Below are 57671 nucleotides of genomic sequence, written 5' to 3'. Positions count from 1 at the left end.
CGCCAAATGTCATTGCTCTTGTGTCATTTTCTAAATGAACAGGCATGTCCAATTGTTCTGAAATAATTTCTGTTAAAGGTCTATTTTCGCTAAAGAAATAATTATAGCTAAATCCTTCCATTGAATTAATACGACCTGAAAAGTTGATGCAAACACCCACAATCATCTTTTTTTCGACAGAGCTGTCTTCTATAAATGAATTTATGAGATTACAAAACTCCAAAAGTGACTCTTGTGTATTTTCTAAAATAAAGGAAGTTCCTAATTCAATACTGACAAATTCGTTTTTAATGTTTTGTAAGCCAATAGACATATTGGCAATACTCACTTCGACCCCTAAAAAGTAAGCGCAAGTTGGATTGATACTATATAGTGAAGGTCGTCTTCCGCCGCTATTGGTGATTTTTCCCAAATCTACTACATAGCCTTCAGGCAATAATTCGTTAACGGCTTTCGTTACCGTTGGAACACTAGATTGTAGCTCAGAACTTAATTCTGCTATTGTAGCATTACCGGCAGACAATAATCGTTTTACGATTGCTTGTCTTAGCATATGCCACTTTTGTCCAGAAAGGCTTTTGTCTTTACTACTGTCTAATAAATCTTTTAAACTCATTATTGTTATTTTTTAAAAAATTTCAATGGGATTGATTTACAAACTTACTATAATTTTTTTTACACAATGATTTAAATCTTATTTCAGTATTAAATAGGTTATCTGTTTACAATAATTAGTATCTCAGAAGTTAGGTTTAATTTGGATTTCCCTGAAGGTAAAAATGGAATTAGTAAAAACTAAAAATCCTGTAAATCATATGATTTACAGGATTTTGTTTTTAATTGGGAATGAATTATGTAGTCACTGGGACTGTAATCGAACACCTTTCTTTGAAAGTCATTCTTACTGTTTGTAACTATTGTATTCTTCATCAGTTACTCTTTCCAGCCAGTCTACAGCTCCTTTTGGAGTACTGGCAGTAATGGCGATATGAGTTAACGTACTATCGGTTGCAGCACCATGCCAATGTTTAACATCGGCTGGTATTTTAATAACATCGCCTCTTTGAATCAATTGAATCGGCTTGCCTTTTTCCTGATAATAGCCAGTTCCATATGTTACAATGAGAATTTGACCTCCCGGATGAGTGTGCCAATTGTTTCTGGCTCCCGCTTCAAAAGTGACATTACCGATGACACTATTAAATTCATTTTCATTCACTAATAATTTAACCCAGGCATTTCCCGTAAAATAATCAGGATTTGCTTTATCACCTTGTGAGAAAATTGGATTTTGTTCGATATTATCTGTTGTGTTCATATTTTTTTAGCTTTTAAGCGACGCCATATCAATTACAAAACGGTACCGAACATCACTTTTTAGCATTCTTTCATACGCTTCATTAATATCCTGCATTTTAATTATTTCAATTTCGGATACAATATTATGTTCCCCACAAAAGTCAAGCATTTCCTGAGTTTCGGCAATTCCGCCAATTAAAGAACCTGCAACTGATTTTCTTCCTAAAATCATAGGAACCGTATTCAAAATAGGTTCCAAACCACCTAAATAGCCTACCAAAACTAAAGTTCCGTTAGTATTTAAAGTACCTACATAAGGATTTACATCGTGAACATAAGGAACGGTATCAATAATTAAATCAAATTTTCCGTTTACAGCACTCATTTGAGTTTCGTCAGTGGAGATAATTACGGCATCTGCACCTAATTCTAAAGCGTCTTTTTCTTTATCAATTGATCTGGAAAAAAGGGTAACTTCTGCACCTAAACCTTTAGCTAGTTTTATGGCCATGTGTCCCAATCCGCCTAAACCTACAACGGCAACTTTACTCCCTTTCCCAACTTTCCAGTGGCGAAGTGGTGACCAAGTGGTAATTCCTGCACATAACAAAGGCGCTGTAGCAGCCAAATCAAGATTAGCAGGTACTTTTAAAACAAAGTGTTCGTCTACCACAATTTTTTCCGAATAACCTCCAAGAGTCATTCCGCCCAAATGCTTGTCAGGGCTGCCGTAAGTCCCAATCCATCCGGTTGTACAATATTGTTCCAGGTCTTTTTTGCAGTTATCGCAGGTGTGGCAAGAATCTACCAAACAGCCTACTGCAGCAAAATCTCCCACTTTTAGTTTGGTAACATCACTTCCTACTTGGGTTACTTTACCCACAATTTCGTGGCCAGGAACAGCAGGATAAGTCGTAAATCCCCAATCATTTCTGGCAGTGTGTAAGTCAGAATGACAAACGCCGCAATACAAAATTTCGATTTCAATATCTTTTGCCGTAATGTTTCTGCGTTGGATATCCATTTGTTTTAAAGGAACATCAGCTGCTACTGTACCGTAAGCCTTTACATTTGTTGTTGTATTTGTATTCATTTTATAGCTGTTTTAATTAAAATATGTTTAATTTTTTGTTTGACTCGATTATGGAATAAATGTATTAAATAATTGGTTATTAATGTGTTAATTGTTAAATTTAGTTGCTAAAAATCAAACATTTCTAAATTTTATGGGGCTTGCTTGAACGTGTTTTTTAAAGAAATTATTGAAGTGGGTTACTTCATTAAAACCTAAGGCAAAAGCAACTTCCGATACTGTCCAGGAAGTTTGTTTCAAAAGAATTTTGGCTTCCTGCAATAGACGTTCGGCAATAATTCGAGAAGTAGTTTTATCGGTAGTTTCTTTTATGGCACGGTTCAAATGATTAACGTGTACATTCAGTTTTTCTGCAAAATCAGAAGCCGAACGCAGATTTACGCTTTGATGGGTTTCATCGATAGGAAATTGTCGTTCCAAGAGTTCCAAAAACAACGTCAAAATCCTTTGCGAGGCATTAAAGGACTGTTTATTCAGTGGTGAAGCAGGTTGCATTTTCATTGCAAAATGAATAATTTCGCTTACAACCGTACGAAGTACATCATACTTATGAATATAATCAGAATCGATTTCATCAAACATACGCAGATATACTTCGTTCAATAGTTGTACCTGTTCATCGTTGAGTTCAAAAACGTGATTGCCATCGGGCTGAAAAATGGAATACTGGTTCAGGTTGCCGTATTGATGAAAAAATGCCTGATCAAACACACAAAAGAAACCACTACGAATGCCTTCAGTATGTTCCCAACGGTAAGGAATTTGAGGATTGGAAAATACCAAAGCCTGTTTTTTTAGTTCGATTGCTTTATCGGCATATTCAATTTTACTTTCACCAATAAGCAACGTTATTTTAAAATAGTCCCTGCGTTTATAAGGTACGGGCTTTGCCTGTTTGCCTAGATAGTTCTCTAACTTAAATACATTGAAATGCCCTATTTCATTGCGAATATTTTCGGGCATCCAATCGTATTTTCGCTTATAAAAATCGGCTATGGTTTCTACGTCGTTCATCTTTTTAATAGTGCTAATTTCAAACAATTTTATTTTTTACTTATCCTTTCAGAAATAGAGTAGGGAAGATAGGTTGCATGGATTTCAATTCTTTTCAAAATTATTTGGGCGTGTCACCATTAGAAAAAGGGGGCAACTCATAATGCCGTTTATTCGCCCCCTTTCCCTAATACTGTCGTGCTGTCCGCGTTACAAGGTAACTAGCTCCCATCACTCACGCAGACACAACAACTTTAAGGGAAAATAACATTGATTTTACTGTACAACATTAATAGTTTTTGTTCACGTCTAAATCGAAACCCCATTTATGAATTAGGTTTATTCACTCCCAGATTTTGCTTCTTAAACTGCTCTGGCGATTTTATAATTTCTGTAATCAATGTAGCCAGACTTTTTCGAGAAATGACAGAACCTTTTTCAGGTGTGCCTTTTTGTGTTGTTTCATAATCTACTTCATTTGCATTGCTAAACCATTCGGGTCTTAAAATGGTGTAATCGAGACCCGATGCTTCAATTGCATCGGCTAATTTTCGGTACGGAACTAAAACAGATTTTAACGGCGTGTCATAAATACCAATTGAACTAATCGCTATGATTTTTTTAACGCCTGTTTCTTGCATAGCAGCAACAATGTTTTTTGTCATTCGCTCCAAATCTCCCGCAAGGTTTACATACACTATATCTTGTCCGTTCATGGCTGTTTTAAGTACTTCTTTATCCAATGCATCACCTTCAATAATTTTACATTTGGAAGTTTGGCTTTTCAGTCTATTGGCTTTTCGTGCGAATAATGTTAGGTTTACCGTTTGGTCATTTACTAATATATCGGTAACTATTTGCGCAATGCCTCCGCTGGCACCAATTATTAACAAATTTTTCATTTTTATAGTATTGTAATTAATCATTTATAATTGTATCGTCCTTACTACCAAATCTATGGTTGGGAATGAACCATAATAACGAAGTCATAACTAATATGATAAAGGCAATTTTTGGCATGCCTAATGTAGCAATTATGGCAGCAACTAAATTGAGAGTAATAGTAAGATAACTTTTGTAATTCCCTTTAAATGCTTTTGAAAAATCCGAATCAAAGCCATGTAAATAACGCAGTTGATACACTAAAATCATATAGGAAATAACACAAAGCGTCAGGATAATTGCATAAAGTGTAACGGTGGTACTTTGAAATGCATTTTCTCCCATCCATGAGGTAGAATAGGGAATGAATGACAGCCAAAACAGACCGAACATATTAGCCCAAAGGATTCTATTATTCACTTTGCGTGCCATATGCAATAAATGATGATGACTGCTCCAGTAAAGTCCAACAAAGACAAAGCTTAAAGCATAGCTTATAAAAATGGGCCAATTTTCCCATAACGATTCCCATTTGGTTTCACTTGGCTGTTTTAATTCCAATATCATGATGGTAATGATTATAGCCATGACTCCATCCGAAAAGGCTTCTAAACGATTCTTGTCCATGATTTTTTGTCTTTTTGAAATAAAATTAATTATTTACCCACTCTTTTTTGCAAGTGTTCCGGATAGCGCGCTCCTTCTATTTGTATTTGGCTGGCTGCTGCTTCTATTTTTTGCAAATCCGAAGTAGTAAGCACTACATTTGCCGCTCCGATATTTTCTGTCAATCGGTGTAGTTTTGTAGTACCAGGAATTGGAACAATCCATGGTTTTTGTGCTAACAACCAAGCCAATGCTATTTGAGCAGGAGTTGCATTTTTTTGTGCTCCTATAGTGTTTAGTAAATCAACCATTATCTGATTGGCTTTGCGGGCATCTGGAGAAAAACGAGGCACGATATTTCTAAAATCAGTACTGTCGAATGTAGTGTTTTCGTCGATTTTTCCGGTCAAGAAACCTTTTCCCAGTGGACTAAACGGAACAAAACCAATACCTAATTCTTCAAGAGTTGGAATGATTTCTAGTTCCGGTTCTCTCCACCACAAAGAGTATTCACTTTGCAGTGCCGCAACTGGCTGAATGGCGTGCGCTTTACGGATAGTTTCTGCTCCTGCTTCCGAAAGTCCCCAATGCTTAATTTTACCTTCTTTGATTAAATCTTGTATAGTGCCTGCAACCTCTTCGATAGGTACAGTTGTATCTACACGGTGTTGGTAAAACAAGTCAATTACGTCAGTTTTTAAGTATTGTAATGATTTTTCAGCTACAACTCTAATCCGTTCTGGTCTACTGTCTTGACCTTTACTGGAATCACCTTCTCTAAATCCGAATTTAGTTGCTATAACTACCTCTTTACGAAAGGGAGCTAAGGCTTCTCCAAGCAATTTTTCGTTATCAGCACCATAGGCTTCAGCAGTATCAAAAAAAGTAACCCCTTGCTCATACGCTGCTCTAATTAATTGTATTGCTTCTTCTTTATTGGTTGCTGGGCCATACCCAAAACTGAGTCCCATACAACCTAATCCAAGAGCGGAAACTTCTAATCCGCCATTTCCTAGTTTTCTTTTTTCCATGATTTCTTTTATTTTAAATTAAAAATTCCCTGATGTAGTGTGGAGATTAACCAATTTCCACTTTTCGTTTTTCTTGGTGTACACTTCGGTATAAACCAGTTTATATAAGCTGCCACCGTTGACCGTGAAGTAGGCTTTTCCCACCAAAACTGCTGTATCTCCATACACTTTGACGGCGGCTTCTTTTTGTTCAATTTTGTTGTAAACAAAATTACCTGATTTCAATTGTTTAATCCATTCGGCTTTGGTTGTCATCTGTCCTGTGATGTGGATAAAAACCAATTCATCGTCAAATAAATCTTCGACTAAGTCTATCCTTCCTTCCGTTTTCCAACGAAATTTTTCCAGCGATAAATGGAGGATTTCAGTTGCAACTATTGATGGTGAAAATACATTCATTTGTGAAAATATTGAGATTGGAATAAATAATTTCATGAAGAGTTTCGTATTTCTTCAAGGTTATGTATGATTTAGTTTGGCAGTACGCTGGCGTGCATTGCCATTATTTTCCATAATTTTTTAGGATTAGGTCTTGTAAACACTTCCATATAGGAAAGATGAAGGACGACAACTTTTCCAGAAATGGTAACTGTAAAACTCCCTTTCCCTACAACCGTAGCTGTATTGTTTATAACAGTTGCAGTATTTTCTTCTACATCAATACGGTTATGTATAAAATCTCCGCTTTTTAAGGTGTTTATGTATTGTTTTTTTGTTTTAAACTCACCATTACTGCTAACAACTATAAATTTATCATCAAATAGATTTTCAAGAGAATCTATTTTATTTTCAACTTCCCATTTAAATATTTGGTTAGATAATTTGAGAATCTCGGTTTCTGTCTGGGATTGCGCAAATACATGGCTTGCGAGTAAAAAAAAGGCAATCGTTAGTATATTTTTCATAATAATTTGAATGTCTTGTTAATTTCTATTTAGGTTTAATTCTCGGAATTTTGTTATTTAGTGTGAAATTTTAAAAAGGCTTATCCTGATTTTTAGGGAAGCCTTTTTACTTTTTAATCTTCCGACATAGAAAGCAAACCTTCACTAAGTCTTGCACCCTGCACATTGATTTTTGACATTTCAGTATCAATTTCCAGAAGATCTTCTTTGGTTAATTCAACGTTTACAGATTTTAAGTTGTCCTCGATGTATTCCACTTTGTCCATTCCTGGAATGGGAACAATCCAAGGTTTTTGTGCCAGTAACCAAGCCAAAGCAATCTGAACAGGTGTAGCATCTTTTTTGCTCGCTATATTTCGCAACAATTCAACAACAGGCATATTGGCTTTTATGGCTTCTGATGTAAAGCGTGGGAAACTGGCGCGTAAGTCGGTGGCACTGTCAAATTTGGTGTCGGTTGTTATATTGCCTGCAAGAAATCCTGTTCCAAGTGGTCCCCAAGGCACGAAGCCAATACCAAGTTCTTCGCAGACTGGCAATACTAATGTTTCCGGTTCTCTCGTCCAGATAGAATACTGATTTTGAACAGCCGCTACTGGATGTATAGCGTGTGCACGACGAATGGTCTCAGCACCGACTTCCGAAAGTCCGTAATGTCTGATTTTGCCCTCCTGTATTAAATCTTTTAGCGTACCTGCAACATCTTCAATCGGCACGTTAGGATCAACACGGTGTTGGTAAAATAAATCAATATAATCTGTTTTCAGTCTTTTCAAAGATTCTTCAGCTACTTTGCGGATATGTTCCGGGCGGCTATTGATTCCTGTGTCTGAAATCATCCCAAATTTAGTAGCGATGATTACTTGCTTTCTAATGGGTTCCAAAGCTTGGCCAACCAAAAGTTCATTACTCAGTGGACCATAGGCTTCGGCAGTGTCAAAAAAGATGATGCCTTTTTCAAACGCTGTACGGATGACATGAATACCATCATTGATATCAACCGCTTTACCTGTACCGAAACTTAAATTCATACAGCCCATTCCCAAAGCAGATACTTCTAAACCACTGTTTCCAAGTTTTCTTTTTTGCATTTCCATATCCTTAATAATTAAATTAATAAATTAGGTTACAAAGGTAGTATGGGATTAGGGCATAGAATAACGAAAAAGAAACGATAAATTACGAAAATCAAACATTCCTGAACTTCATAGGACTTAGCTGAATATGCTTTTTAAAAAAATTATTAAAGTGGGTTACTTCGGTAAAACCTAATGCATAAGCGATTTCGGATACTGACCATGCAGTTTCTCTCAACAGGATTTTTGCTTCCTGTACAATACGTTCCCCAATAATCTGTGAAGTGGTTTTATCAGTGGTTTCTTTTATAGCCCTATTGAGATGGTTAACGTGTACGTTCAACTTTTCGGCATAATCTGAAGCAGAGCGGAGGGATATTATTTGGTGCGGATCATCAATAGGGAATTGACGTTCTAACAATTCTAAAAATAATGTAGAAATGCGTTGGGCAGCATTGAGTGGCTGTTTAGTTAAATTATCTGAAGGAGCCATTTTCAAAGCAAAGTGAACTATTTCAAAAACAATGGTTCTAAGGACATCGTATTTATGTATGTAATCAGAATTAATTTCCTCAAACATACGGTCATAGGTTGCGCTTAAAATTTTTAATTGCTCATCAGTTATTTCAAAAACGTGGTTGCCATCCGGCTGAAAAAGGGAATACTGATTAAGATTTCCATAGTGATGAAAAAAGGCTTGATCAAAAATGCAAAAGTATCCACCGATTATTCGATCTCTTTGTTCCCAACTATACGGTATTTGAGGATTAGAAAATACGATTGCACTCTTTTGTACTTCAACAACTTTATCGGCGTAATGAAATTTTCCATTTCCTTTAACAAGTGTTATTTTAAAATAATCTCTTCGTTTGTAAGGTGCGGGCTTGGCTCCCTTTCCTACATAAGGTTCTAGTTTAAACACATTGAAATGACCAATTTCCTTACGCAGATTATCGGGCATAAAATCGTATTTATTCTCGTAAAATTCTTGTATTGATTCCCCTTTACTCATAAAAACAAATTTACAAAATTCAAACTAAAAAGTATAATTAAACTGCTAATGGAACTGGATATTTTTTTAAATGTTGTAATCAATGGAAAATAGGGTGATAATAACTATAAAAAAATCCACTTTACAGGATGTAAAATGGATTTTTTATAAGTAAGAAACCGAAGAGTATGGAATCGAACCGTGCACCAAATATCAGTGGCTATTCATTTATAATATCACCTTCTTTAGTCTCTTCACTAGCAATTTTAACTAGTTTATCGTTTAGGTTTAAATCACCAAAAATTTCAATTTTATCATCAATTTCTCTTCCTTTTTTAATGGTAATTCTTGATGCTTTATGGTTTGTTACTTTAATGACAAAAGTACCTTCGGCAGCATTAATCACAGCCGATTTTGGTACTACAAAAGTGCTGTCTTTTGCATTCAGCGGCAATAAAACTTCAGCAACCATTCCAGGTAATAAATTACCATGAGTGTTGTTTACGTCCATTTCAACACGTTCGGAACGCAGTTTTAAATCTAAAGCACCAGACATTCTTTGAATCGTGGCTTTAAAGGTATCCGGTAATGATTTTACACTAAAACTCATTTCATCACCTTGGTGCAAATAACCCGTGTACAGTTCTGGAATAGAAACTGCTAAACGCAACTTATTTTGTTGTTGTATCGTCAACAAAGGTAAATCAGAGCCTTTTCCGGAAGGGCCTACATAAGTTCCTAAATTGACGTTTCTAGCAGTTACAATTCCATCAAAAGGAGCACGAATTTCAAGATAACCTCTCATAATCGCAACTTCTTTATGTCCTGCAACTGCTGCTTGGTATTGGGCGTAATCTGAATTTTTCTTTCCGTTAGCCAATTCCAAATCGTTTTTAGAAATAGTTCCTTCTACTTTACTTGTTTCATACAAACGGTTGTAAGTGCTTTTGCTGGTTGCATAAATAGCTTCCATTGATTTTAATTTCGATTCGGCAGCAGCTAATTGTGAACTGATTTCAGGAGCTTCTAAAACAATCAAAAGTTGTCCTTTGGTTACTTTTGACCCAATATCTACTTTTAAAATTTTAACAAAACTACTCACTTTAGCGTACAAATCTACTTGTTGAAAACCAGACAATTCAGCTGGTAAACGCAACTCAGTGCTTAGTTTTTCTTTTTCTAAAAGAAAGGTTTCCGTTTTAGGTTCTATTTCCACAACTGGTTCTTCTTTTTTATTCGAATTGCAACTGTTTAGAAAAAATAGTGCTACAAAAAATAGCATGGTCGATTGTAGTATTTTACTTTTCATTTTCTGATTTTAATGAGGATATATAATGGATGCTTTCTTCGTCTTCAGGATCTAAAGAAATAGATTGTGTGGTTGTTTTTTCTTGTGCCCAAGCAAAAATTAGCGGCAAAATTAGTAAAACGGCAAAGGTCGAAAATAATAATCCACCAATAACGGCTCTTCCTAATGGAGAAACTTGGCCGCCACCTTCACCTTCACCAATTGCCATAGGTAACATTCCAGCAATCATAGCCACACTGGTCATAATAATTGGTCGAAGTCGTAAAGCTGCCGCTTCTCGTGCCGATTCTAAGGCGTTACCATTTATTTTGCGTAATTGCTCGGCATTGGTAACCAGTAAAACGGCATTCGCAATCGAAACCCCAACGGACATGATGATTCCCATATACGATTGTAAATTTAGGGTAGAACCCGTAATCGTTAACATTAATAACGAACCTAAAACTACAGCTGGAACCGTGGTTAAAATTACTAAAGAAACTTTGAACGATTGAAAATTAGCAGCTAGCATTAAGAAGATTACAAAGATGGCAACCAATAATCCGACTTGTAAACTGCTTAATGTTTCACTCAATACTTTACTCATACCAATAGGTTCGATGAATAAGCCACGAGGCAATTCGCCCAATGAGTTTATTGTTGTAGCTACATCTTTTGTTGCCGTCCCTAAATCGGTTTGGTAGATGTTTGCTGTAACGGTAATGTAGGGCATAGCCCCTAAATTGTCATTTTCACCACTTACAAATGAAGGTGTAATTTTAGCAACATCACTCAAAACAGGACGTAACGAATTTTTTAATACTGGAATTTCACCAATATCTGTTTTGCTTTTCATTTTATTCAAAGGAACTTGTACCTGTACTGCAACTGACAAACCTGTTTTTTCATCTATCCACGTGTTTTTCTCCGTATATCTGGAAGAAGAAGTGGAAGCAATTAACGAGCGCGAAATATCATTCATATCCACACCCAATTCGGCAGCACGAGTTCGGTCAATATCGATATTCATTGCAGGATAATGAATCGGTTGCCCAATTTGTACATCTCTGAAATAAGATATTTTCTGAAGCTTCTCGACAATTTGATTGGCGTAGGTTTCATTTCGTTTTTTATCTTTTCCAGCAATTCTAACTTCAATAGGAGTTGGCGATCCTTGACTCAAGACTTTATCCGTAAGTTCAATAGGTTCGAAAGTGACTTTTACATCAGGAAGAATTTTTTTTATTCTAGCTCTAAGATCATCTTTAAAATCATCCATATCGGCTTCGTAATCTTTCAAACTAACTTGAAAAACAGCCTCATGCGAACCCGCCATGAATAAATAAATGGGATTAATGGAGAATAAGGAAGGGTGTTGCCCCACGTATACCGATGAAATTCCGATATGTTCTTGACCCACCATTTTCTTTAATTCTTTCAAGACTAAAACCGCTTTTTCTTCGGTACGCTCTAAGCGTGTTCCTACAGGAGCTCGCATTCTAAGCTGAAACTGACTCGAATTTACCTTTGGAAAAACATCTTTTCTAATATAAGTAAGAAATACTACGGCCAGAAGTGTAATTCCTATGAGATAAACCAAAGTGGTTGCTTTTTTGTGTGGAAAAAGACGATCTAAGGTTTTCATAAATCGGATTCTGAATCTTTCAAAAACACCTATTTTTCCATCATTATTGAAATCGTCTCTTTCAATCATTACTTTTTTCTGACTGATTAAATCCTTCTCTGATTCAGGAGTTAATCCGCAAGCATTAAACTCGGCTTCATCATCAGTAATATTAGGGGCATGTTCTGTTTTTGGATGTTCTTTCATCAACCAATTCGCCATAACGGGCACAAAAGTTTGGGACAGTAAAAACGAAATTACCATTGAAAACCCAATCGCTAACGCTAAAGGTAAAAACAACGCTCCGGGAATTCCAACCATGGTAAAAGCAGGAGCAAAAACGGCTAAAATACAAAGTAGAATCAGCAATTTTGGCAATGCAATTTCTTTACAGGCATCCCAAATGGCAAGTGCCTTGGGTTTTCCCATGTCAAGGTGTTGGTGAATGTTTTCGATTGTTACCGTACTTTCATCCACTAAAATTCCGATAGCCAAAGCCAGTCCGCTCAAGGACATCAAGTTGATGGTTTGTCCGAATAATTTCAAAAATAAAACACCAGCAATAATGGATATTGGAATCGTTAAAATTACGATTAATGCGGCACGTCTGTCTCCCAAGAATAATAAAACCATCAATCCAGTCAACACCGCTCCGATAATTCCTTCGGTAACTAAACTTTTAACCGAATTGATAACATAAACCGATTGGTCAAATTCGTACGATAATTTTACATCTTCAGGTAATGTACTTTGAATTTTTGGCAATTCAGACTTTAATTTCTGAACTACATCCCAAGTCGAAGCATCTCCCGCTTTTGCAATACTAATATAAACCGAACGTTTTCCATTTACCAAAGCATAACCAGCCGTAATATCAGCTCCATCTTTTACGGTCGCGACATCACCAAGAGTCAAGTTTTGAACGCTGCCTTTAAACAATGGTATTTTCTCAAAATCTTTAACTTCTTTAATCGTATTATTAGTAGGGGTAATGTAATTTTTATCCCCAATTCGCACGTTTCCGGAAGGAGCCGTTTGGTTGTTCAATTTTATAGCTTCCACAATTTGATCAGGTGTCATATTATGCGAACGCAACAAATCTGGATCTACGTTGACCTCAATGGTTCTTGGGCTTCCGCCAAAGGGAGCCGGAGATAATAAACCTGGAATGGAAGTAAAATAAGCACGAACATACACATTTGCTAAATCTTGCAGTTCATTATTGGATCTAATTTTACTACTCAGTACCAATTGCCCGATTGGTAAAGAGGAAGCGTCAAAACGAATGATAAAAGGCGGTTGTGTACCCGGAGGAAATGCTGCTTGAACTCTATTGGATAAAGCACTCAATTCAGCAGCTGCTTGCGCCATATTGGTATTTTCGTAATAGGTCAATTTCATGATCATCAAACCCTGAATATTCTTGGTTTCAACTGATTTTACGCCATTGGCAAAAGGAAGAATGTTGACATAATTTTTAGCAAAATAAGCTTCCATTTGGTCTGGAGTGTATCCACCAAAAGGATGTGCAATATAAATTACCGGCAAATTCATTTTAGGAAGAATATCTACCTTAATGTCTTTGATGGCCCCGATTCCGAAGAAAAATAAACCTGCAACCAATACCAGTATCGAAATGGGTTTGCGGAGTGCAAAACGTATTAAATTCATTAGGATCTTTAATTAAAATTCATTTATAAATAAGTCAAAATTGCCTGTGGCAGCCGCTTTAAGCAAAAAGGATTGCCAAACATTATTATTGACGATATCACGATCAATTTCGGCACGATTCAAAGTGTATATAGTTTGCGTCAAATCGGTCAAAGTGGTTAATCCGTTTTTATATAAAGTTGATTTTTGCAAATAAGCTTGAGCGGCAGCATTGACTTGTACTGGAGCCTCGGCATAATTGTCTAACGTAATTTTTATTTTATCATCGGCTAAACTCAATTGTGATTTTAGTTCTCGATCAATCTGGTTGTACTCTTCTTGCAAACCTTGCGAAATAAACTTTTGGGCGCTAACTTGTTTGCTCATTCGGAACGGAGTAGTTAAATTCCAGCTAATCCCGACTCCAACTAAATAATTAGTACGATCGGGATTTACACCATCCAAATAATTTCTGTTAAAAGAAGTTTGATTCGTTCCATAATCCGAATTAAATCCGGAAGCTCTTGTTTGTAAAACGCCAAACATACTCATGGTTGGGTAGTAAAAACGTTTGTACAATTTAACTTGTTGATTGCTATAGTTAATCTTCGTTTTATAATATTGAAGTAGCGGATGCAAGCTATCAGAAGCAATTCCAGTTAATAATTCTTTCGGAATTTGATTTACAAAAAGAGTATCCACAACAAAATCTTGCGGGGCAACTCCCATCAAATCGACTAATTTATTGTTTTGTTCCTTCACAAAATTTTTAGCCAGATTTAAAGCTATTTTAGCTTTCGAAACTTCGGCTGTTGCCAAAGTAGAATCCACTCCGGCGAGTAAACCGTTTTTCACTCTTGCAGCTGCCGTTCTTTTGAAAACGTTAGCACGATCTAAATTCTTTCGCTGCGAAATCAATAATCGTTGACTGGCTAATAAATTCAGATAAGCCGCTGAGATTTTGATTTCTTGTTGAAATTTTTCTTGTTGCAAATCGTTTTCACGACTCTGAACATCAATTTTGGCCAGATTAATTTTTTGTTGTGTTTTCCCAAAAGTGAAAAAGTCCCAGTTCATGTTGACTAAATAAAGGGCACCAAAGGCAGCATTCCAGTTTTGTTCCGGTAATGCAGGTCCGGAAGAAGCAGTTCCTAATCCATTAAATCCGTATAAAGCACCATTTTGCCCGTTAATCGTTCCGTAATCTTGTTGTGCGGACAGATTAAGATTGGGCAAATAATCACGCTGTGATTGTTTTAGATTTTCTCGCGAAGCATTGGCGTAGTTGCTTTTTGCTTTTATCGAACCATAGTTTTCAAGTCCAGTTTTTATAGCTTCTTTTAAAGACAAGGTCTGTGCAAAACTAGTGGTGGCAAAAATCAAGAAAAATAATAATGTGATTTTTTTCAAATGCATAAATCTTAAAGTATAAAATTATGAAGCAAAATTATTTCTCTTAGCCCAATATTTGCCCCGTTAAATGATGTAATGCAATAATAAATGACCAATTCAATTGGTCATTTATTACAAATATAAATTAAATATTTGTGCTTAATTTGCAAACTATTTAAGTATTAATAATGAGTAAAAAAATTGATAACATAATGGATAACCAATGGTGGCAAGAAATTGCTGTTGTTGCCTTTTCATTTACGCTTTTTACCTTAAAAAATGATTGGATGTTATTCAGCTCGTTGAGCTCTATTTCTTTGGGTATTTTTTACTATTTCATCTTATATTTTCACGCACAATTCAACCGTTTTTTTCTTTTACCAATATTATTTAAGGCGCAACGTCCTTTAGCATATTTGCTCGTTTCAGTCATAGCAGTAGTTGTTTTTTCGGTACTTTTATATGAATTTTCCACTTTTGAGATATTTAATAATTCGTATTTGTATCAAACTTCACATCAAAGAAGTTACGTCTATCAATTGGCCAGTATATTAGGAACATTAGTTTGCATTTTGAGTCCGATTATTGTTTTTAAATTCTACAGAATTCATAAAAAACAAACCGACGAAACCTTGCTGTTCAACCAAATGCAATTGAATTCGCTTCGCGGACAACTGAATCCTCATTTTTTATTTAATACGTTTAATACACTTTACGGAATTAGTTTAGAATTTCCTGATCGAACGCCTGATTTGATTATGAAAGTGTCACAATTAATGCGGTATCAACTCGAAAGTAATAGTAAACAATGTGTCTCTCTTGAAGAGGAACTGGAGTTTATCAACAGTTACATACAACTTGAAAAAGAACGTGTAGCTTACCGATGTGATATTACCTACGATTGTAAAATTGATAATGAAAATGCTTATAAAGTTGCACCCATGTTATTGATTGCTTTTATTGAAAATGCATTCAAACACGGAACTTGCGCTATCGAAAAATGTTTCGTTCGCATTATTATTACCGTCGAAAATGGGTTGCTACACTTGCATGTAGTCAATTCAATTCCAAATAAAAAAACAGGGGTGGTTTCGACTAAAATTGGCTTAAAAAACACCATCGAGCGGTTGAACCTAATTTATGGAAAAGACTATAAATTAGACATTCAAGATGATAAAAATACGTATATTGTAGATCTTAAATTGCAGCTCAAAAAGTTTGTATAATGAAAGAAACCAAAAAATGCATTATTGTTGATGATGAGCCAGCAGCACATTATGTTTTGGTAAATTATATCAAACAGAATCCACAATTAGAATTGGTTTTTCAAGGGTATAATGGTATTGAAGCCATGGATTATCTTCGAGAAAATAAAGTCGATTTGATGTTTTTAGATATCAATATGCCTGAAATTACTGGAATTGAATTGCTAAAGATTATTCCAACACATCCCAAAACAATTTTAACAACTGCTTATTCTGAATTTGCTCTTGAAAGTTATGATTATGGCGTCATTGATTATTTATTGAAACCCATTTATTTCCCTCGTTTTTTAAAGGCTGTTGAACGTTTTTTCTCTACAGAAAACAGTAAAATCAAAACGGAGGAAGTGGTAGTCAATTCGGTAAACGTGAAAGTGGATGGTTATTTTATGGATATCGAATTAAATCAGCTTTTGTTTGCACAAAGTTTTGGTAATTATGTGAAATTGCACACTTTAAAAAAAACATATTTAGCTTCAATTACTACCACTGAATTCGAGAAATGCCTTCCGGAAAAAAACTTCATGCGCATTCATAAATCGTATATTGTAGCTTTAGACAAAATTGAATCTACCGAAAAAGATTTTGTCATCATTAAAAAAGAAAGATTACCTATCGGTATTACTTATAGAAGAGAATTGTCTGATCGATTGAAGAATCAAATGATTTTATAAAAAAAGAGAGAAATTACTAAAATTTCTCTCTTTTTGGTTTGACTATTACAAGATGAATTTCTTATAAAAATAATTTTTAGGTCTTTAAATATTATTCCAATACTAATTCACCTAAAGCTTCTTTGCTAAAGCCTTTTAGTTGGTCATTTTTTCCTTCTTTTATTTTGGCAACCCAATTCGGATCTGATAAAAGTGGTCTTCCAACGGCTACGAGGTCAAAATCTCCTCTGTCCAAACGCCTTGTTAATTCATCTAAAGAGGTTGGCTGTGAACTTTCACCTGCAAAAGCGCCAAAGAAATCTCCAGAAAGCCCAACAGAACCTACAGTAATAGTTGGTTTACCTGTTAGTTTCTTAGCCCATCCTGCAAAGTTAAGATCATTGTCTTCAAATTCAGGTTCCCAAAAACGACGTTGTGAGCAATGTAAAATATCGACACCGGCATCAATCAACGGGCTAAGCCAAGCTTCCATTTCTTGAGGTGTTTTTGCCAGTTTAAAAGTATAATCCGATGGTTTGAACTGTGAAAGTCTCATAATCACTGCAAAATCTTCGCCCACTTGTTTTCTAATTTCTTTAATCACTTCTACCGCAAAACGAGTACGTTCTGCTAAAGTTTTTCCACCGTAATTATCGGTACGTTGATTTGTTGCATCCCAGAAAAACTGATCTATCAGATAATCATGAGCACCGTGTATTTCAATACAATCAAAACCTAATCTTTTGGCATCAGCCGCAGCTTTTCCAAAAGCTAAAATGGTATTTTCGATATCATTTGTTGTCATCGTAGTCCCGTTGCTAAACCCAGGTCTGTTTAATCCTGATGGGCCTTCAAATGGGACTGGAGGAACCCAACCGGAATGATGATTATCCATGATACCCATGTGCCATATCTGCGGTCCCATCTGTCCACCTGCTGAATGCACGCTATCAATTACTTGTTTCCATCCTGCCAAGGATTTATCTCCATAAAAGTGAGGCACATTAGCATCGTTTGAAGAAGAAGGTCTATTGATAACCGTTCCTTCAGATAATATCAAACCTACTTCACCTTCAGCTCTTTTTTGATAATAAGCCGAGACTTCATCTGTAGGTACTCCATTTGGAGAAAAAGAGCGCGTCATAGGCGCCATTACAATTCTATTTTTAAGATTTAGCGTCTTCAAGTTGAAGGGCGTAAACAAACTATTTGTATTCATAATTATTTATAGATTAGATTCGATTATTTTGCTGAGTGCTGTAAATGCTTTCTCGTTGCGCTTGTAATATGTCCATTGCCCAACACGAGTTGATTCGATGAACCCGGCACGTTGTAGTATTGATAAATATTCTGAAACCGTTGATTGGGTTAGTCCTGCTTTGGCCTGAATTTGTCCTACACAAACACCATGCTCAAAACCTGCAGCCAGTTGTTCAGGGAAATTTATTTCAGGTTCTTTTAGCCATTCCAGCATTTGTAATCTGGACTTGTTTGATAATGCTTTAAATATTTCTATATGATCCATACTGCAAATATATCGACTTTTCCCGATATATCTATTTAAAGAAGTTTATTTAGGATATTTTTAAGAGATAGTACCAATTAGCTTTTTCGCCGACTAATCGTTTAGTCTAGAAAAAATCACCTTTAAAATCATGATTTTGGAGCTTTATCGAGATATTTTTCGAATCATTTTATGCAAGATTTGAATAAACTTACTCATTTTAAAACATTGATTTATTAAGTATTTTAATAATCCAGAAAAGTGGTTTAATGTTCTGAAAAGTTTAGTAAGTTTAAATTTATTAACTGTTTTGTGTTCAATTATTTATTTTAGAAAAATTTATTTCAGATTAATTAATGAAAACGTTTTCGTTACTTTTGCTTGTTAAATCCAACACAATTTCTTCCTTTCCTTTCAATTTTTTCAATTCTTTTATTACTTTTGGCTCCCAAATGAGAGTAGTTGTATTTTTTGTATATCTGTGTATCCATCTGCTAGGCGGAGGGAGTTATCTTCATGCAGATACAAATCATAGCCACATCAGCCATGTTTTAACTCCGAATCTTGTAAAAAACCAGCAAGCAAAACTTACAAATAAAAATCAAAGTAGTATCGTAATTGAGTATACTGATTTAGATTTAGATGAGGAATACTCCAGCGGTAATGATATTAAAGACGGAGTTGCTAATAAATTTTTTGCTGAAAAAGACAGTTTGCTTGATAGCTGGTATTTGCCAGTCTCTCAATTGTCTATTTCAAATTATTACTTCAAGCGTTTTAAAATCTTCATGCCTTTTTGCGGCAATTCATCTGCTATTTATATCATAAACAGCGTTTTAATTATTTGATATACCATACATCGGTTACAAAAGGTATGTTTATGAATACCTAAATGTGGATGTATAGTAACCAAATTTCCTTTTGCACGACAGTTTAGGTCTCGCCCTGACAACTGATGCCTTTTTCCATCCAAATAAATTCCCGAATTCACTGCGTTAAATCGCACCAATTTTATTTAAAACCATGAAGAAAAATGCCCTTTTTACTGGCTTTATAGCCCTGTTGTGCTTAATAAGCTGTACAACTAAAAAAGAAGAAAAAGAAGAAACAGTTAAATTCACGGTAACCAATCCTGCCGTAATCGACACTTCGTTTACCAAAGAGTATGTTTCGCAGATAAAATCTGTACGAAATATTGAAATCCGAACACAAGAAAAAGGGTTTCTGCAAAACATTTATGTTGACGAAGGGCAAGCTGTAAAAGCGGGTCAGCTATTGTTCCGAATTATGCCCAAAATGTATGAGGCCGAATTGCTAAAAGCACAAGCCGAAGCAAAAAGTGCTGAAATAGAACTTTTAAATGCCAAAACACTTGCCGACAAAAATGTAATTTCCAAAAATGAACAAGCTATCGCACAAGCCAAGCTCGCACAAGCGAGAGCCGAAGTAGCCATGGCAAAGCTCCATTTATCATTTACCGAAATCAGGGCACCATTTGCAGGAATTATCGATAGACTCCCAAAAAAAATAGGAAGTTTAGTTGAAGAAGGAGAATTATTGACTAGCCTTTCTGACAATAGTAAGATGTTTGCTTATTTCAACGTTTCTGAACCCGAATACTTAGAATATCAAGACAATATAAAAGGCCGTGGCGATAGTCATGTAAGCTTGCTTTTGGCAAACGGAAAACCTTTGAAATATAAAGGAAAAGTAGAACTTATAGAAAGCGAGTTCGATAGCGAAACTGGTAATGTCGCTTTTAGATCTAGCTTCCCAAATCCTGATAAATTATTGAAAAACGGAGAAACCGGTAAAGTTTTGATGACCGTTCCTGTTAAGAATGCTTTGGTAATTCCTCAAAAAACAACTTACGAAATTCAAGATAAAAAATACGTTTTTGTGGTGGATAAAAACAATGTTGTCAGATCAAGAGAAATTACCATTACTGGCGAAATGCCCGATTTATATGTAGTGAAAAGTGGTCTTGCGGCAACTGACAAGATACTACTTGAAGGCGTTCAGAAAGTGAAGGATGATGACAAAATCAAATACGATTTTGAGAAACCAGAAGAAGTGCTGAATCATTTGAAATTAAAAGCAGAATAGACGTAATCTTAAATCATAAAAAATGTTTAATAAATTTATAGAAAGACCCGTACTGTCGATAGTAATATCGCTGATGATTGTCTTGCTTGGTATTTTGGCAATGACCCATTTGCCCGTTACCCAATTGCCTTCTATTTCGCCCCCAAAAGTAAATGTAACAGCAGAATATCCTGGAGCAAATAATGAGTTATTGATTAAATCGGTTGTTATTCCTTTAGAAAGAGCCATCAATGGTGTTCCTGGAATGAAATATATTGCATCGGATGCAGGTAATGACGGAGAGGCATCTATACAAGTAATATTTAATTTAGGAACAGATCCTAATCAAGCCTCTATCAACATTCAGAATAGAGTTGCATCTGTTGTAAATAAACTGCCACCGCTTGTAGTTCGAGAAGGGGTGAAAATTACTAGAGAAGAATCGAATAATTTAATGTACGTTAACTTGTATAGCAAAGATCCAAAGATGGATCAAAAGTTTTTATACAACTTTACAGATATCAATATTCTTTCGGAACTTAAAAGAGTCGATGGCGTTGGTGATGCAGATATTATAGGAAATAGAGATTATGCAATGCGAGTTTGGTTGAAACCAGACAGAATGCTGGCTTACAAAATTTCTGCTGATGAGGTCATGAAGGCTTTAGAAGAACAAAGTTTAGAAGCATCGCCAGGAAAAACTGGAGAAAGTTCTGGAAAACGCTCACAAGCCTTTGAATATGTATTGAAATATTCAGGACGTTTTACTACTCAAGAACAGTACGGAAACATTATTCTAAAATCGAATCCAAACGGAGAAATACTTCGTCTTAAAGATGTTGCCAATATAGAATTTGGAAGTTCGATGTACGATATTTATTCAAACCTGAACGGAAGACCATCGGCGGCAATTACCATAAAACAATCTTACGGAAGTAATGCAAGTCAGGTTATTAAAGACGTAAAAGCAAAATTAGCCGAAATCAAGAAATCATCATTTCCTAAAGGAGTTGATTATGAAATAAGTTATGACGCTTCTAAATTTCTTGATGCTTCTATCGAAAAAGTAATTCATACCTTGGTGGAAGCCTTTATTCTGGTAGGATTGGTAGTTTTCTTATTTTTAGGAGATTGGCGTTCTACAATTATTCCTGCCATTGCAGTACCTGTTTCGCTTATTGGAACATTTGCTTTCATGCAATTTTTTGGAATCACGATCAATTTGGTTACGTTATTCGCCCTTGTTTTGGCTATTGGTGTCGTTGTCGATGATGCTATTGTGGTCATCGAGGCAGTACACGCCAAGATGGAAGAAGATCATATAGGCCCACTCAAGGCTACCAAAAAAGCAATGCACGAAATTAGTGGTGCCATTATAGCCATTACGTTTTTGATGGCAGCGGTGTTTATTCCTGTTGCTTTTATGTCTGGTCCAGTAGGTATTTTTTACCGTCAGTTTTCTATCACAATGGCAACAGGTATTATATTGTCTGGTGTTGTGGCACTAACTCTTACACCTGCACTTTGTGCGATGATGCTTAAAAACGCTCACGGTGTACCTAGAAAGAAAACGCCTTTGAACAATTTCTTGGACGGTTTTAATAATAAGTTCAACCAACTTACAGGTAAATATCAAGGAATACTTGGGAAAATAGTTAACAAAAGGTCTATCACCTTTATTGCCTTCATCTCTTTTTGTATCGGAATCTTTTTCTTAAACAACAGTCTTCCAACAGGATTTATTCCAAACGAAGACCAGGGAATGTTCTATGCGATTATACAAACACCTCCGGGCTCTTCATTAGAAAGAACCAATGATGTGGCTTTAAAATTGCAAAAAATTGCAGAAAAAATCGAAGGAGTACAATCGGTATCTGCTTTGGCCGGATTTGAAATCTTGACAGAAGGAACAGGTTCTAATTCTGGAACTTGTTTGGTTAACCTAAAAAGTTGGGAAGATCGGGAGCATTCGGCAAATGAGATTATGAAAGAACTCGAGGAAAAATCCAAAGATATTACGGGAGCTACAATTGAGTTTTTCCAACCACCAGCCGTACCCGGTTATGGTGCAGCAGGTGGATTTGAATTGCGTTTGCTGGACAAAGCTGGTTCTGGTGATTATAAAAAAATGGAAACCGTAAATAACGATTTTGTAAAAGAATTGAATAAACGACCAGAATTATCATCAGTATTTAGTTTTTATAGTGCCAGTTTTCCGCAGTATATGATGAAAATCGACAATGATATTGCCCAGCAAAAAGGAGTTTCGATTGATAATGCCATGAATACACTTTCGACATTGGTAGGTAGTAATTATGAAATTAGTTTTATCAAATACGACCGACAATACAAGGTAATCGTTCAAACATCGCCAGAATACAGGGCTTTGCCAGAAGATATTATGAAATTGTATGTTAAAAACGATCGTGACGAAATGGTGCCGTTTTCGGCTTTTATGAAAATGGAAAAAGTATATGGATTGTCTGAAATCACAAGGCATAATATGTACAATGCCTCTGAAATTAGTGGACAATCGGCACCAGGATTTAGTAGTGGAGAATCTATCAAAGCGATTCAAGAAGTTGCCGAAAAAACTTTGCCAAGAGGATTTGGTATAGACTGGGCAGGTATTTCTAAAGATGAGGTAGGTCGTGGTAACGAGGCTATTTACATCTTTTTAATCTGTTTGCTCTTTGTTTATTTGGTTTTAGCCGCTCAATACGAAAGTTTTGTGTTGCCTTTTGCCGTGATTTTATCACTTCCAGCAGGTATTTTTGGATCGTTTCTATTGCTTTCAATATGCGGTTTAGAAAACAACATTTATGCTCAGGTTGCCTTTGTTATGCTTATTGGTTTACTGGGTAAAAATGCGGTTTTGATTGTCGAGTTTGCTGTTCAAAAACACGAAGCTGGAGCCACCATTTTAGAAGCTGCCATGGAAGGTGCCAAAGTAAGATTTCGTCCTATTTTGATGACTTCATTTGCTTTTATTGCGGGATTAGTTCCATTGGTATTTGCAAGTGGCCCAGGTAAAATTGGTAATAGAACCATTGGTTCTGCTGCGCTTGGGGGAATGCTTTTAGGAACTGTTATTGGAGTATTGCTTATTCCGGGATTGTATTATATCTTCGGAAGTATTGCTGCAAAAATCAAGATGGTAAAAAAACAAAATAACAATCCATTAACCGAAGAAATTGATAATAATCATGCATAAAATCAAGTTACATAAATATATTATCCCGCTAGGCATTTGCCTAGCGGTGGTAAGTTGTACTCCGGCTATTGCACCGTTGACAGCAAGTAAACCTGTTCCTGAATCATTCGATAAAAGTACGGATACAACTACTATTTCAGCCACTCCTTGGCGCACCTATTTTAAGGATCAGAATCTGGTAAATTTGATCGATTCAGCCTTAAAAAACAATCAGGAATTGATGATTACTCTGCAGGAAATTGAGATTGCAAAGAATGATATCCGTGTAAAAAAAGGATTGCTCTTACCATCAGTTGGTTTAGGGGCAGGAGCAGGAGTTGAAAGAGTAGGAAAGTATACCAGTCAAGGAGCTGGGGATGCATCTGCGGAGATTACACCGGGTCATATAGTTCCAGAAGTATTACAAGATTACAAACTGGCAGCTTATGCCCACTGGGAAGTTGATATTTGGAAAAAACTGCGCAATTCTAAGAAAGCTGCAGTGAGCCGATATTTATCGACTGTTGAAGGTAAAAACTTCGTGATTACGAACCTTATTGCTGAGATTGCTGATTCTTATTATGAATTGCGGGCTTTAGATAGCCAATTGGATATTGTAAGACAGAACATCACACTGCAATCTAACGCTTTAGAAATCGTAAAAATTCAGAAAGAAGCTGCTAGAGCAACGGAATTGGCCGTTCAAAAGTTTCAGGCAGAGGTAATGGCTTCCAAAAGTATGGAGTTTGATATTCTTCAAAATATAAAAGAAACGGAGAATAAAATCAACTTTTTGCTGGGGCGTTATCCGCAGGATATAGCGAGGGATAAAAGTAATTTTTTAAGTTTAGTACCTTCTGCTGTCAATTCCGGAATTCCTTCGCAATTATTGTCTAATCGTCCAGATATCAAACAAGCAGAATTAGAACTGGCTGCTGCAAAGCTAGATGTAAAAGTGGCTAGAGCCGAGTTTTATCCTTCATTAGATATTTCTGCAGTAGTAGGATTAAATGCTTTTAAACCATCGTACTTGTTTACGCTTCCAGAGTCGGTACTTTATTCTCTGGCCGGAGATATTGCCGGACCACTTATCAACAGAAATGCAATCAAAGCCGAGTATAGTTCTGCCAATGCACGACAACTTCAGGCTTTATATAACTATGAGCGTACCATTCTAAATGCCTATCTGGAAGTTTCTAACCAGCTTTCTAAGATCAGTAATATTGGAAAAAGCTATGACTTGAAATCGCAACAAGTAGCTGCATTGAATCGTTCGATAGATGTTTCTAATGACTTGTTTAAGTCTGCCAGAGTTGACTATTTTGAAGTTCTGATGACGCAACGTGATGCATTGGAATCCAACCTAGAGTTGATTGAAACCAAAAAAGAACAACTTAATGCCGTAGTCCATGTTTACAGGGATTTAGGAGGAGGTTGGAAATAAGAAATATTTCAAATTTAAAGAGCCAGTCAATTTTGACTGGCTCTTTTTTATTGGGGCCTTGTCACGTCTTAAGATAGCGATGCATATTAGTCTTTAAATATTATTCCAACTTTAATACTGCATCTTGCGCTACAATCTTTGCATTTATAAAGAGGCATAAATACTCCACTTGCTTTCAATTTGGAATAGTATTACTTTTTGCTGCCACAATCATGGGAAACTGGTTTGGACTATACTTACAAGTCTGATTTACAAATTCCTATTTTTTACATTCTCCCTTTTTGTTATTGGTAAAAAAAGGATTTAAATATTCTTTTTTCATCTTCAATTTCTTTTAAACATTTGATTTGTCCAGTTTTTGATTTAAAAGAACAATTTTTCATCTTGAATAATTTCAATATTTGCATATCAATATTAAAAACAGTTAATAATTATGTTTTGTGTAATTTAAATTTATTTTTATTGGTAATGTGCTAATTATAGTGCAAATGTATTACGGAATAAGTATGTCGTTTAACTACTAAATTCTTGATGAGTGCCAATTATATTGTGCTTAAAATGAGAAACAGCATCTGTAAATGATGCATCACATATAAGGAATGGACCAAAATAAACCTTGGTGTAAATCCTATTAAACATACAAATTTTTATATGGAGAAATTTGTTGAAAACGGGCTCAACCATATAACAGCCTGCAATACCTATTAACCAATAACCATTAAATTTTTAACTAAAAAACAAAAAATTATGCGAAAAATAGATATTCATAATTTGATAGACAACGCAAAGCTGAACCGATTTCATTGGACGGTGATATTCTGGTGTGCACTAATCATTATTTTTGATGGGTACGACTTGGTTATTTATGGGGTAGTTTTGCCTTTATTGATGGATAAATGGCATTTAACGCCATTAGAAGCAGGAACTTTGGGGAGTTATGCGCTCTTTGGGATGATGTTTGGAGCACTGATATTTGGAACGCTTTCCGATCGTATTGGACGAAAAAAAGCAATCATTATTTGTATTTTCTTATTCAGCGGATTCACTTTTATCAATGGATTTGCACAAACACCTTTACAATTTGGAATTTTGCGTTTTCTTGCAGGACTTGGAATTGGCGGGGTAATGCCAAATGCAGTGGCTTTAATGACTGAATATGCTCCAAAAAAAGTCAGAAGTACTTTAGTAGCATTGATGTTTAGCGGCTATTCTGTAGGAGGGATGCTTTCTGCCGGATTGGGAATATTTTTGATTCCAAATTTTGGATGGCAATCCGTATTTTATGTTGGATTGGTACCCATACTTTTACTGCCTTTGATTATTAAATTTTTACCGGATTCTGTTGGGTTTTTAGCGAAGCAAAATAGAACCGATGAGGCTAAAAAAATACTTTCCCTTATTGAGCCAACTTACGTTCCTAAACAAGGCGATGTTTTAGATTCTGGAGAGGCTAAAGCTGCCGGAGCGAGTGTCAACCAACTTTTTAAACATAACAGAACCGTAAGTACAATTATGTTCTGGGTTGCTTTTTTTACTTGTCTTTTGATGGTTTATGGTTTGAATTCTTGGTTGCCTAAATTAATGACTAAAGCAGGTTATGAATTAGGTTCCAGTCTTACTTTTTTATTGGTTTTAAATGTTGGTGCCATGGCAGGAGCTATTGGCGGAGGCTGGCTTGGCGACAGATTTAATTTAAAAACAGTACTGATTTCATTTTTTGCCGTGGCTGCTATTTCTTTGAGTTTACTTGGTTTCAAAAGTTCAACGATGGTATTGTATATTTTAATCGCTATTGCAGGAGCAACCACTATTGGTACACAAATATTGTGTTACACGTATGTCGCACAGTTTTATCCTATAAACATTAGATCATCCGGGATTGGCTGGGCATCTGGAATAGGTAGATTGGGTGCTATACTTGGGCCTATTTTGGGTGGGGCTTTGATGGGTTTAGAATTGCCTTTCCAAATCAATTTTGTGGCATTTGCTATCCCGGGAGCTGTAGGCGCTTTGGCAGTTTGTTTTATTAATGTAAAGCACAGCCAGGAGAAAAAAACACAAGTACAGCAGAAGGAAATGACAACACTAAATACTATTGTTCCCGAAGAATAGACAAGTAAAATCAAGATTAATCCTAAATAGTTAAGGGTTTATAGAACACAAAAAATAAAGAAATGAAGTTAAAAAAAATAGTTGCAGTAACTGGTTTGTTATTTACGGCAGTGCTGCTTAATGCTCAGGAAACCATTAAAAAAAAGGATAGTGTTATTGCTATCAAATTAGAGAAAAAAGAACCGCTTTTTGATGTTAAGTTCTCTGGTTTTATTCGGCATGATGCGGTGTTTGATTCCCGTCAGACTGTTGATGTAAGAGAAGCAGCAGTGGTGCTTTGGGGGAAAGATGTTGACTTTGATGCCAATGGGAAAGACAGAAACTCAGCTTCCAAGTTTCAAATGCTGGATGTATTATCCAGAGCTGGAGCCAAAGTAAATGCACCGGATGTTTTGGGCGCAAAAACTGCCGGATTCCTTGAAGGTGATTTTTTTGGTAACGCAGAAGGAGGAATCAATGAATTTCGTTTGAGACATGCTTGGATTACATTGGATTGGAAAAAAAGCCAGTTAGGAATAGGTCAATTTTGGCATCCACTAACCATTCCGGAAATGTTTCCCGGAGTAGTTAATTTTAGTGGAGGTGCGCCTTACATGCCGTACAACAGAAATCCTCAGATTCGGTTTACCCAAAAGTTGAATACTCATTTTAATCTGATGATAGCAGCCGTTTCACAAAGGGATTTTACTTCGAATACGGCTCCGTACAGAAACAGTTCAATTCCTTCCGGACATGTTCAGGTAAATTATAAAAATAAAGATGTTCTGGTAGGTTTGGCGGGTCATTTTGAGCAAATTCGCCCTAAAACAGGTTCTGGATTGGCCAATGATTTTTCTAATGAAAGACTCAACAGTGTTTCCGTTATGGCGTATGGCCGTTTTGAAACGAAGCCCATGACTATAAAAGCAGAAGCAATGTATGGCGAAAACGCAACATCCTTCATTATGCTTGGGGGGTATGTAGGATATACACCCACTTCAGGTCCGGGTTTAGAAACCTATTCGACCATAGCAACACAATCTTTTTGGATTGATTTAACCGGGAAAACTAAAAAAATAATTCCTGGGTTCTTTGCTGGCTTTAGCCAAAATGACGGTGCCAATAATCCGATTTCAGGAAAAGCAGTAGCTTATGGATTTTCAAACATGGTAGGAGGTATAGCCGCTTCAGGAAATACAACGACCAGAACCATCAATTATATTTATCGATTGGCACCAAGAATTGAAGTGCCGATTAAAAATTTAAAATTTGGTTTGGAAGCAGAATATTCAGCTGCCCAGTGGGGAAATTCGGATAACAGCGGAAGAGCGGTGAGCAATCTGAATTTGATAGGAACTTGGAGAGTAGTATTTGCCACAGTTCTTAAATTTTAATTTTTTAACGCGTTGGGTGTAATTTCAAAAGGAATGCATCCAACGTTTTTTTTCGTTATGAAGGAAGTCAGTCAAACAACAGTATTTGACATTTTGGCTTTTATGGCACTTTTTTCATACCGACTTTCAAAATTGAATACATCCAATCCATATCAGAATACCACAAAGCATTTTCTTATATCTAAAAAATGTTAAATAGTACTCAAACGATATAGTTGTATTTGTAGTATCTTTGATAGGTTTCAAAATAATTTTTGAGCTAAAATAATACATGAGAAGTAAATTATTTTTTAAGGGGATTTATGGTGATAACTCTATCGATATGGTTAGGGATATTATTCATATTACACCTATGGAAATAACCGGTAAACGCCATGAATGGTATATTAAACCTCATGCACATAGTGACCTTTTTCAAATTTTTGTGGTAGAAAGCGGCTCTTTGGAATTAATAATTAATGGCGAAAGTCAAATTGTGGAAAGTGTTTCTTTTTTTTCTATTCCAAAAAATATCAGTCATGGTTTACGCATGAATGCGGATACTAAAGGATGGGTTATCTCACTTTATGATAAATCCTTGGAGAATATGTTAAAACTCGATACGGATATCATCAATAAGATAGACGAAATTCATATTTCAAAACTGGACGAAGAAGATAAATTAATCAATGACGCTTTAATAACCATTCGTAAATGTATCGAGGAATATTATTCTGAACTACCGGGTAAACAGCACGCTTTGCAGTATCTGGTTGGAATGATGTTGTTGCGTTTGTATCGGATATTTGTTACTTCATCCGCTGTTCATCTTTCTGATAATAAGAATAAAATGTATTACAGGCGTTTTATTCAATTAATTAAGGAACAAAAATCTTTTAAAATAAGCGTTGAAGACTATGCGGCTCGCTTAGCTATTTCAAGCGGACATCTCAACCGAATTTGTAAGGATGTTTCCGGCTTATCGCCAAAAGATGTTGTGATTAATTTTTTTATTGACGAAGCTAAAATTTACCTGCGCAATTTTGATATGTCAATTGCTGAAATCTCGTATGAATTAGATATCGAAGATCCCGCTTATTTTACGCGTTTGTTTAAGAAAAAAACCGGGCTGACTCCCAAAGAATTCAGAAGTCAATTAGGACGTAAGTAATCACTCCACTCGTTTTTTACCACAGAAAGTATTGTTTGTCCTGCTTTTAAAAGGAAATTAAGTATTTTTCTATCTATTTTTTCATTTAAAGGCATTATAAACAAATGGTTATGTTTTTTGTCTATTTGTTTGATTTGTCTCATTAATAGCAAATTAATCCAATTTTAGACCCTGCTTTTAGCTATAAATTTGTGATAAGCAAACAGTAAGTGAGCACTCAATTATTTGTGAGTGAGTACTTACTCCTGTCGAAATCAAATAAATTTAGATACTAAGAAATGAATAATCCTATTATTGAAAAAATTGAAGCCATTCTGGTTGATTTACCAACAATTCGTCCGCATCATCTCTCGATGACTGTCATGAAAAAACAAACTATGGTTATCATTCGTTTGTTTTGCAGTGATGGAATTGAAGGAATTGGAGAAGCGACAACAATCGGTGGATTGAGTTACGGAGAGGAATCTCCGGAGAGTATGAAACTCAATATTGATACTTATTTTGCTCCTTTATTAGTGGGTCAGGATGCGACCAACATTCACAAAGCCATGTTTTGGATTGAAAAAAACATCAAAGGCAACCGAATTGCAAAATCAGGAATTGAAACAGCACTTCTAGATGCGCATGGAAAACGATTGGGTGTTTCTGTCGCTACTTTATTGGGAGGAGCAATTACGGAAACTTTACCTGTTTTATGGACTTTGGCCAGCGGAAATACACAACAGGATATTGAAGAAGCCGAACATCTTTTAGCCATCGGAAGACACACTACTTTCAAATTAAAAATTGGTTGGCAAGCTCCGGAAATTTCAATCGCACACGTTGCCGCAATCAAAAAAGCTTTGGGAGACAGAGCAAAAGTAACGGTGGATGTGAATCAGGCTTGGGACGAAAGTACCGCAAAAATAAGCATTGCTAAACTTCAGGAAGCAGGAATTGATTTGATCGAACAGCCTATAGTTAAAGAAAATTTTGAAGGTTTGGCTCGTTTAACCAAAATGTTTACCGTGCCGATTATGGCCGATGAAGCATTGAACGATAGTACGGATGCTTATAAATTGGCCAAAATAAGAGGAGGCGATGTTTTCGCTTTAAAAATCGGAAAATCAGGTGGATTGCATAATGTTTTAAAAGTGGCTGCAATTGCAGAAGCGGCCGATATCAGTTTGTACGGAGGAACCTTATTGGAAGGAACAATTGGTTCTGTGGCTTCGGCGCATGCTTTTAGTACGTTAAAAACAATGTCTTGGGGAACGGAACTTTTCGGACCATTATTGTTAACGGATGATATTGTAAAAACCAAAATAGCATTTTCGAATGCTTCGATGAAAATCCCACAAGGTCCAGGTTTAGGCTTGGAATTAGATTTAGAAAAACTCAACCAATATAAACGCAAATAAAATTAGCACTATGTTATTCCACGTAGAAATGACCGTAAAAATTCCACATGATTCCGATGTGAATTTTGTAAACGAATTAAAAACAAAAGAAAAAGCAATGTCCCAAGATTTGCAACGCAGCGGAAAATGGGTAGCCATTTGGAGAATCGTCGGGAAGTATTCGAACATCAGTATTTTCAATGTAGAAAGTCCGGCTGAACTTCATGAGATTCTGAGCAATTTACCCCTTTTTCCTTTTATGGAAATCGAAGTGAAATCATTATGCAAACATTATTCTTCGATTAAAGAAGGAGAATTGTAACCCTTTTAAACAATCAAAAAAACTATAATAAATTAAAAAAATCAATATCATGACTAGAGCACAAATAGACGGATTACTTCAAAAAATTGAAAGTACTGAAAAAGTAGAAGGCGGAAGCGACAGAGCCAAAGCAATTGTAAACAGAATCCTTCGTGATTTGTTTTACACCATCGAAGATTTAGATATCCAACCGGACGAAGTTTGGACAGCAGTTAATTTCTTAACACAGGCGGGTCAAAATGGAGAATATGGTTTAATCGCCGCAGGTTTAGGATTAGAACATTTCTTAGACTTACGTATGGATGAAGAGGAAGAAAAAGCAGGAATGACCGGTGGAACACCAAGAACTATTGAAGGACCACTTTATGTTGCAGGCGCACCAAAATCAAAAGGATTTGCACGTTTGGACGATGGAACTGAAGTAGAACAAGGGGAAATTTTCTTCATGCAAGGAAAAGTTTTGGATGATAATAACAATCCAATTCCGAATGCAATTGTAGAAGTTTGGCATGCCAACTTGAAAGGGAATTATTCTTATTTTGACCAATCACAAACCGATTTTAATTTACGCAGAACGATAGAAACGGATGAAAACGGAAACTATCAATTCCGCAGCATCCTTCCTTCCGGATATGCAGTTCCTCCTGGTGGATCAACAGAAACACTTTTGAGTGCCATTGGTCGTCATGGAAATCGTCCGTCTCACGTTCATTTCTTTGTTTCAGCACCAGGCTGCAGAAAATTAACGACACAAATTAACTTTGAAGGAGATCCTTACTTATGGGATGATTTCGCTTTCGCAACCCGTGAAGGTTTGGTTCCGGATCTTACCGTAATTACTGATGCGGAAAAAATCAAAGAAAAAGGATTAGACAGGCCTTTTTCCTCAATCGATTTCGACTTCACATTACATAGTGAAATTGAAGGAATTCACGATGCAGAAGTAGAGCGATTGAGAGCAGAAGCTGTAGCATAATAAAAAAAGAAACGGTCTATTGCCATTTTCCGAAATCTTTTTTGGACTTGTAGAATCCCCGTGAGAAGGAACAAATCGAATCGATTTTTTGAATCATTCTCATGGTGGTTTTACCCCAAAATAACTCCGGAGCGGGTAGGTTATGACTACTAAACAACAACACTAATGGAAAAATTAAATAAAGAATATGTGGAAAGCCTATTGGAACACAACGTTTCTGAAGGTCTTTATCGTCATAACAGAGAATCCTTTACCAATCCGGAGTTGTTCGAATTGGAAATGAAATATATTTTCGAAAACAATTGGGTGTATTTGGCTCATGAAAGTCAAATAACGGAAGCAAATGATTATTTCACGACTCATATTGGCAGACAACCCATTTTTATCGCTCGAAACAAAGAAGGCGAATTGAATGCTTTTATTAATGCCTGCAGCCACAGAGGAGCACAGCTTTGTCGCTACAAAAAAGGGAATAAATCAACATATACGTGTCCTTTTCACGGTTGGACTTTTAATAATTCGGGAAAATTACTAAAAGTAAAAGATGTAAAAGGCGCAGGATATCCGGAACAATTCAATACAGAAGGTTCCCATGATTTGAAAAAAGTAGCGCGATTTGAATCGTACAAAGGATTTTTATTTGGTAGCCTAAACCCTGATTCTTTTTCATTGGAAGACTATTTGGGTGAGACTAAAAAGATTATAGATCAAATGGTGGATCAGGCTGAATTTGGATTGGAAGTTGTACGAGGAGCTTCTACGTATACTTACGATGCAAACTGGAAAATGCAAATGGAAAATGGCGCTGATGGTTACCACGTAAGCTCCGTACATTGGAACTATGTGGCTACCATGGGGAACCGTAAAGAAGATGGTGTGCAAGCGGTAGATCCTAACGGATGGTCAAAAAGTATAGGTGGTGTTTATGGTTTTGAAAATGGTCATATGCTGCTTTGGACAAAAATGCTGAATCCGGAAGTACGTCCTCTTTATAGCCAATTGGATCGATTGAATGCGAAACTTGGAGAAGAAAGAACCAATTTCATTGTCAACGAAACCCGCAACTTGGCTATTTATCCAAATGTGTATTTGATGGATCAGTTTTCGACTCAAATTCGTGTGATTCGACCAATCTCTGTCGATAAATCGGAGGTGACTATTTACTGTATGGCACCAAAAAATGAACCAGCGGTTGACCGTGCGTTGCGTATTCGTCAATACGAAGATTTCTTCAATGTAACCGGAATGGGAACTCCTGATGATTTGGAAGAATTCAGATCGTGTCAGGAAAGTTATTTGGCAAAAGCCATGCCTTGGAACGATGTAAGCCGTGGCGCAGAACATTGGGTTTATGGTCCAGACGAACATGCTACCGCTATGGGGATTAATCCAAAATTAAGCGGAATCCGAACCGAAGACGAAGGATTATTCCTGATGCAACACCAGTATTGGGCAGAAACTTTAGCAGCAGCTTTGGCAAAAGAGGAATTGATTAATCTAGAAAACAATTTGTAAGATGACTAATTACGATAAAATACAGGCATTTGTTTATCAGGAAGCGAGACATTTAGACGACAAACAATGGGACGAATGGCTTCAGTTATACGATGAGAAAGTAACGTTTTGGATGCCATCTTGGGATGATGAGGATAATTTAACAACCAATCACGAAACAGAGATTTCCTTGATTTATTATCCAAACAGAAATGGTTTGGAAGACCGTGTTTTTAGAATCAGAACCGAACGTTCCAGCGCTACTTTACCGGACACCAGAACAAGCCATAATTGCACCAATCTTGAAGTTCTGGAAGAAAACAACGATGAAGTTAAAATACGTTTTAACTGGAATACATTAAGCTTTCGATACAATAAATTGGATCAGTTTTTTGGTGTTTCCTTCTACACTTTGAAAAAAGTGGGAGATTCATTTTTAATCACTAATAAAAAAGTCATCCTTAAGAACGATTATATTCGACAAGTGCTTGACATATATCATATTTAATACAAAAGTAATGGCAAAAATAGCATTAAACTTTGAGGACGGAGTTACCAAATTTATAGATAGTTTACCCAATGAAACGGTGGCAGAAACTGCGTATCGTGTTGGGATAAACATTCCGTTAGATTGCGCTGATGGCGCTTGTGGTACTTGTAAATGTAAAATGAGATCAGGAAATTTCGATGCGGGAGACTATATCGAAGAAGCCTTATCAGATGAAGAAGCCGCGGCAGGTTTTGCACTTGCTTGTCAAGTGAGACCAAAATCAGATCTTGTGGTTGATATTTTGGCAAGTTCTGCTGCCTGTAAAGTTAAATCTACGGCTGTTGCTACCGAAATTAAGGAATTAAACCGATTATCTTCTGAAATCTACCAATTAAAATTACGTGCTGCTGATGGGAGTTCTTTTCAATTTCTTCCGGGACAATATGTAAATATTGAGGTTCCGGGTACTTCACAAACCAGATCGTATTCGTACAGTTCACAACCTGATACTTCAGAAGGAGAGTTTTTAATCAAATTAGTTCCTGGAGGATTGATGAGTACGTATCTAAAAGACGAGGCGGCTGTAGGAGGGGAACTAAACATTGTAACTCCTTTGGGAAGTTTTTATTTAAGAGAGGTGCAACGTGATTTAATCTTTATTGCTGGCGGTACAGGGATTGCCCCTTTTATGGCAATGCTTGAAAAGCTAAAAGCAGAAAATAATACAACACCAATTCATTTGTTTTACGGAGCAACGACAGGGGAAAATGTGGTGGAATTGGAACGTTTAAAAGCGTTTAGTGAAATTATGCCATTGCAGCTATTTACCTGTACTTCTGACGAGCAGGTAGAAGGTCATGATAAAGGATTTGTTACCCAATGGATTAACAAAGAACTTCTTGGCGATAAAGCCTATGATATTTATATCTGTGGACCAAATGCGATGGTGGAAGCGGTAAAAACTACGCTTGATAAAGAGGCAATTCAACATGTTAATTTTTACATGGAAAAATTTGTTCCAACGGGTCAGGAAAATGTACAATTATAATTTTTAAAACAGTAAAAATGCTTCACCCCAATAGATTTTCAGGAAAAGTGGCGCTTGTTACCGGTGCCGCTCAAGGAATAGGAAAAACCGTTGCCCTGCAACTTTTAGCCGAAGGTGGTTCGGTTATAATGGTCGATCGTTCTCCAATAGTAAATGAAATAGCTTCACAATTGAGTGAAGACCAAAAAAATAAAGCACTTCCAGTTGTTGCCGATTTAGAGCAATTTTCAGGCTTTCAGTCGGTGGTTGAACAAGCTGTGGCAAAGTTTGGCAGAATAGACATTTTGATTAACAACGTAGGAGGAACCATTTGGATGAAACCTTTTGCAACCTATGAAGAAGATCAAATAGAAAAAGAAATTCGCCGTTCGCTTTTCCCAACGCTTTGGGGCTGTCGTGCAGTTCTTCCGGTGATGTTGGATCAAAAAGGAGGTGTAATCGTGAATGTTTCTTCGGTTGCAACCAGAGGAATTAATCGGGTTCCTTATGCTGCTGCAAAAGGCGGTGTCAATGCCCTTACGGCTGCTATGGCTTTCGAATATGCTGAAAAAAATATTCGGGTAAATACGGTTGCGCCAGGTGGAACCGAAGCTCCAGAGCGCTTGATTCCCCGTAATGAAACGCCTGATACGGAACAGGAAAAAAAATGGAGACAAGAAGTGGCGGATCAAACCACCGAATCGAGTTTAATGAAACGGTACGGAACCATTGAAGAACAAACTTCGGCGATACTTTTTCTGGCATCCGATGAAGCTTCGTATATCACAGGAATTACGATTCCGGTTGCCGGTGGCGATTTGGGTTAATAAAAAAATAGAATAATGTCAAAAATAAAAATGCAACATACAATATTGAATTATGTGTTTGATGATTTCAAGAAAGAACAAACATTGGTTTTTTCTAATTCATTAGGAACTGATTTGACGATGTGGGACAAACAAATAGAACTACTTGGACAGGAATTTAATATGCTGCGGTACGACACTCGTGGTCATGGAAAAAGCGAAGTTGCCGAAGGGGAATATTCCATTGAAATGCTGGGAAATGATGTATTGGATTTATTGGATTCTCTGAAGATTGAAAAAGTAAATTTTTGCGGATTATCTATTGGTGGATTGACTGGACAATGGTTAGGAATTCATGCGCCGGAACGGTTGAACAAACTGATACTTTGTAATACTGCCGTAAAAATTGGAAACGCTGAAGGCTGGAATACCCGTATTGAAACCGTTCAAAAAAATGGTTTGGACAGTATCGTTTCTGGAACGCAAGAACGCTGGTTCACACCGGAATTTGTCAGCGAAAATAAAAATGAGGTTGAGGCGGTTTTAGCAATGTTTGTGCAAACGCCATTATCAGGATATAGTTCATGTTGTGCTGCTGTTCGGGATGCTGATTTTACAGATCAAGTTTCCAAAATTCCAGTACCAACCCTAATTATTTCCGGAACAGAGGATTTGGTGACAACCGTAAAAGAGGGTGATTTTCTAATGGAAAAAATCTCAAATTCGTTATTGGCTGCCTTAAAAACGGCTCATATTTCAAATATTGAAAAGGCTGATGATTTTACAAAACTACTTATTGAATTTATTAAAAATTAAAATATGAAAACAGTTCCACAAATAACAACCGAACAAGCCGCAGCACTCGTAAAAGATGGAGATACCTTATTGCAAGGTGGTTTTGGGATGACGGGAAATCCTGTCCATTTAATGGATGCTTTATCGAAAACGGAAACTAAAAATATCACTTTTATTGGAAACAATGTAGGTGAAGCGGGAATTGGGGGCGGACGTTTGTTACGAAACGGACAATTGAAAAAAATGATCGGTTCTTTTTTTACCAGCAATCCCGAAGCGGTGAAAGCGGCTCAGGATGGAATAGTGGAATATGAATTGATACCGCAGGGAACTTTGGCGGAAGCCTTAAGAGCCGGAGGTGCAGGAATAGGAGGTTTTTATACGCCAACTGCCGCTGGAACCCCTATTGCAGAGGGGAAAGAAACTAAAGTTATTGATGGTGTAGAACAGGTTTTTGTGAAAGGAATTCGTGGAAACGTAGCTTTTATCAGAGCTTGGAAAGCGGATACGGCAGGAAATTTAATCTATCGTATGACAGAGCAAAATTTCAATCGCGCTATGGCAACAGCAGCTGATTTGGTTGTTGCGGAGGTAGAAGAAATCGTTCCGGAAGGCACTTTAGATCCCAATTACATTCACACACCGGGATGCTATATCGATTACTTGGTTCAGGCGACACTTACTTTGGAAGATTTAGGTTCATCGGCATCAGTCAGTAAAGGTAAAAAAGTGAGTGAAGACCGCATGAATATGGCCAAACGCGCGTTACAGGAATTGAAAAAAGGTGATGTAGTCAATTTAGGAATCGGAATTCCAACCTTAGTTGCTGATTTAATTACACCAGAACACGGTGTTATTTTACATACTGAAAACGGAATGTTAGGCGTTGGTCCAGAACCTGTAGATGGAGGAGGAGCAATGGATTATCCGGTTAACGCGGGAAAAATTCCAGTTACAGCAGTAGCGGGAAGTAGTTATTTTGACAGTGCAGATTCTTTTGCCATGATTCGTGGAAAACATGTTGATATTGCTGTAATGGGTGGTTTAGAAGTGGATGAGCATGCCAATCTGGCGAATTGGGCTGTTCCGGGCCAACCTTTATTAGGAGTTGGTGGAGCAATGGATTTGGCCTCAGGTGCAAAAACATTGATTATTACGATGAATCACAACAACAGAGATGGAAGTTCTAAAATTGTACCCACTTGTATTTTGCCTTTGACGACTTTAGGGTCTGTTGATATGGTGATTACGGAATTGGCCGTTTTCAAATATATTGATGGCAAATTGACTTTGATAGAATTAATGCCGGGAGCAACTTTAGAAGAAGTTCGAGAAAAAACGGAAGCGACATTTGTAGAGCAACTGTCTTCAAAACAAATTGTTGGGATAGAAGGATAAGCTTTTTTCTATCCTGATAAGCTAACATAAAACAAACAGATGTTCAATAAATTAGTGCGGTACAGTATTGGTTCTGATTTAATTATTTATGGATTCAAATGCATCATTGGTTTTTTAATCGGCTACCAATTGTATCTGAGTTTTCCAGAATATGAACTGTATTGGACGCTGCTTTCTATTATTTTGGTTATATCGCCCGAGGCAAAAGATGCACGTCGTTTGTCTATTGAGCGGTTTAAATCGAACCTAATTGGCTCCGGAATAGGATTGCTTTGCTTTTTTATTCATGCTCCAAATATTTATACGTTAGTGTTGGGTATTATACTTTCTATAGCTACTTGTTATTTATTTAATCTGATGAATGTGGCGCGAACAGCAATTGTAGCACTCATCATTGTATTGATTCATGAACAAAAACAAATGTTATGGTTAGGAGCAGTGGAACGGTTTGTATCGGTGACTACCGGATGTTTCATTGGATTATCGATTACCATTATTACATCAGCGGTAATTAATTATTGGAGAAAAAAAGCAAATCTTCCGCAAGAAGAATTATAATTTAAAAGTAATAAAAATGAATACAGAAGCATATATAATTGATGGAATCAGAACGCCAATAGGAAGTTTTGGAGGAACACTTTCTGCTGTCAGAGCAGATGATTTGGCGGCAATTGTCATTGCAGCATTAGTAAATAGAAATCCAAATATTCCACCCGCCGCTATTGATGATGTCATCTTAGGCTGTCACAATCAGGCCGGAGAAGACAATCGTAATGTGGCTCGAATGGCATCATTGCTGGCGGGATTACCAGTTACAGTTCCGGGAGAAACGGTAAATAGATTGTGTGCCTCTGGAATGTCAGCTATTATTGGTGCAGCAAGAGCGATTAAAGCTGGAGATGGCGATATTTTTATTGCCGGCGGAGTAGAGCATATGACGCACGGTCCATTGGTGATTTCAAAATCATCCAAGGCATATGGAACCGATTCTAAAATGGAAGATTCCAGTTTTGGTTGGCGTTTTGTAAACCCAAAAATGAAACAAATGTACGGCGTAGATCCTATGGGAATTACTGCCGAAAATTTAGTGGATTTGTACGATATCAGTCGGGAAGACCAAGATTTTTTTGCTTACAATTCACAGATGAAAGCGGCAAAAGCGCAAGAAAATGGTGTTTTGGCGCAAGAAATTATTCCGGTTAGCATTCCGCAGCGAAAAGGCGAACCAATTGTTTTTTCCAAAGATGAATTCGTCAGAGCCAGTACAACAACTGAAACATTGGCAAAATTAAAACCGGCTTTCAAAGCAGATGGAACGGTTACTGCAGGAAATGCTTCGGGATTGAATGATGGTGCTGCAGCTACTTTTATTGCTTCTGAAAAGGCTGTAAAAAAATACAATTTAAAACCGTTAGCCCGAATCGTAAGTTCGGCGGTTGTAGGTGTTGAACCTCGAATTATGGGAATTGGTCCTGTCACTGCAACGCAAAAAGCATTGGCAAAAGCCGGATTAACATTGAATGATATCGATATTATTGAATTGAACGAAGCCTTCGCAGCCCAGAGTTTGGCTTGTACCAGAGCTATGGGACTTCAAGACAATGATTCCAGATTTAATGTGAATGGAGGAGCAATTGCCTTGGGACATCCACTGGGAATGTCAGGAACCAGAATTGTTTACAGCGCAGCTTTATCGTTGCAACGTTTGCAAAAACGATATGCTTTGGCAACCATGTGTATTGGTGTGGGACAAGGATATGCCGTAATCATAGAAAGAGTTTAAAATATAAAAATGCTCGCACTTTAATTAATTTCCAGATGAACAAAAAAAAGGACATACTCGACGCTGCTCTAAAACTGTTCACAGAAAATGGAGAGCGAGCCACTTCTACAAAATCAATAGCTTCTGAGGCGGAAACTTCTGAGGCTTTGATTTTTAGGCATTTTGGTACGAAAGAAAAATTACTGGAAGAGATTATTAAACATGGCTATCAAGAAGCGGCAAAAATAATTTCCAATTATTTGAATGACGAAAACGGATTGCAATACATTTTGAAAATCGTTGAGGTTCCCCGAATTTTGGTAGATTCGCATCCCGATTTTTGGAAAATGCAACATAAAATCATTGCATTAAATTCACTTTCTCAAAAATACCATGATATTTTTATGAAACCTTGTTACGAAAAACTAACAGTAGCTTTTTCTAAATTGCAGTACGAAAATCCAGTTTTGGAAGCTGAATTGTTACTGATTTATATCGATGGGATGTGGAAACATTTTGCATCACAGCAATTGGATTCTAAAACCGAAAGTGCCTTGACAAAACTACTACAACAGAAATATGAGAATTTTAATTAAGTAATTGGAAGTTTCCTAAATGAAATCTTGTAGAAAAATATGTTTTAAAACAGCATCATTTCTTAAATTTAGAATGATGCTGTTTTTAAAATAATCTTATTTCCAACCTCCACCTAATGATCGGTATAATTCGATATTTGCGGTTAATTGTTCCCGTTTAATATTCGCCAATTCCAACTCACTTTGTAATATATTAGCTTGTGCTGTAATTACTTCGAGATAGTCTGCCATTCCGTTTTTAAACAACATATTCGAATTTTTTATCGCTTGTTGTAATGTTTTTACACGCTCTTTAAGAAAGAATTGTTGTCTTTCCAGCTTTTCTATTTTTACCAAAGCATCTGATACTTCACTAACGGCAACCAAAACCGATTGTCGGAAGTTTAAAACTGCTTTTTCTCTTTCAACTTTAGCAATATTATATTGTGTTCTTATCTTTTTGCTGTTTAGCAACGGCTGTGTTAATCCGCCGAGAGCAGTTCCAAATAACGAAGCAGGAATGTTAAACCAGTTGCTTGTTGCAAAAGAATTTAAACCTCCGCTTGCCGTAATTTTAAGGGAAGGATATAAGTTTGCTTTTGTAATTCCTACGTTGGCATTTGCTTTAAGTAAGGCCAATTCAGCATTTTTCACATCAGGTCTTTGTCTTACTGATGAAGATGGAATTCCTGTCGTTAAATTCTCTTTTAGCTGAATTGAATTTAGTGTAATTGTTCTTTCTTTTGAACTTGGAAACGAACCAGTCAATACACTAAGCGCATTTTCTTGAATGGCAATATTTTGTTCCAATAACGGAATTAATTGTGCTGCAGTTAGTTTTTGTGCTTCCGATTGCTGGATGGCTAATGAAGTAACCTGACCTGCATCATATTTTAATTTGATGATATTGGTTGTACTGTCATTTAGTTTCAGGTTTTTTTTGGCAATTTCTAATTGAGAGTCAAGCATCAAAAGATTGTAATATTCTTTGGAAACATTAGCAACAATAGTAGTTTGCAATGCTTTTTTTACTTCTTCTGATTGAAGATATCCTGCATAAGCACTTTTTTTCTGACTGCGGATTTTACCCCAGATATCTGCTTCCCACGAAAGTCCGATTCCAGCGGAATAATCTTCAATATGCTTTTCATTTAAAGCCTGATTTAAGTTAATTCCGTTGAAACTATTTTCAGAAGGGCGATTGGAACTTACATTCACAAAAAGATTTGCTTCTGGAATATTTCCCCATTTTGCCTGCGTTAATTGATAGTGTGCAATTTCAATATTTTTGACTGCAATCTGCAAATTGTTATTTTTTGTAATAGCACTGTCTATCAGTTTTACGATATCTTTTTCAGTAAAGAAATTTTTCCACTCTAAATCGCCAATACTTGAAGTATCTTTTGAAACCGATGCATTCCTGAAATTCTCAGGAAAGGCATCTTTTGGAGTTTCAATATCCTTCGAAACTTTACAGGATATGAATGTGGTGAATAGAATAACTATTATCACAATTTTGGTTATATAATTTTTCATTTTACTTTTCGGCATTAAATTTCTGAACAGGTGTCTTTTCTAGTTTCAAGATCTTTCGAAACTCTATAGGATATGTATGCGATGATAACAAAAACTGTCATCAGAATTGTGGTTATATAATTTTCCATTTTTTATTTTTCTTCGTTATGAATTACGGCTAGTGGTTTTCCAGTAACCTTTTCTTGTAAATGTTGGAATACGATGAATAAAACCGGGATGATTAACAACCCAAGTATTACTCCTGAAACCATTCCTCCAGCAGCACCAATACTAATCGAGTGATTTCCTTGAGCTGATGGTCCTGTGGCACTCATCATTGGGATTAACCCCACGACAAAGGCTAGAGATGTCATGATAATTGGGCGAAGTCTCAATTTTGCAGCTTCTATTGATGCAGCAACTAATGATTTTCCTGCTTTTCTTCTTTGCGATGCAAACTCGACAATCAAGATGGCATTTTTGGCTAGCAATCCAATCAGCATGACAAGAGCAACCTGTACATAAATATTGTTTTCGATTCCGGTCAAGCCGATGGCTACAAAAACTCCAAATATTCCGGCAGGGATTGATAAGATTACCGCTAAAGGCAAAATGTAACTCTCATATTGTGCGGCAAGCAAGAAATAAATGAATATCAGACACAAAAGGAAAATCGTTGCTGATTGACCTCCGGAAGAAATCTCCTCACGGGTTTGTCCTGAGAATTCATAACTATAACCTGCGGGTAATTGTTGAGCAGCCACTTCCTCGATTGCTTTGATGGCGTCACCTGAACTAAAACCAGGTTTCGGAATCGCATTGATCGAAATTGAATTAAATAAATTGTATCTCGAAGCTGTTTCAGAACCATAAATACGAGTCAGTTTTACCAAAGTATTTAGCGGAACCATTTCGCCATTTTTGTTTTTTACGAAAACAAGATCTATTGATGACGGATCAGCTCTATCAGCAATATCTGCCTGAACAACCACTCTGTAATATTTACCAAATCGATTAAAGTCTGATGCCTGAGCGCTACCAAAATAAGCCTGCATGGTTTGCAGAATGTCTTTTACTTTTACACCCAATTGATCCGCTTTTGCGTCATCAATATCCAATTGTAATTGAGGATAATCTGCTTTGAAACTGGTAAAAGCTACTGCAATTTCAGGTCGCTTCATCAATTCTCCGATGAAGTTTTGGGAAATGCCACTAAACTTATCCAGTTTACCGCCAGTTTTATCCTGAAGAACCAAATCTAATGCTTCGACGTTACTGAAACCAGGAACAGTCGGGAAACTAAATACGAAGAAACTACCGCCAGAAATAGCGCCTAATTTACCACGAACCTCGTTCATTATTTCATCGATATTTTTGATTTTTCCGCGCTCTTCATTTGGTTTAAGCAAAACAAAAACAACTGCCGAAGATGGACTTGTCGAATTCGTTAATAAGTTAAAACCTGAAATCGCAGTAACGTCTCTTGATGCATCTAATTTGCTTAGTATATTTTCAGCTTCAGTCATTACTTTTTGAGTTCCGTCTAAAGATGTTCCTGATGGGGTGTTAACTGCAATCGCTATAAAACCTTGATCTTCTGTCGGAATAAATCCTGAAGGCGTAGTTTTTACCATTACAATTGTAGCAAAAGTAATTACCGCTAAACCACCTAAACTAACCCATTTGTGGCGAACCAAAAATCTTAAACTACCCACGTAACGGTTCGTTAAAGAATTGAAACTATTATTGAATCCGTTAAAGAATTTTTCTTTAAATCCTTTTTTCTCATAGGGAGTGTCACCATTTGCAGCATGATTGTCTTTTAAGAACAAAGCGGCAAGGGCAGGGCTTAAGGTTAAAGCATTAACTGCTGAAATTACAATTGCAATTGCCATTGTGAAAGCAAATTGGCGATAGAAAACTCCAGTAGAACCTTCCATGAAACCAACTGGCAGGAATACCGCGGCCATTACCAGAGTGATGGAAATAATAGCACCTGTAATTTCGTGCATCGCTTCGTGCGTTGCAACTTTAGGAGACAGATGTTTGTGTTCCATTTTTGCATGCACGGCCTCGACGACGACAATCGCATCATCGACCACAATACCAATTGCCAGAATTAAGGCAAACAATGTTAACAGGTTTATCGAGAATCCGAATAACTGCATGAAGAAAAACGTACCCAAAATAGCTACTGGAACTGCAATGGCCGGAATCAAAGTCGATCTAAAATCCTGCAAGAATATAAATACTACAATGAAAACCAATATAAAAGCTTCTATTAAAGTATGTTCAACCTGTTCTATTGATTGGTCTAAAGAAACTTTAGTACTATAGAAAATATTGTGTTTTATTCCTGCCGGGAAATCTTTAGCTGATTTTACCATCAGTTTGTTAATCGCAACCTGAATGTCATTGGAGTTTGAACCCGCCAACTGAATGATACCGATTACGACTCCTTTTTTACCGTTCAAACGAGTTAAACTGTTATAGGAATAAGCTCCAAGTTCGATTTTCGCTACATCTTTTAAGTGAAGTATAGAACCATCGGCATTAGAACGTATTGCAATATTTTGATATTCTTCGGGTTTGGTTAGTTTTCCTTTGTATTTAATAACATATTCGAAAACTTCTTTACTTCGCTCTCCAAATTTCCCTGGAGCAGCTTCCAAACTTTTATCCTGAATAGCGGCCATTACTTCATTTGGCGTAATTTTATAGGAGGCCATTTGAGTTGGATTTAACCAAACACGCATGGAATAATCTTTTACACCTCCAAAAATACTTGCTGAACCTACTCCTGGAATACGTTTAATTTCTGGGATGATATTGATTTGGGCATAATTAGCAATAAAAGTCTGATCGTATTTTGATTCATCCTCAGTATACATACCAATCGCCATGATGAAACTATTTTGTTGCTTCGCGGTGGTTACACCTTGTTGAACAACCTCTGCTGGCAATTGACTTGTAGCTTGCGCCACTCTGTTTTGCACATTTACCGCAGCCTGATCGGCATTTGTTCCTAATTTAAAGAAAACTGTAATTGCTAAAGTACCGTCATTGCTGGCTGTTGAGCTCATGTACGTCATGTTCTCTACACCGTTTATAGATTCTTCCAGTGATGGTGCAACGGAACGCAAAACCGTTTCTGCGTTGGCCCCCGGATAAACTGCCGTTACTAAAACCGATGGCGGTGCAATATCAGGAAACTGTTGTAAAGGCAATTTCGTAAGCCCAAGTATACCCAATATCACCAATAATATGGAGATAACCGTTGCCAGTACGGGTCTTTGTATAAATATTTTGAACATTTTTGTAAAATTATTTTTTGTTAATTACTAGGGCAACTTTAGCAGTTGATTTCTCTGGCTGAATAACTTGTCCTTCCTGAAGTTTGTCGATACCGCTTAACACGATTTGGTCGCCTGATTTTATACCGTCTTTGATAAGATAGTCTGTCCCACTTTTACCGATAACCGTGATTGGCATTTTATTAACCTTGTTTCCTTTGTTTAGAGTGAAAACGAAAATTTTATCCTGCATTTCTATCGTAGCTGATTGTGGAATCAAAATCGCATCGTCATGCTGAACTCCTAATCGAATTTTCCCTGTGTTTCCGGAGCGTAAAGTCCCATTTTTATTGGGGAAAGTAGCTCTAACCGTTATAGCTCCGGTATTTTTATCAAACTGACCATCGACCATATCGATTTTCCCTAATTGTGGATAATCTGAATTATCGGCAAGGATTAAAGTAACTGGAGGTAATTTTTTGATTTTATCACCAAGTGTGTTTCCTGCATAAACGGATTTAAATTTGATAAAATCGGTTTCGCCTAAGGAAAAATAAGCGTACACTTCATGTACATCTGATAAGTTGGTTAACGGCTCAACATCAGTTGCAGCAACCAAACTTCCTTGTTTTTTTGGCAATCTCCCAATGTAACCACTTACAGGAGCTGTAACATTTGTATATCCTAAATTAATTCTGGCAGAACCCACCATTGCTTTTGCTTGCTCAATATTAGCAGCAGCAATTTTTTGTGAAGCTTTGGCGGTTTTCAACTGATAGTCTGAAACTACCTTATTTTGAACTAATGGAGTTAGTTTATCGACTTCTAATTGAGCGTTTAAGTAAGCCGCTTCTGCTGCGTGAAGATTGGCTAAAGCATTGTTTAATTGCTCACGAAAAGAGCGTTCGTTGATTTTAAAAAGCGTTTGACCTTTGCTAACATAAGCACCTTCGTCTACATAAATTTTTTCTAGGTTTCCGCTTACTTGAGGACGAATTTCTACATCTACAGTACCTTGTAGAGCAGCTGGATATTCAGCATCTGTTACAGCATCCGAGCTTTTAATGGATAAAACAGGTAGGATTGGAGCGGGCGCAGCAGCGGGTGCTTGCGTTTTATCTGCACAGCTGATTAAAAACACAGCCATTAAGCTTAATAATGTAATTTTTTTCATGATTGGAATTGGATTTAATTTGATCTTAGATAGTATTTTTTTTGGAATAATCGTTTCAGAATTCATGCTGTTTGTTATTTAAAGGTTATTGTTTTAGTGCAGCGCTAATTCTGGAATAAACGTTTCAGAATCAATGCTGTAATTTAAAAAAAGGGTATGCTTAATAAACATTATATCTGAAATAAACGTTCCAGAATTTAGGTAAAAAAAAAGATGTTATTTAAAGATATTTTTAATCAGGAATTCTGACATTTTTTTTATTTTGATTGGATTTCTATGGAGAATATAGGATTGTTTCCAACCAGTAAATGATGTCATAATATACTCAGCCATTAAAGCAGCATCTTCGGTATCATCCATTTCCTTATTATCCATTGCTTTTTGAACAGTTTCAGCTAAAAAATCAATAAAAATATCATTGTTTTTACTCATTAAGTTGCGAACTACAAGGTCTTCAGGTGCTAATTCAAAAATAGTTTTAATACCAAGACAACCTTTTTCACAATCTACTATCCAAGATGCTTTATCATTAATAATGTTGATAAGAGCTTGCTTGGCAGATTTTTCATTGGCCACTTTTTGCTTTACTTCGCACATTGCTGTTTCAAAATAATTGCTGATGCATTTCATGAATAATTGGTGTTTGTCGCCAATTGTATTATATAAACTACTTCTATTGATCTGCATTGCATCCACGAGGTCTTGCATTGAAGTAGCATTATATCCTTTTTCCCAAAAGACATTCATTGCTTTTTCAATTTTTTCAACTTCGTTAAATTCTACGCAGCGAGCCATTAGGAGTAATTTTAAAGTGCAAATGTAAAACTATTTTTGAAACAAGCGTTTCAGAATCGATATTTTTTTCATTTTTTTTCAAAAGAGCCATTTTTGAACATGTCATAATCCAAATTATTATTACAAATTCCAATGTGGTTGATCATTTAATTCTATTACGATTTATAGATAAAATTAAGTAGTTATGTATTGATTTTACCTATAAATCGTAATAGGATTAAAATTAAAAGTAATCGAAAGGAATAATAATCTTTATGTTTTTGAAAATCAATGCTATTATAAATATAAAATAATATTTCTTTAAAAGACAAACCCTTAAAAACGATGACTTTAAGGGTTTGTTTTTGTAAAATTATATTATGATTTTTCGCATCATATAATTTCCCTCGTTTTTGCTTTATAGTAAAAGGGTAAGTTAAAATTTTGAATCGAAAAGTTATTGTAAGAATCATTTTTTAGCCAGGTGCTCTTCTATTTGATCTGCAGATGCTCCTAACATTCCAAACATAGGATTCCATTCTGTAATTTGAAATTCGGCAACAAGTCCTTCCGTCCAATAAGGATCAAGCTTAATTAATTGTAGAAGTGTTTCTTCATCTTCTACACGAAAAACAAGGGTAGCTTCTTTTCTGGTTTCTTGTTCACCAATTTTTGGATTAAAACTTGGACCAGAAAGTAACAAACGACCTTCTTTTATTTGATCTTTTAAATATACAATGTTGAGGGATTAGCTGTTCTTCCCACCCTTTCATATCAGTATGAACATAATGTTTCATAGTTGAATTTTGCATAATTACCATTAATAACTCCTTTTCAAAAAAAAAAGAGTTATTAATGGTATTAATTTATTTCATTAAAGGCATTTGTAGGTAACTGGCATATTTGCCGCCCGTGTACAGAATATGTACGCCTTTGTTATTAGGTATACAGCCCGGAGTTCCCGGCATTACAGAACCAATTTCGTCTTTACTGCTGATCATCACGCGTAAAGTTTCACCTGCGTAATATGTCATACCAATAGGACTAAGTACAATATCTAATGCTACGATTTCTTTTGGCGAAAGCTTTTCTACACGGTCAAAACTGCACGCCGGTACTTCGTCTGTAGAAAGTTTTGGGTCTAAATGTCTGGCAGATGCTCGCAAACGACCACTTGGGCCTTTGTAACGCAATGCAGAAGCTCCGTCCTGAGTAAAATCCTGTAAAGCGGCATTGCGGTTAGGTACTACAAATTCGCTCAATACATTACCTAATTTGTCGATTTTCTGTACCCAAACAAATACATCCATATCGTCTGCATTTTCGACTTCCATAAATAGTTTTACTTTTGGATAGCCAATAAAGGTAGTGTCTTTGTCAAAAACAGTCTGGAAGGATACACGACACGGCAAAGCCTCTGGAAAATAACGTAATGGTAATTCGTTTTCATTCGGAGTTAATTGTAAAGTTCTTGTTCTGCCACTCATGTAGTAGCGCTGTAATTCCGATTCTTTCGGAGGGAAAGTTTCAGCAGTAAGTCCAGTACGGTTACCGCCATGAAAATCTAAAATAGAATATTGCACGGTCGGTGTTTTTTTCCAACTATTTTGTTTCCCAAGCAAATAATAATCAAAGAATTTGCGGAGTTCTTCAGTAGATTCGGTAGCATAATAATCAGGCCACTCTTGGGTATCGTGAATACGGAGCCATTTTTCACTAGAACTTATCGAACGCCATGAGCGGAAAGTTCCCATGGTGTGAAGTGTATTAGAATAACTTGCTACGATATATGCCGGTACAGTAATTTTGGAAACATCGGCTACCTTGTCTTCCCACAAATCGCAGTTTGCCAATGGATAAGCTTCCATTTCAGCAACCATATCTTCCCGTTTTGCACCTGTAGCACTTACGTGATTTATTTGCAGACGGTGAAGAAAATTTGGGTCAGGGATCCCACCGATATATGCCAAATCGCGATAAGCATCCTGTAAACCTTCCGTTGGACTTATACAAGTTAGATGTGGCGGTTGGCCTGCAGCAATAAACCATTGTGAAAAAGCCAAATAAGAAGTTCCTGATAATGCTGTTTTCTGGTTTGACCAATCTTGTGCTGCCAGCCATTCTATAAGATCGTAACAGTCTTCTGCTTCTTGTGAACCAATCATTGTTGTGTCACCTTCGCTATTTGCAATTCCGCGTGCGTCTGGGTTACATACGGCATAACCGTGCTGAACCCAATAGGCAGGATCGGGTGCTTCAAATTTTGTTAAACCTGAACCCCACGCATTTCTCATTCCAAGCATATTAAACAAACCAACATAACGAGGAGCTGTTCCTGCACTTTTTCCATAAGGACTCCATGCAATCAGTGTGGGAACTTTTTCTTCGGTAACAGGCAGAAAAATATCGGTATAGACTGTAATACCGTCCCGCATTTTTACAGGGACATCTTTTAAAAAGCGAATATCACAATCAAGAGGCTTAAAGCCGGGAGCTATTTGTTCCCCCTTTTTCAAAATTGTTTCTTTAGTTTCAAAAGGACTTAGTACTCCGTGTTCAATTCCATTGTCAATGTATTCAAATGCTGGTTTGAAAATCATTTTTCCGGTTATTTTATTCATCTATTTATGTTTTTTATATTATCCATTTAATAACGTAAATTTATGAAAGAATTACCCTTGAAAATCTAAACGATTCAAACCAAGAAGTATAAAATTCAAACCTAGTGATCCCGATAAAACTTAGGAATATTCCCCGTTGTCTTTTTAAAAAAATTACTGAAATAATTGGCATATTCAAATCCTAAAGTATAAGCGATATCTGAAATGCTCCAATCCGTATGTCGCAGTAATGTTATTGCTTCTGCAGTAATGCGTTCAGCAAGAATGGCGGTAGTAGATTTTCCTGTAATTTCCTTAACAGTACGATTGAGGTAGTTTACATGTATGGAAAGCAGGCTTGCGTAGTCCTGTGCTGTTTTAAGCTTTAATGGTTCACTTAGATTTTCTATTGGGAATTGCCGCTCGAGAATGTCCATGAATTGGTTAACTATTCTTAAAGAAGCGTTTTTGGATTGTATGAAATTTTCTGCTGGCCGCATCTGTAGTGCCTCGTGGATTATTAACTCGATGTAAGTACGCATAAGATCGTCTTTATAAAGGTAGTCTGTCGAGTCACTTGCAATCATGGTATCAAAAAATCCGGCAAGCTTAGTTTGTTGCTCAGCGTTAAGTTGAAACGCCGGGTTTGAGTTTAGTTGAAATAGAGGTGATTGCTGGAGGTTTTCCAGCCGTTCAAGTGGCTTAATAAATTCTTCCGTAAAAACACATGAATATCCGGTATGTTTTTCGGAAAGAATTTCTGTGGCATATGGTACGCGTGAATTAGCAAAAAAAAGATATACTCCGTCAAGATGTATTACCCGGTCGTCATAATGTATTTTACTATTGCCTATGCTAAGCAGTATTAAATAAAAATGACGACGACCGAAGGCTGATGGTGTGCTTTTTTTAACTTCATTCCAGCTTACTTTAAACCCTCTCTGTTTTAGGATTGATTTTAATACCGGACCAGGAAATTCCACAGATGCTTTCATACAAGTATAAAAGTACAAAAATCAAAACAATTTATATCAAAAAATAAATTTAAGCAAATGAATTAAAAAAAGGTCTTTACGCTTCATAATATTTAAAATAAGTGTTTAGTGGGGAAAATGGCCAAATTGACCAAGTTTTTTCGTTATAAAGTGATCACTAGTTTCGGAATAGGACAATTTTAGAACCTTTTTTAGATGATTTAAAAAAATGACAATGCGTAATCCAATACAAATTTTAACAGAATAAGTATTGGTAATTTCATAGTATGACAAAGAAAGTAATGCAGTATACTATTCTTTAATTTTTTTGAGACTATGATTTTAATAGTTGTTTCTAAAATAATTATTTGAGTAGTATCGTTTTTAAAATATCTGATTCTTGTTTTAATGGTAATTGATTTTTTATTTCATATCAACTTTTAGTGTTTTTTCAGCTTTATAATTTAAAAATTGAATATCTGACGCTTATATACATCATTTGTTTTATATAATGCATCAAATCTGCTACCTGAGTTTTTAATATAAATCTACTTTTATAATAATAATTTTACTGTTTTAGCACACACTAGTTATTGTGAACCACTAATTTCCGATAATGAATTTTCGAAATAGTACTACTAATAAGAACACAACTATAGTCGTATTAAAACAACTTTAATTATTAAAACAAACCAAAATTAACTATTAACAAAAAAATTATGCAAAAATTAAGTCTGCTCTCATTATCATTAACCTGCTTATTAGGATTTGTATCCTGCTCGGATAATCTAGCTCCAGAAGTAGAAAACCAATCGGCAAGTATGAGTAGCAACACAAGTAAAGTCGCCGCTGCCCCATGGATAAAGCAATTTGAAGATACGTTTAATGCAGGTGCTACACTTTCGCAATGGACAAAGGCGCAACGTACGGATTATAACTCTAAGTATTGCGATTATAACAGTTCTGTACCTACCATACAAACAAGAGACGGAAAAGGATGTTTAGAAATTAAGACTACAAAATTGAGTGCAACTAAATATCAATCGGGTTTGATTAAATCTAATTATCAGTACAAACCAGAAAACAATACAGAATACATGTTATCTGCTAATATTAAATTAATAGCTATGGACGGTGCCAATTATAAATCATTCACAGATACTTATGGAGCGTGGCCAGCTTTCTGGAGTGTTCAAGAAAATGCTTGGCCAGTTCAAGGAGAAATTGACGTCATGGAAGCTTATTCTTTTGCGCCAAATGTATCTCGTTTTACTTCTAATCTTTTTTATGGTACAGCTTCTGGTACGAACCAATTAGGAAACGCAGCAGAAAGAGCTTATCCTTCATTTGATGTAAACGGAAATAACGGATGGCATTTATACGAATCATTTTGGAGTGTGAAAAACAATGTGGTAACAGTAACTATAAAATTAGATAATGTAACTGTTTCTACATACACTAATAGCAGCGTATCAAAGCTTAATTTGAATAATTTCGGACCGCATAATATCATTTTAAATATGAATGTAGGATCGAATGACTCGAGTTTTATAGATCCAAATAAAATAAATTTATTTACAACTGTTATGATGTGGGTAGATGATGTTACAGTATATAAGAGACCAATTTAAATAATGTATACAATATACCCGTTTCATTGGAGTATTAAAGAATTTGCCTTTAAAAAATAATTTTTTTTATACTCAAATTTGATAAAATCTGCAAAAATCTGCGTGCTATTTTCACGCAGATTGATGCGGATTTTCAAATATTCCCTTAAAAAATGTAATTTATCAGGTACCACAATTATACCTCAAAAGAAAATTAAATAAGAACCATGATACATAAAAAAGCAATAATAATAGGACTTTATGCCTTACTAACTATTGGAACTATTAACGCACAGAAAAAGCCCCATTTAGACAAAACAAAACCAACAGAAGAACGCATCAATTTGCTAATGAAGCAAATGACTCTGGAAGAAAAGGTTGGACAAATGAACCAATACAATGGTTTTTGGGAAGTAACAGGGCCTGCGCCAAAAGGAGGAAATGCCGAATTAAAATACAAGCATTTGCGTGATGGTTGGGTAGGTTCGATGCTAACGGTTCGTGGGACAAAAGAAGTGAGAGCCGTTCAAAAAATTGCGGTCGAAGAAACCCGTTTGGGAATTCCGTTAATTATTGGGTTTGACGTAATTCACGGGTACAAAACATTAAGTCCAATTCCGCTGGCAGAAGCGGCAAGTTGGGACATGGAAGCGATAAAAAAATCAGCTCAAATAGCGGCAGATGAAGCCTCGGCTGTTGGGATTAACTGGACTTTTGGACCTAATGTCGATATTTCTAATGATGCCCGTTGGGGTCGTGTCATGGAAGGAGCAGGGGAAGATCCGTATCTAGGAAGTAAAATCGCTACGGCAAGAATAACTGGTTTTCAAGGAGATTCCAGAGCTGATTTAGCTAAAGTAAATACGATTGCGGCTTGTGCCAAACATTTTGCTGCTTATGGTTTTGTTGAGTCCGGTCGTGATTATAATTCGGTAGATATTAGCAATTCAAAATTATACAACACGGTTTTACCTCCGTTTAAAGCGGCTGTAGATGCGGGTGTACGTACCTTTATGAACTCTTTTAATATCCTCAATGGCATTCCTGCCACTGGAAATTCCTTTTTGCAAAGAGACATTCTAAAAGGAAAATGGAAATTTGATGGGTTTGTGGTTTCAGACTGGGCTTCTGTTCGTGAAATGATAGCGCACGGATTTGCAAAAGATGGCGCAGAAGCAACCCAAAAAGCAGTAAACGCCGGTTCTGATATGGATATGGAATCCCATTTATTTGTAGAAGAGTTGGTCAATTTAGTAAAAACTGGCAAAGTAAAAGAAACTTTGGTTGACGATGCCGTTCGTCGAATATTGCGTGTAAAATTCGAATTAGGATTGTTTGATGATCCTTACAAATATTGTGACGAAAAACGTGAAAAAGCAACTATAGGTAACAAGGCCAATAACGAAGGTGTTTTGGATATGGCCAAAAAATCGATTGTCCTTTTGAAAAATGAAAAAGGATTGCTTCCGCTAAAAAAGTCAGGACAAAAAATCGCATTAATTGGTGCTTTGGCCAATGATAAAAACAGCCCATTGGGAAGTTGGAGAATTGCCTCGGATGACAATACTGCTGTTTCAGTTTTAGAAGGGATGCAACAATACAAAGACAATCAATTAACCTATGAAAAAGGATCTGATTTAACCGTTGGGAAAACTACTTTCTTAGACGAATTGGTTTTTAACACCACTGATACAAGCGGATTTGAAGCAGCCAAAAAAGTAGCGGCTAATGCTGATGTGGTAATCATGGTTTTGGGAGAACACGGATTTCAATCAGGAGAAGCACGCAGTAGAACCAATCTGGATTTACCCGGTAACCAACAAGAATTATTAGAAGCTATTTACAAAGTAAATCCCAACATAGTTTTGGTTTTAAACAATGGCAGACCCTTATCAATTCCTTGGGCAGCAACACATATTCCTACCATTGTTGAGGCTTGGCATCTGGGAACACAAACCGGAAATGCGGTGGCTCAAGTGCTGTACGGAGATTACAATCCTAGCGGTAAACTACCCATGTCTTTTCCAAGAAACGTAGGTCAATGTCCTATTTATTACAACAACTATAACACCGGAAGGCCTACAAATGTTGATAAAAATGTATTTTGGTCCCATTATACCGATGTAGAGAAAACACCACAATTTCCTTTTGGTTTCGGACTGAGCTACACCACTTTTGAATATAAAAATTTAAAAATAAATAAAACCGCTTTCGCAAAAGGGGAGCCAGTACAAGTTTCAGTAGCTATTACAAATTCTGGAAATTATGACGGAAAAGAGGTAGCTCAACTCTATATTCATGACGAGTCAGCAAGCTTGGCAAGACCGGTAAAAGAACTAAAAGGGTTTGAGTTAATCGATTTGAAGAAAGGAGAAACTAAGACTATAACTTTTACTTTAACAGATAAAGAACTTGGCTTTTTTGACAACGATGGAAACTATTTAGTAGAAGCAGGAACCTTCAAAATTATGGTCGGAGGAAGCTCAGATAAAGGACTAGAAAGTAGTTTTGAATTGCAATAGAGTACCTTTTATACAATAATTCATTTGTCTATTCGAGTATAATGCCATTCTCACTTAAGAGTTTGCAGGTTTTATTTCTAAAATAACAAACGATTAATTTAAAGTATTTTTCGTCATGGATTTCGCAAATCTTCAAAATCAATTCTTTTTATATAGAATTGTGAAGTTTGCGAATTTGTGACGAAATTTTCTTTGTTATCATTTACGAATAGTTTTTTTACTAAAATCGAATAGTTAGCAATCAAGATTTACTAATCAAAACGTACATAACAATTCGATTATCTGTTTTTTTGATATAAATTGCATGGCTATTTAAACCCTAATTATATTACAATGTTCAGCAACAAAAACGGCACTGTATTACTCTTTTTCCTTTTTATTGTACCGAGTTTGTTTTCTCAAAACAAATTCGAGAATTTTCAGTTTCTAACTATCAAAGAAGGAATATCAAAAAGAGCTGTTTCGAGTATTTCTCAAGATCATTATGGGTTTATGTGGTTTGGTACGGACGGCGCAGGATTGTATAAATATGATGGTGTAAATTATATCAACTACGAATACGATTGGAAAAACAAGAACGCAATAAATAGCAATTTAATTTATGCAACCTACATTGACATCTACAATAGGCTTTGGGTTGGCACTGATGAAGGACTGTGTTTGTACAACCGAAATCTAAATAAATTCGAAAATATAGACTTGAAAAATGCATTTTCGATTGGATATAAAAGTCCAATAACAGTAAAAAGTATTATTCAGGATAATAGAGGGAATCTTTTAATAGGAACTTATGCACATGGGTTATTCAGATTAAATTTGAAGACTTTAAAAACTGTGACTGTACAATTAAACTCAACTTTAAACAGCAATAGTAAGATTAATTGTTTTGTAAAAAACAAAAAAGGAATCCTCTATCTAGGCACAGATTTAGGGTTAGTAGAATATGATTCTAGGAATAATAAGATTAAGCAAGCAACATGGAATACAAAAAAAATAAAGGTTACAGATCCTATAGAATCCTTATTTATTGATGCAAAAGAAAATTTATGGATTGGAACTCTTTCAAGCGGATTACTTAAAATTTCGGGTAATCAAAAAACAGCTCAAATAGATGCATTCCGAATTTCTAATAATAAAATATTATCGGTAATTGGAGTCAATTCTCATACTCTTATGTGTGGTACCGAAAATGACGGACTATTTTTAATCAATGATAAAGGCTCCATAATACATCGGTATCTAAATAGTAAATCTGACAGCCATAGTCTAAAATCCAATTCCATTTGGTCATTATATTCAGACAAAGACAAACGCATTTGGTTAGGGTATTACAACAAAGGAGTTGGGATTTTTGATGAGCGACACGCCAAATTCAACGCTATAGAAAGCCTTCCGACCAATACGAACTCTTTGCAAACAAGCTCCGTTACCGGGATTGAAAAAGACAATTCTGGTAAGTTATGGATTAGCATGGAGGGTGGTGGAGTCGATATTCTAGATCCTTCAACTAAAGTTTTTAAGCACATTAACAATCAAGATACCAAAAATTATTCTGGGCTTACTAGTACTAATATCCTAACTGTTTTTATAGATAGCAAGCAGAATATTTGGCTAGGAAGTTGGAATGATGGTATTTATTTTTTGAAAAAAGGATCTAAAACATTTATCAATTTTACTTCAAAAAACACAACTGGTTTAACATCAGACCAAATTTTTAGTTTTTCGGAGGATTCAAAAGGAATAATTTGGATAGGTTCCTACATGAAAGGATTGCATTATTATGACCCTCTAAAAAATGAATTTCGCCATTGTGATTCAAAACCATTTGTCACTAACAATTTAAACACCGCTAACATTCGAAAGGTTTTAGTAGATTCAAGAAATGTAATATGGGTCGCTACAATAGATGGTTTGTACCAAGTTCGCAGGAATCCAAATACAACTTTCTCTGTTGTATCAATGAAAGATGTAATGTCCAAAAGCATAAAATCCAATAAAAGCAGCAATACGATTTTATCTTTATATGAATCCAAAAACAAGATTCTCTGGATAGGAACAGCTGGTTCTGGTTTGTTTAGTTATGATGGAAAAAACAATAAATTAGCTGGGTACACTGATTTTTCAGGGTTCAAAGAAAAATTAGTGGTTGCCATAACTGAATCTAGTGATGGAGCTATCTGGATTAGCGGAAAAACAGGGATAACCAAATTAGACTTAAAAAACAAAAAAGCAGTAAATTTCTCGACTGATGATGGACTTTTAAGCAACGACTTTAACAATAACGCGGTCTTTAATGATAAAAATGGCGATTTGTATTTTGGAAGTTATGAAGGAATAAATTATTTCAATCCGAATAAAACGTCCAACAACATAAAGGAGCCATTGCTTTATTTGGATGATTTTAAATTATTCAACAAGTCAATTCATCCAAATGAGCCAGAATCTCCTTTATCAAAAGTAATATCCGAAACCAATCATATTACGCTTCGCTACGACCAATCAGTATTTACCATTGAATATATTGGTCTCAATTATTCCTATCCAAGTACCAATGAATATGCCTATTATCTAGAAGGTTT

47 protein-coding genes (2 of these 47 cut by a window edge) are annotated in these 57671 nt (G+C 36.1%); 24 read left to right on the top strand and 23 right to left on the bottom strand.

What is annotated here, in order from left to right:
* The 14 genes from ACM55H_RS03470 to ACM55H_RS03405 form a co-directional block, all read right to left on the bottom strand.
* Positions 1–616, bottom strand: the 5' end (the start) of a protein-coding gene (locus ACM55H_RS03470) for an ROK family transcriptional regulator (RefSeq protein WP_416835185.1). It extends 617 nt beyond the left edge of the window; only the first 616 of its 1233 coding nucleotides appear in the window; it begins with the start codon at positions 614–616; its stop codon lies beyond the left edge, outside the window.
* Between the two features lie 285 nt (positions 617–901).
* Positions 902–1318 (bottom strand): (R)-mandelonitrile lyase, encoded by a 417-nt coding sequence (locus tag ACM55H_RS03465; protein ID WP_416835184.1) that lies wholly within the window; start codon positions 1316–1318, stop codon positions 902–904.
* Positions 1319–1324: 6 nt separating this feature from the next.
* Positions 1325–2392 carry an NAD(P)-dependent alcohol dehydrogenase gene (locus tag ACM55H_RS03460; RefSeq protein WP_416835183.1) on the bottom strand — a complete coding sequence of 356 codons (1068 nt, stop codon included), beginning with the start codon at positions 2390–2392 and terminating at the stop codon, positions 1325–1327.
* Between the two features lie 114 nt (positions 2393–2506).
* Entirely contained in the window at positions 2507–3406 is a 900-nt protein-coding gene (locus tag ACM55H_RS03455) for a helix-turn-helix domain-containing protein (RefSeq protein WP_416835182.1), read from the bottom strand.
* A gap of 305 nt (positions 3407–3711) precedes the next feature.
* Positions 3712–4287 (bottom strand): NAD(P)H-binding protein, encoded by a 576-nt coding sequence (locus ACM55H_RS03450; protein ID WP_416835181.1) that lies wholly within the window; start codon positions 4285–4287, stop codon positions 3712–3714.
* Between the two features lie 16 nt (positions 4288–4303).
* Positions 4304–4894 carry a TMEM175 family protein gene (locus tag ACM55H_RS03445; RefSeq protein ID WP_416835180.1) on the bottom strand — a complete coding sequence of 197 codons (591 nt, stop codon included), beginning with the start codon at positions 4892–4894 and terminating at the stop codon, positions 4304–4306.
* A gap of 29 nt (positions 4895–4923) precedes the next feature.
* On the bottom strand, positions 4924–5904 hold the full coding sequence (locus ACM55H_RS03440; RefSeq protein WP_416835179.1) for an aldo/keto reductase: 981 nt from the start codon (positions 5902–5904) through the stop codon (positions 4924–4926).
* An 18-nt stretch (positions 5905–5922) separates the two neighbouring features.
* Positions 5923–6303 (bottom strand): nuclear transport factor 2 family protein, encoded by a 381-nt coding sequence (locus ACM55H_RS03435; protein WP_416835178.1) that lies wholly within the window; start codon positions 6301–6303, stop codon positions 5923–5925.
* A gap of 71 nt (positions 6304–6374) precedes the next feature.
* Positions 6375–6809 (bottom strand): nuclear transport factor 2 family protein, encoded by a 435-nt coding sequence (locus tag ACM55H_RS03430; protein ID WP_416835177.1) that lies wholly within the window; start codon positions 6807–6809, stop codon positions 6375–6377.
* 113 nt (positions 6810–6922) lie between these two features.
* On the bottom strand, positions 6923–7849 hold the full coding sequence (locus tag ACM55H_RS03425; RefSeq protein WP_416835464.1) for an aldo/keto reductase: 927 nt from the start codon (positions 7847–7849) through the stop codon (positions 6923–6925).
* Positions 7850–7997: 148 nt separating this feature from the next.
* Complete coding sequence (locus ACM55H_RS03420; RefSeq protein ID WP_416835176.1) at positions 7998–8897, bottom strand: helix-turn-helix domain-containing protein; 900 nt, start codon at positions 8895–8897, stop codon at positions 7998–8000.
* 199 nt (positions 8898–9096) lie between these two features.
* On the bottom strand, positions 9097–10185 hold the full coding sequence (locus tag ACM55H_RS03415; protein ID WP_416835175.1) for an efflux RND transporter periplasmic adaptor subunit: 1089 nt from the start codon (positions 10183–10185) through the stop codon (positions 9097–9099).
* Complete coding sequence (locus ACM55H_RS03410; protein ID WP_416835174.1) at positions 10175–13459, bottom strand: efflux RND transporter permease subunit; 3285 nt, start codon at positions 13457–13459, stop codon at positions 10175–10177. Before ACM55H_RS03410 ends, ACM55H_RS03415 begins: the two co-directional genes overlap by 11 nt.
* Positions 13460–13471: 12 nt before the next feature.
* Positions 13472–14854 (bottom strand): TolC family protein, encoded by a 1383-nt coding sequence (locus ACM55H_RS03405; protein ID WP_416835173.1) that lies wholly within the window; start codon positions 14852–14854, stop codon positions 13472–13474.
* Positions 14855–15018: 164 nt separating this feature from the next.
* Between ACM55H_RS03405 and ACM55H_RS03400 the strand changes: the two genes are divergently transcribed.
* Together ACM55H_RS03400 and ACM55H_RS03395 are read left to right on the top strand one after the other, a co-directional pair.
* A complete protein-coding gene (locus ACM55H_RS03400; RefSeq protein WP_416835172.1) occupies positions 15019–16056 on the top strand; it encodes a sensor histidine kinase in 1038 nt (345 codons plus the stop codon).
* Positions 16056–16766 (top strand): LytR/AlgR family response regulator transcription factor, encoded by a 711-nt coding sequence (locus ACM55H_RS03395; protein ID WP_416835171.1) that lies wholly within the window; start codon positions 16056–16058, stop codon positions 16764–16766. Before ACM55H_RS03400 ends, ACM55H_RS03395 begins: the two co-directional genes overlap by 1 nt.
* A 91-nt stretch (positions 16767–16857) precedes the next feature.
* Here the strand turns inward: ACM55H_RS03395 and ACM55H_RS03390 are convergent, their stop codons facing one another.
* The gene (locus tag ACM55H_RS03390) at positions 16858–17964 is read right to left on the bottom strand and encodes an NADH:flavin oxidoreductase (RefSeq protein WP_416835170.1); all 1107 of its coding nucleotides are present in this window, start codon (positions 17962–17964) and stop codon (positions 16858–16860) included.
* Between the two features lie 6 nt (positions 17965–17970).
* Positions 17971–18270 carry an ArsR/SmtB family transcription factor gene (locus tag ACM55H_RS03385; RefSeq protein WP_305628110.1) on the bottom strand — a complete coding sequence of 100 codons (300 nt, stop codon included), beginning with the start codon at positions 18268–18270 and terminating at the stop codon, positions 17971–17973.
* Between the two features lie 431 nt (positions 18271–18701).
* Between ACM55H_RS03385 and ACM55H_RS03380 the strand changes: the two genes are divergently transcribed.
* From ACM55H_RS03380 to ACM55H_RS03290, 19 genes are all read left to right on the top strand, one after another.
* Complete coding sequence (locus tag ACM55H_RS03380; RefSeq protein WP_416835169.1) at positions 18702–19097, top strand: hypothetical protein; 396 nt, start codon at positions 18702–18704, stop codon at positions 19095–19097.
* Between the two features lie 175 nt (positions 19098–19272).
* Entirely contained in the window at positions 19273–20355 is a 1083-nt protein-coding gene (locus ACM55H_RS03375) for an efflux RND transporter periplasmic adaptor subunit (protein ID WP_416835168.1), read from the top strand.
* Positions 20356–20377: 22 nt separating this feature from the next.
* Entirely contained in the window at positions 20378–23548 is a 3171-nt protein-coding gene (locus tag ACM55H_RS03370) for an efflux RND transporter permease subunit (RefSeq protein ID WP_416835166.1), read from the top strand.
* On the top strand, positions 23541–24971 hold the full coding sequence (locus ACM55H_RS03365; RefSeq protein ID WP_416835165.1) for a TolC family protein: 1431 nt from the start codon (positions 23541–23543) through the stop codon (positions 24969–24971). Before ACM55H_RS03370 ends, ACM55H_RS03365 begins: the two co-directional genes overlap by 8 nt.
* 747 nt (positions 24972–25718) lie before the next feature.
* The gene (locus tag ACM55H_RS03360; RefSeq protein WP_416835164.1) at positions 25719–27083 is read left to right on the top strand and encodes an MFS transporter; all 1365 of its coding nucleotides are present in this window, start codon (positions 25719–25721) and stop codon (positions 27081–27083) included.
* 62 nt (positions 27084–27145) lie between these two features.
* A complete protein-coding gene (locus ACM55H_RS03355) occupies positions 27146–28456 on the top strand; it encodes a DcaP family trimeric outer membrane transporter (protein WP_416835163.1) in 1311 nt (436 codons plus the stop codon).
* Between the two features lie 271 nt (positions 28457–28727).
* Complete coding sequence (locus ACM55H_RS03350; protein WP_416835162.1) at positions 28728–29606, top strand: AraC family transcriptional regulator; 879 nt, start codon at positions 28728–28730, stop codon at positions 29604–29606.
* Positions 29607–29884: 278 nt separating this feature from the next.
* Positions 29885–31006 carry a muconate/chloromuconate family cycloisomerase gene (locus ACM55H_RS03345; RefSeq protein ID WP_416835161.1) on the top strand — a complete coding sequence of 374 codons (1122 nt, stop codon included), beginning with the start codon at positions 29885–29887 and terminating at the stop codon, positions 31004–31006.
* Between the two features lie 10 nt (positions 31007–31016).
* On the top strand, positions 31017–31307 hold the full coding sequence (gene catC, locus ACM55H_RS03340; RefSeq protein ID WP_416835160.1) for a muconolactone Delta-isomerase: 291 nt from the start codon (positions 31017–31019) through the stop codon (positions 31305–31307).
* 49 nt (positions 31308–31356) lie between these two features.
* On the top strand, positions 31357–32283 hold the full coding sequence (gene catA / locus ACM55H_RS03335) for a catechol 1,2-dioxygenase (protein WP_416835159.1): 927 nt from the start codon (positions 31357–31359) through the stop codon (positions 32281–32283).
* A gap of 165 nt (positions 32284–32448) precedes the next feature.
* A complete protein-coding gene (locus ACM55H_RS03330; RefSeq protein ID WP_416835158.1) occupies positions 32449–33798 on the top strand; it encodes a Rieske 2Fe-2S domain-containing protein in 1350 nt (449 codons plus the stop codon).
* Position 33799: 1 nt separating this feature from the next.
* The gene (benB, locus tag ACM55H_RS03325; protein ID WP_416835157.1) at positions 33800–34285 is read left to right on the top strand and encodes a benzoate 1,2-dioxygenase small subunit; all 486 of its coding nucleotides are present in this window, start codon (positions 33800–33802) and stop codon (positions 34283–34285) included.
* A 10-nt stretch (positions 34286–34295) separates the two neighbouring features.
* Positions 34296–35315 carry a benzoate 1,2-dioxygenase electron transfer component BenC gene (benC, locus tag ACM55H_RS03320; protein ID WP_416835156.1) on the top strand — a complete coding sequence of 340 codons (1020 nt, stop codon included), beginning with the start codon at positions 34296–34298 and terminating at the stop codon, positions 35313–35315.
* Between the two features lie 17 nt (positions 35316–35332).
* A complete protein-coding gene (gene benD / locus ACM55H_RS03315; protein WP_416835155.1) occupies positions 35333–36121 on the top strand; it encodes a benzoate diol dehydrogenase BenD in 789 nt (262 codons plus the stop codon).
* A 15-nt stretch (positions 36122–36136) separates the two neighbouring features.
* Positions 36137–36916, top strand: coding sequence for a 3-oxoadipate enol-lactonase (gene pcaD / locus ACM55H_RS03310; RefSeq protein ID WP_416835154.1), 780 nt, complete (start codon positions 36137–36139; stop codon positions 36914–36916).
* Positions 36917–36919: 3 nt separating this feature from the next.
* The gene (locus tag ACM55H_RS03305; protein WP_416835153.1) at positions 36920–38293 is read left to right on the top strand and encodes a 3-oxoacid CoA-transferase; all 1374 of its coding nucleotides are present in this window, start codon (positions 36920–36922) and stop codon (positions 38291–38293) included.
* Between the two features lie 39 nt (positions 38294–38332).
* Positions 38333–38851, top strand: a complete 519-nt coding sequence (locus tag ACM55H_RS03300; RefSeq protein WP_416835152.1) for an FUSC family protein — start codon at positions 38333–38335, stop codon at positions 38849–38851.
* 16 nt (positions 38852–38867) lie between these two features.
* Complete coding sequence (pcaF, locus tag ACM55H_RS03295) at positions 38868–40076, top strand: 3-oxoadipyl-CoA thiolase (RefSeq protein WP_416835151.1); 1209 nt, start codon at positions 38868–38870, stop codon at positions 40074–40076.
* A gap of 35 nt (positions 40077–40111) precedes the next feature.
* A complete protein-coding gene (locus ACM55H_RS03290) occupies positions 40112–40651 on the top strand; it encodes a TetR/AcrR family transcriptional regulator (RefSeq protein ID WP_416835150.1) in 540 nt (179 codons plus the stop codon).
* A gap of 96 nt (positions 40652–40747) precedes the next feature.
* Here the strand turns inward: ACM55H_RS03290 and ACM55H_RS03285 are convergent, their stop codons facing one another.
* From ACM55H_RS03285 to ACM55H_RS03255, 7 genes are all read right to left on the bottom strand, one after another.
* Positions 40748–42166 (bottom strand): TolC family protein, encoded by a 1419-nt coding sequence (locus ACM55H_RS03285; protein ID WP_416835149.1) that lies wholly within the window; start codon positions 42164–42166, stop codon positions 40748–40750.
* Between the two features lie 131 nt (positions 42167–42297).
* The gene (locus tag ACM55H_RS03280; protein ID WP_416835148.1) at positions 42298–45459 is read right to left on the bottom strand and encodes an efflux RND transporter permease subunit; all 3162 of its coding nucleotides are present in this window, start codon (positions 45457–45459) and stop codon (positions 42298–42300) included.
* 10 nt (positions 45460–45469) lie between these two features.
* The gene (locus tag ACM55H_RS03275; RefSeq protein ID WP_416835147.1) at positions 45470–46612 is read right to left on the bottom strand and encodes an efflux RND transporter periplasmic adaptor subunit; all 1143 of its coding nucleotides are present in this window, start codon (positions 46610–46612) and stop codon (positions 45470–45472) included.
* A gap of 216 nt (positions 46613–46828) precedes the next feature.
* Positions 46829–47407: a TetR/AcrR family transcriptional regulator gene (locus ACM55H_RS03270; protein WP_416835146.1), complete on the bottom strand. Its 579-nt coding sequence runs from the start codon at positions 47405–47407 to the stop codon at positions 46829–46831.
* Positions 47408–47855: 448 nt separating this feature from the next.
* On the bottom strand, positions 47856–48125 hold the full coding sequence (locus ACM55H_RS03265; protein WP_416835463.1) for a YciI family protein: 270 nt from the start codon (positions 48123–48125) through the stop codon (positions 47856–47858).
* A 127-nt stretch (positions 48126–48252) separates the two neighbouring features.
* Entirely contained in the window at positions 48253–50007 is a 1755-nt protein-coding gene (locus tag ACM55H_RS03260) for a CocE/NonD family hydrolase (RefSeq protein WP_416835145.1), read from the bottom strand.
* 101 nt (positions 50008–50108) lie between these two features.
* Positions 50109–50981 (bottom strand): helix-turn-helix domain-containing protein, encoded by an 873-nt coding sequence (locus ACM55H_RS03255; RefSeq protein WP_416835144.1) that lies wholly within the window; start codon positions 50979–50981, stop codon positions 50109–50111.
* Positions 50982–51679: 698 nt separating this feature from the next.
* On the opposite strand from ACM55H_RS03255, the gene ACM55H_RS03250 reads away from it, so the two are divergent.
* The 3 genes from ACM55H_RS03250 to ACM55H_RS03240 all read left to right on the top strand — a co-directional run.
* Positions 51680–52591, top strand: coding sequence for a LamG domain-containing protein (locus tag ACM55H_RS03250; protein ID WP_416835142.1), 912 nt, complete (start codon positions 51680–51682; stop codon positions 52589–52591).
* A gap of 206 nt (positions 52592–52797) precedes the next feature.
* Complete coding sequence (bglX, locus tag ACM55H_RS03245; protein WP_416835141.1) at positions 52798–55092, top strand: beta-glucosidase BglX; 2295 nt, start codon at positions 52798–52800, stop codon at positions 55090–55092.
* Positions 55093–55425: 333 nt separating this feature from the next.
* Positions 55426–57671, top strand: partial view of a hybrid sensor histidine kinase/response regulator transcription factor gene (locus ACM55H_RS03240; protein WP_416835140.1) — the 5' portion only. 1912 nt of this gene lie beyond the right edge of the window; the window shows 2246 of its 4158 coding nt (coding positions 1–2246); its start codon is at positions 55426–55428; the stop codon falls past the right edge of the window.

Source organism: Flavobacterium cryoconiti (assembly GCF_048158645.1).
Classification (GTDB): Bacteria; Bacteroidota; Bacteroidia; order Flavobacteriales; family Flavobacteriaceae; genus Flavobacterium; species Flavobacterium cryoconiti.
This window is presented reverse-complemented; position numbering and strand designations above follow the sequence as displayed.

Bases quoted from the DNA above. Each gene is read 5' to 3' on its own strand.
- ACM55H_RS03465 (WP_416835184.1), bottom strand. From the start codon at position 1,318: ATGAACACAACAGATAATATCGAACAAAATCCAATTTTCTCACAAGGT.
- ACM55H_RS03460 (WP_416835183.1), bottom strand. From the start codon at position 2,392: ATGAATACAAATACAACAACAAATGTAAAGGCTTACGGTACAGTAGCA.
- ACM55H_RS03455 (WP_416835182.1), bottom strand. From the start codon at position 3,406: ATGAACGACGTAGAAACCATAGCCGATTTTTATAAGCGAAAATACGAT.
- ACM55H_RS03450 (WP_416835181.1), bottom strand. From the start codon at position 4,287: ATGAAAAATTTGTTAATAATTGGTGCCAGCGGAGGCATTGCGCAAATA.
- ACM55H_RS03445 (WP_416835180.1), bottom strand. From the start codon at position 4,894: ATGGACAAGAATCGTTTAGAAGCCTTTTCGGATGGAGTCATGGCTATA.
- ACM55H_RS03440 (WP_416835179.1), bottom strand. From the start codon at position 5,904: ATGGAAAAAAGAAAACTAGGAAATGGCGGATTAGAAGTTTCCGCTCTT.
- ACM55H_RS03435 (WP_416835178.1), bottom strand. From the start codon at position 6,303: ATGAATGTATTTTCACCATCAATAGTTGCAACTGAAATCCTCCATTTA.
- ACM55H_RS03430 (WP_416835177.1), bottom strand. From the start codon at position 6,809: ATGAAAAATATACTAACGATTGCCTTTTTTTTACTCGCAAGCCATGTA.
- ACM55H_RS03425 (WP_416835464.1), bottom strand. From the start codon at position 7,849: ATGGGCTGTATGAATTTAAGTTTCGGTACAGGTAAAGCGGTTGATATC.
- ACM55H_RS03420 (WP_416835176.1), bottom strand. From the start codon at position 8,897: ATGAGTAAAGGGGAATCAATACAAGAATTTTACGAGAATAAATACGAT.
- ACM55H_RS03415 (WP_416835175.1), bottom strand. From the start codon at position 10,185: ATGAAAAGTAAAATACTACAATCGACCATGCTATTTTTTGTAGCACTA.
- ACM55H_RS03410 (WP_416835174.1), bottom strand. From the start codon at position 13,459: ATGAATTTAATACGTTTTGCACTCCGCAAACCCATTTCGATACTGGTA.
- ACM55H_RS03405 (WP_416835173.1), bottom strand. From the start codon at position 14,854: ATGCATTTGAAAAAAATCACATTATTATTTTTCTTGATTTTTGCCACC.
- ACM55H_RS03400 (WP_416835172.1), top strand. From the start codon at position 15,019: ATGAGTAAAAAAATTGATAACATAATGGATAACCAATGGTGGCAAGAA.
- ACM55H_RS03395 (WP_416835171.1), top strand. From the start codon at position 16,056: ATGAAAGAAACCAAAAAATGCATTATTGTTGATGATGAGCCAGCAGCA.
- ACM55H_RS03390 (WP_416835170.1), bottom strand. From the start codon at position 17,964: ATGAATACAAATAGTTTGTTTACGCCCTTCAACTTGAAGACGCTAAAT.
- ACM55H_RS03385 (WP_305628110.1), bottom strand. From the start codon at position 18,270: ATGGATCATATAGAAATATTTAAAGCATTATCAAACAAGTCCAGATTA.
- ACM55H_RS03380 (WP_416835169.1), top strand. From the start codon at position 18,702: ATGAGAGTAGTTGTATTTTTTGTATATCTGTGTATCCATCTGCTAGGC.
- ACM55H_RS03375 (WP_416835168.1), top strand. From the start codon at position 19,273: ATGAAGAAAAATGCCCTTTTTACTGGCTTTATAGCCCTGTTGTGCTTA.
- ACM55H_RS03370 (WP_416835166.1), top strand. From the start codon at position 20,378: ATGTTTAATAAATTTATAGAAAGACCCGTACTGTCGATAGTAATATCG.
- ACM55H_RS03365 (WP_416835165.1), top strand. From the start codon at position 23,541: ATGCATAAAATCAAGTTACATAAATATATTATCCCGCTAGGCATTTGC.
- ACM55H_RS03360 (WP_416835164.1), top strand. From the start codon at position 25,719: ATGCGAAAAATAGATATTCATAATTTGATAGACAACGCAAAGCTGAAC.
- ACM55H_RS03355 (WP_416835163.1), top strand. From the start codon at position 27,146: ATGAAGTTAAAAAAAATAGTTGCAGTAACTGGTTTGTTATTTACGGCA.
- ACM55H_RS03350 (WP_416835162.1), top strand. From the start codon at position 28,728: ATGAGAAGTAAATTATTTTTTAAGGGGATTTATGGTGATAACTCTATC.
- ACM55H_RS03345 (WP_416835161.1), top strand. From the start codon at position 29,885: ATGAATAATCCTATTATTGAAAAAATTGAAGCCATTCTGGTTGATTTA.
- catC (WP_416835160.1), top strand. From the start codon at position 31,017: ATGTTATTCCACGTAGAAATGACCGTAAAAATTCCACATGATTCCGAT.
- catA (WP_416835159.1), top strand. From the start codon at position 31,357: ATGACTAGAGCACAAATAGACGGATTACTTCAAAAAATTGAAAGTACT.
- ACM55H_RS03330 (WP_416835158.1), top strand. From the start codon at position 32,449: ATGGAAAAATTAAATAAAGAATATGTGGAAAGCCTATTGGAACACAAC.
- benB (WP_416835157.1), top strand. From the start codon at position 33,800: ATGACTAATTACGATAAAATACAGGCATTTGTTTATCAGGAAGCGAGA.
- benC (WP_416835156.1), top strand. From the start codon at position 34,296: ATGGCAAAAATAGCATTAAACTTTGAGGACGGAGTTACCAAATTTATA.
- benD (WP_416835155.1), top strand. From the start codon at position 35,333: ATGCTTCACCCCAATAGATTTTCAGGAAAAGTGGCGCTTGTTACCGGT.
- pcaD (WP_416835154.1), top strand. From the start codon at position 36,137: ATGTCAAAAATAAAAATGCAACATACAATATTGAATTATGTGTTTGAT.
- ACM55H_RS03305 (WP_416835153.1), top strand. From the start codon at position 36,920: ATGAAAACAGTTCCACAAATAACAACCGAACAAGCCGCAGCACTCGTA.
- ACM55H_RS03300 (WP_416835152.1), top strand. From the start codon at position 38,333: ATGTTCAATAAATTAGTGCGGTACAGTATTGGTTCTGATTTAATTATT.
- pcaF (WP_416835151.1), top strand. From the start codon at position 38,868: ATGAATACAGAAGCATATATAATTGATGGAATCAGAACGCCAATAGGA.
- ACM55H_RS03290 (WP_416835150.1), top strand. From the start codon at position 40,112: ATGAACAAAAAAAAGGACATACTCGACGCTGCTCTAAAACTGTTCACA.
- ACM55H_RS03285 (WP_416835149.1), bottom strand. From the start codon at position 42,166: ATGAAAAATTATATAACCAAAATTGTGATAATAGTTATTCTATTCACC.
- ACM55H_RS03280 (WP_416835148.1), bottom strand. From the start codon at position 45,459: ATGTTCAAAATATTTATACAAAGACCCGTACTGGCAACGGTTATCTCC.
- ACM55H_RS03275 (WP_416835147.1), bottom strand. From the start codon at position 46,612: ATGAAAAAAATTACATTATTAAGCTTAATGGCTGTGTTTTTAATCAGC.
- ACM55H_RS03270 (WP_416835146.1), bottom strand. From the start codon at position 47,407: ATGGCTCGCTGCGTAGAATTTAACGAAGTTGAAAAAATTGAAAAAGCA.
- ACM55H_RS03260 (WP_416835145.1), bottom strand. From the start codon at position 50,007: ATGAATAAAATAACCGGAAAAATGATTTTCAAACCAGCATTTGAATAC.
- ACM55H_RS03255 (WP_416835144.1), bottom strand. From the start codon at position 50,981: ATGAAAGCATCTGTGGAATTTCCTGGTCCGGTATTAAAATCAATCCTA.
- ACM55H_RS03250 (WP_416835142.1), top strand. From the start codon at position 51,680: ATGCAAAAATTAAGTCTGCTCTCATTATCATTAACCTGCTTATTAGGA.
- bglX (WP_416835141.1), top strand. From the start codon at position 52,798: ATGATACATAAAAAAGCAATAATAATAGGACTTTATGCCTTACTAACT.